General features: G+C 64.0%; 48 protein-coding genes and 3 tRNA genes (2 of these 51 running past the window's edge). 15 read left to right on the forward strand and 36 right to left on the reverse strand.

Annotation, left to right across the window (positions count from 1 at the left end; all coding sequences use genetic code 11):
- The 8 genes from KI243_RS21335 to KI243_RS21370 form a co-directional block, all read left to right on the forward strand.
- Positions 1–774, forward strand: the 3' portion of a protein-coding gene (locus tag KI243_RS21335; RefSeq protein ID WP_017127864.1) for a DUF58 domain-containing protein. 171 nt of this gene lie to the left of the window's left edge; the window shows 774 of its 945 coding nt (coding positions 172–945); its start codon lies off the left edge, out of view; its stop codon occupies positions 772–774.
- Positions 771–1,265 carry a DUF4381 domain-containing protein gene (locus tag KI243_RS21340; RefSeq protein WP_017127863.1) on the forward strand — a complete coding sequence of 165 codons (495 nt, stop codon included), beginning with the start codon at positions 771–773 and terminating at the stop codon, positions 1,263–1,265. Before KI243_RS21335 ends, KI243_RS21340 begins: the two co-directional genes overlap by 4 nt.
- Positions 1,258–2,334, forward strand: a complete 1,077-nt coding sequence (locus tag KI243_RS21345; protein WP_017127862.1) for a VWA domain-containing protein — start codon at positions 1,258–1,260, stop codon at positions 2,332–2,334. The genes KI243_RS21340 and KI243_RS21345 overlap by 8 nt, the downstream gene beginning before the upstream one ends.
- Positions 2,331–4,097, forward strand: coding sequence for a tetratricopeptide repeat protein (locus KI243_RS21350; RefSeq protein WP_212809887.1), 1,767 nt, complete (start codon positions 2,331–2,333; stop codon positions 4,095–4,097). The genes KI243_RS21345 and KI243_RS21350 overlap by 4 nt, the downstream gene beginning before the upstream one ends.
- Positions 4,094–5,737 carry a BatD family protein gene (locus KI243_RS21355; RefSeq protein ID WP_177129295.1) on the forward strand — a complete coding sequence of 548 codons (1,644 nt, stop codon included), beginning with the start codon at positions 4,094–4,096 and terminating at the stop codon, positions 5,735–5,737. Before KI243_RS21350 ends, KI243_RS21355 begins: the two co-directional genes overlap by 4 nt.
- Before the next feature lie 150 nt (positions 5,738–5,887).
- A complete protein-coding gene (locus tag KI243_RS21360) occupies positions 5,888–7,132 on the forward strand; it encodes an exonuclease SbcCD subunit D C-terminal domain-containing protein (RefSeq protein ID WP_017127859.1) in 1,245 nt (414 codons plus the stop codon).
- The gene (locus KI243_RS21365) at positions 7,129–10,770 is read left to right on the forward strand and encodes an AAA family ATPase (protein ID WP_212809888.1); all 3,642 of its coding nucleotides are present in this window, start codon (positions 7,129–7,131) and stop codon (positions 10,768–10,770) included. Before KI243_RS21360 ends, KI243_RS21365 begins: the two co-directional genes overlap by 4 nt.
- Positions 10,767–11,384, forward strand: coding sequence for a glutathione S-transferase (locus KI243_RS21370; protein ID WP_212809889.1), 618 nt, complete (start codon positions 10,767–10,769; stop codon positions 11,382–11,384). The genes KI243_RS21365 and KI243_RS21370 overlap by 4 nt, the downstream gene beginning before the upstream one ends.
- A gap of 14 nt (positions 11,385–11,398) precedes the next feature.
- Here the strand turns inward: KI243_RS21370 and KI243_RS21375 are convergent, their stop codons facing one another.
- The 12 genes from KI243_RS21375 to KI243_RS21430 form a co-directional block, all read right to left on the reverse strand.
- A complete protein-coding gene (locus tag KI243_RS21375; RefSeq protein WP_017127856.1) occupies positions 11,399–11,605 on the reverse strand; it encodes a hypothetical protein in 207 nt (68 codons plus the stop codon).
- Between the two features lie 445 nt (positions 11,606–12,050).
- Entirely contained in the window at positions 12,051–12,230 is a 180-nt protein-coding gene (locus KI243_RS21380) for a hypothetical protein (protein ID WP_017127854.1), read from the reverse strand.
- Positions 12,231–12,385: 155 nt separating this feature from the next.
- On the reverse strand, positions 12,386–13,561 hold the full coding sequence (locus tag KI243_RS21385; protein WP_017127853.1) for a lactonase family protein: 1,176 nt from the start codon (positions 13,559–13,561) through the stop codon (positions 12,386–12,388).
- Complete coding sequence (locus tag KI243_RS21390; protein WP_017127852.1) at positions 13,548–13,841, reverse strand: DUF5629 family protein; 294 nt, start codon at positions 13,839–13,841, stop codon at positions 13,548–13,550. The genes KI243_RS21385 and KI243_RS21390 overlap by 14 nt, the downstream gene beginning before the upstream one ends.
- Before the next feature lie 197 nt (positions 13,842–14,038).
- Positions 14,039–16,414, reverse strand: a complete 2,376-nt coding sequence (locus KI243_RS21395; RefSeq protein ID WP_017127851.1) for an RND family transporter — start codon at positions 16,412–16,414, stop codon at positions 14,039–14,041.
- Positions 16,415–16,449: 35 nt separating this feature from the next.
- Positions 16,450–17,502: a YCF48-related protein gene (locus KI243_RS21400; RefSeq protein WP_177108456.1), complete on the reverse strand. Its 1,053-nt coding sequence runs from the start codon at positions 17,500–17,502 to the stop codon at positions 16,450–16,452.
- A gap of 404 nt (positions 17,503–17,906) precedes the next feature.
- A complete protein-coding gene (gene pepN, locus KI243_RS21405) occupies positions 17,907–20,576 on the reverse strand; it encodes an aminopeptidase N (RefSeq protein ID WP_212809890.1) in 2,670 nt (889 codons plus the stop codon).
- A gap of 12 nt (positions 20,577–20,588) precedes the next feature.
- Entirely contained in the window at positions 20,589–21,419 is an 831-nt protein-coding gene (locus KI243_RS21410; protein WP_212809891.1) for a DUF2797 domain-containing protein, read from the reverse strand.
- Positions 21,416–21,676: a DUF1315 family protein gene (locus KI243_RS21415; protein WP_017127847.1), complete on the reverse strand. Its 261-nt coding sequence runs from the start codon at positions 21,674–21,676 to the stop codon at positions 21,416–21,418. Before KI243_RS21415 ends, KI243_RS21410 begins: the two co-directional genes overlap by 4 nt.
- A gap of 31 nt (positions 21,677–21,707) precedes the next feature.
- A complete protein-coding gene (locus KI243_RS21420) occupies positions 21,708–22,580 on the reverse strand; it encodes a rhomboid family intramembrane serine protease (protein ID WP_017127846.1) in 873 nt (290 codons plus the stop codon).
- Complete coding sequence (locus KI243_RS21425; RefSeq protein ID WP_177108460.1) at positions 22,577–23,551, reverse strand: metallophosphoesterase; 975 nt, start codon at positions 23,549–23,551, stop codon at positions 22,577–22,579. The genes KI243_RS21420 and KI243_RS21425 overlap by 4 nt, the downstream gene beginning before the upstream one ends.
- On the reverse strand, positions 23,548–24,438 hold the full coding sequence (locus KI243_RS21430; RefSeq protein ID WP_177062447.1) for an NAD(+) kinase: 891 nt from the start codon (positions 24,436–24,438) through the stop codon (positions 23,548–23,550). The genes KI243_RS21425 and KI243_RS21430 overlap by 4 nt, the downstream gene beginning before the upstream one ends.
- A 105-nt stretch (positions 24,439–24,543) precedes the next feature.
- Here KI243_RS21430 and KI243_RS21435 point away from each other — a divergent pair, with 105 nt between their 5' ends.
- The gene (locus KI243_RS21435) at positions 24,544–25,584 is read left to right on the forward strand and encodes a DUF1853 family protein (protein ID WP_017127843.1); all 1,041 of its coding nucleotides are present in this window, start codon (positions 24,544–24,546) and stop codon (positions 25,582–25,584) included.
- On the opposite strand, the gene KI243_RS21440 is transcribed toward KI243_RS21435, so the two are convergent.
- Together KI243_RS21440 and KI243_RS21445 are read right to left on the reverse strand one after the other, a co-directional pair.
- On the reverse strand, positions 25,505–26,791 hold the full coding sequence (locus KI243_RS21440) for an arsenic transporter (RefSeq protein ID WP_177119606.1): 1,287 nt from the start codon (positions 26,789–26,791) through the stop codon (positions 25,505–25,507). The genes KI243_RS21435 and KI243_RS21440 overlap by 80 nt on opposite strands.
- A 43-nt stretch (positions 26,792–26,834) precedes the next feature.
- Positions 26,835–27,182, reverse strand: a complete 348-nt coding sequence (locus KI243_RS21445) for a metalloregulator ArsR/SmtB family transcription factor (protein WP_017127841.1) — start codon at positions 27,180–27,182, stop codon at positions 26,835–26,837.
- A gap of 190 nt (positions 27,183–27,372) precedes the next feature.
- Between KI243_RS21445 and KI243_RS21450 the strand changes: the two genes are divergently transcribed.
- Positions 27,373–27,924, forward strand: coding sequence for a cytochrome b (locus KI243_RS21450; RefSeq protein WP_017127840.1), 552 nt, complete (start codon positions 27,373–27,375; stop codon positions 27,922–27,924).
- On the opposite strand, the gene KI243_RS21455 is transcribed toward KI243_RS21450, so the two are convergent.
- The gene (locus tag KI243_RS21455) at positions 27,914–28,831 is read right to left on the reverse strand and encodes a pyridoxal-phosphate dependent enzyme (protein WP_017127839.1); all 918 of its coding nucleotides are present in this window, start codon (positions 28,829–28,831) and stop codon (positions 27,914–27,916) included. The two genes, KI243_RS21450 and KI243_RS21455, sit on opposite strands and share 11 nt — an antisense overlap.
- A gap of 80 nt (positions 28,832–28,911) precedes the next feature.
- On the reverse strand, positions 28,912–30,948 hold the full coding sequence (locus tag KI243_RS21460) for an NADPH-dependent 2,4-dienoyl-CoA reductase (RefSeq protein ID WP_017127838.1): 2,037 nt from the start codon (positions 30,946–30,948) through the stop codon (positions 28,912–28,914).
- 211 nt (positions 30,949–31,159) lie between these two features.
- Here KI243_RS21460 and KI243_RS21465 point away from each other — a divergent pair, with 211 nt between their 5' ends.
- The 3 genes from KI243_RS21465 to KI243_RS21475 all read left to right on the forward strand — a co-directional run bounded on the left by KI243_RS21465 (position 31,160) and on the right by KI243_RS21475 (position 34,731).
- Positions 31,160–32,299, forward strand: coding sequence for a nitrilase-related carbon-nitrogen hydrolase (locus KI243_RS21465; RefSeq protein WP_017127837.1), 1,140 nt, complete (start codon positions 31,160–31,162; stop codon positions 32,297–32,299).
- Positions 32,296–33,336 carry an AraC family transcriptional regulator gene (locus tag KI243_RS21470; RefSeq protein WP_177086748.1) on the forward strand — a complete coding sequence of 347 codons (1,041 nt, stop codon included), beginning with the start codon at positions 32,296–32,298 and terminating at the stop codon, positions 33,334–33,336. The genes KI243_RS21465 and KI243_RS21470 overlap by 4 nt, the downstream gene beginning before the upstream one ends.
- A gap of 348 nt (positions 33,337–33,684) precedes the next feature.
- On the forward strand, positions 33,685–34,731 hold the full coding sequence (locus tag KI243_RS21475) for a pyruvate dehydrogenase (protein WP_212809892.1): 1,047 nt from the start codon (positions 33,685–33,687) through the stop codon (positions 34,729–34,731).
- 22 nt (positions 34,732–34,753) lie between these two features.
- Here KI243_RS21475 and KI243_RS21480 read toward each other — a convergent pair whose 3' ends face one another.
- The gene (locus KI243_RS21480) at positions 34,754–35,224 is read right to left on the reverse strand and encodes a MarR family transcriptional regulator (protein WP_042936253.1); all 471 of its coding nucleotides are present in this window, start codon (positions 35,222–35,224) and stop codon (positions 34,754–34,756) included.
- Between the two features lie 179 nt (positions 35,225–35,403).
- Here KI243_RS21480 and aceE point away from each other — a divergent pair, with 179 nt between their 5' ends.
- Positions 35,404–38,082, forward strand: coding sequence for a pyruvate dehydrogenase (acetyl-transferring), homodimeric type (gene aceE / locus KI243_RS21485; RefSeq protein ID WP_103033023.1), 2,679 nt, complete (start codon positions 35,404–35,406; stop codon positions 38,080–38,082).
- A gap of 9 nt (positions 38,083–38,091) precedes the next feature.
- On the opposite strand, the gene KI243_RS21490 is transcribed toward aceE, so the two are convergent.
- The 13 genes from KI243_RS21490 to truA all read right to left on the reverse strand — a co-directional run bounded on the left by KI243_RS21490 (position 38,092) and on the right by truA (position 48,819).
- On the reverse strand, positions 38,092–38,928 hold the full coding sequence (locus KI243_RS21490; protein WP_103033022.1) for a DUF2242 domain-containing protein: 837 nt from the start codon (positions 38,926–38,928) through the stop codon (positions 38,092–38,094).
- A 305-nt stretch (positions 38,929–39,233) separates the two neighbouring features.
- A tRNA-Asp gene (locus KI243_RS21495) sits at positions 39,234–39,310 on the reverse strand.
- 114 nt (positions 39,311–39,424) lie between these two features.
- Positions 39,425–39,501, reverse strand: a tRNA-Asp gene (locus tag KI243_RS21500).
- Between the two features lie 82 nt (positions 39,502–39,583).
- A tRNA-Val gene (locus tag KI243_RS21505) sits at positions 39,584–39,659 on the reverse strand.
- Positions 39,660–39,818: 159 nt separating this feature from the next.
- The gene (locus tag KI243_RS21510; RefSeq protein WP_017123222.1) at positions 39,819–40,598 is read right to left on the reverse strand and encodes an SDR family oxidoreductase; all 780 of its coding nucleotides are present in this window, start codon (positions 40,596–40,598) and stop codon (positions 39,819–39,821) included.
- Positions 40,595–41,806 (reverse strand): O-succinylhomoserine sulfhydrylase, encoded by a 1,212-nt coding sequence (locus tag KI243_RS21515; protein WP_177086743.1) that lies wholly within the window; start codon positions 41,804–41,806, stop codon positions 40,595–40,597. Before KI243_RS21515 ends, KI243_RS21510 begins: the two co-directional genes overlap by 4 nt.
- 179 nt (positions 41,807–41,985) lie before the next feature.
- On the reverse strand, positions 41,986–43,491 hold the full coding sequence (gene purF, locus KI243_RS21520) for an amidophosphoribosyltransferase (RefSeq protein ID WP_017123224.1): 1,506 nt from the start codon (positions 43,489–43,491) through the stop codon (positions 41,986–41,988).
- A 41-nt stretch (positions 43,492–43,532) separates the two neighbouring features.
- A complete protein-coding gene (locus KI243_RS21525) occupies positions 43,533–44,090 on the reverse strand; it encodes a CvpA family protein (RefSeq protein WP_017123225.1) in 558 nt (185 codons plus the stop codon).
- A gap of 220 nt (positions 44,091–44,310) precedes the next feature.
- The gene (locus KI243_RS21530; protein WP_103033021.1) at positions 44,311–44,994 is read right to left on the reverse strand and encodes an SPOR domain-containing protein; all 684 of its coding nucleotides are present in this window, start codon (positions 44,992–44,994) and stop codon (positions 44,311–44,313) included.
- Positions 44,978–46,285 carry a bifunctional tetrahydrofolate synthase/dihydrofolate synthase gene (gene folC, locus KI243_RS21535; protein WP_212809893.1) on the reverse strand — a complete coding sequence of 436 codons (1,308 nt, stop codon included), beginning with the start codon at positions 46,283–46,285 and terminating at the stop codon, positions 44,978–44,980. The genes KI243_RS21530 and folC overlap by 17 nt, the downstream gene beginning before the upstream one ends.
- The gene (gene accD, locus KI243_RS21540; RefSeq protein ID WP_017129384.1) at positions 46,282–47,202 is read right to left on the reverse strand and encodes an acetyl-CoA carboxylase, carboxyltransferase subunit beta; all 921 of its coding nucleotides are present in this window, start codon (positions 47,200–47,202) and stop codon (positions 46,282–46,284) included. Before accD ends, folC begins: the two co-directional genes overlap by 4 nt.
- A gap of 107 nt (positions 47,203–47,309) precedes the next feature.
- A complete protein-coding gene (locus KI243_RS21545) occupies positions 47,310–47,930 on the reverse strand; it encodes a phosphoribosylanthranilate isomerase (protein ID WP_212809894.1) in 621 nt (206 codons plus the stop codon).
- Between the two features lie 64 nt (positions 47,931–47,994).
- The gene (gene truA, locus KI243_RS21550) at positions 47,995–48,819 is read right to left on the reverse strand and encodes a tRNA pseudouridine(38-40) synthase TruA (protein WP_177086888.1); all 825 of its coding nucleotides are present in this window, start codon (positions 48,817–48,819) and stop codon (positions 47,995–47,997) included.
- A 222-nt stretch (positions 48,820–49,041) separates the two neighbouring features.
- Here truA and KI243_RS21555 point away from each other — a divergent pair, with 222 nt between their 5' ends.
- On the forward strand, positions 49,042–49,701 hold the full coding sequence (locus tag KI243_RS21555) for a M24 family metallopeptidase (protein WP_017129387.1): 660 nt from the start codon (positions 49,042–49,044) through the stop codon (positions 49,699–49,701).
- Between the two features lie 74 nt (positions 49,702–49,775).
- Here the strand turns inward: KI243_RS21555 and KI243_RS21560 are convergent, their stop codons facing one another.
- From KI243_RS21560 to leuD, 6 genes are all read right to left on the reverse strand, one after another.
- The gene (locus KI243_RS21560; protein ID WP_042937078.1) at positions 49,776–52,331 is read right to left on the reverse strand and encodes a FimV/HubP family polar landmark protein; all 2,556 of its coding nucleotides are present in this window, start codon (positions 52,329–52,331) and stop codon (positions 49,776–49,778) included.
- 206 nt (positions 52,332–52,537) lie between these two features.
- Positions 52,538–53,539, reverse strand: coding sequence for an aspartate-semialdehyde dehydrogenase (locus KI243_RS21565; RefSeq protein ID WP_177086738.1), 1,002 nt, complete (start codon positions 53,537–53,539; stop codon positions 52,538–52,540).
- 291 nt (positions 53,540–53,830) lie between these two features.
- Positions 53,831–54,943: an aspartate-semialdehyde dehydrogenase gene (gene asd, locus KI243_RS21570; protein WP_017129390.1), complete on the reverse strand. Its 1,113-nt coding sequence runs from the start codon at positions 54,941–54,943 to the stop codon at positions 53,831–53,833.
- A 68-nt stretch (positions 54,944–55,011) separates the two neighbouring features.
- Complete coding sequence (gene leuB, locus KI243_RS21575) at positions 55,012–56,094, reverse strand: 3-isopropylmalate dehydrogenase (RefSeq protein WP_017129391.1); 1,083 nt, start codon at positions 56,092–56,094, stop codon at positions 55,012–55,014.
- Between the two features lie 56 nt (positions 56,095–56,150).
- Complete coding sequence (locus KI243_RS21580; protein WP_017129392.1) at positions 56,151–56,915, reverse strand: class I SAM-dependent methyltransferase; 765 nt, start codon at positions 56,913–56,915, stop codon at positions 56,151–56,153.
- A 159-nt stretch (positions 56,916–57,074) separates the two neighbouring features.
- Positions 57,075–57,671: the 3' portion of a 3-isopropylmalate dehydratase small subunit gene (gene leuD, locus KI243_RS21585; RefSeq protein WP_212809895.1), read on the reverse strand. The gene runs 48 nt beyond the window's last position; only the last 597 of its 645 coding nucleotides appear in the window; its start codon lies beyond the right edge, outside the window; its stop codon occupies positions 57,075–57,077.

Genomic DNA, 57,671 nt, shown 5'->3' on the forward strand with positions numbered 1-57,671 from the left:
GTGCGGGTCTACCAGGCCGGTGACGATGTGCGCACCATCGACTGGCGTGTCACCGCACGCACCCAGGAACCCCATACCAAGCTGTTCCACGAAGAACGCGAGCGGCCGATCTTCATTCTCGTGGAGCAGAGCCGGCAACTGTTCTTCGGCTCCGGGCAGACCTTCAAGTCGGTGCTCGCCGCCCAGGCCGCGAGCCTGATCGGCTGGGCCGCCCTGGGCCACAACGACCGGGTCGGCGGGCTGGTCTATGGTGACAACGAGCACTACGAGATCAAGCCCCGGCGCAGCAAGCAGAGCCTGCTGCAGTTGCTCAACCGACTGGTGCGGGTCAACCAGTCGCTGCATACCGAAACCGCGGCGGACCGCGATGCCCTCGGCCTGGCGCTGATCCGGGCGCGCGAAGTACTGCGTCCGGGCAGCCTGGTGATCGTGATCTGTGACGAACGGGCGCTGACCGATGCCGCCGAACAACAGCTGAGCCTGCTCTCACGTCATTGCGACCTGCTGATGCTGCCGGTGTCCGATCCGCTCGATCACGCCCTGCCCGCCGCCGGCCTGCTGCGCTTTTCCGAGCGCGGCGCGCAATTGGAACTCGACACCCTGAACCCCGAGCTGCGCCAGGCCTATCGTGCCCAGGGCGAGGCGCGGGTGGCCCGCTGGGAGTTGCTGGCGCAGAAACTGCGGGTGCTGCTGATGCCCTTGAGCACCCAGAGCGAAATGGTCGAACAGTTGCGCGAATACCTCAACCCGCAACGTCCGGGGAAACAGCCATGAGCGGCCTGGACCAGTTGCAGCCGCTGATCAGCCCGCCGGTCCAGGGGTTCTGGCCACCGGCGCCGGGCTGGTGGCTGCTGGCGCTGCTGCTCCCGCTGCTGGGCGTCGGCCTCTGGTACCTGCGGCGCTGGTTGCCGGGCAAGCGCCCGTTGCCACGCGCCGAACAGCCACTGGACCCACTGCGGCTGGCCGCACTGGAAGAACTCGCGCGCCTGCCCAAGCCCTATGACGGCGCGCCGGCCGGCGCCTGGCTGCAACAGCTCAACGCCCTGCTCAAGCGCCTGTGCCGCAACGATTACCCCTACAGCCAGAGCCATACCCTCAACGGTCGCCAATGGCTGGCGTTTCTCGACAACCGCTGCCCGGCCGCCGGACTGACGCGCTGGATGGTTCTGGTGGAAGGCGCCTACAAGCCCGAATGCAAACTCGACGACAAGGCCATCGCCGGCCTGAGCCAGTCCATCGACACGTGGATTCGCAAACATGTTTGAGTTCGCCTGGCCGTGGGTCTTCGCCGTGTTGCCGCTGCCCTGGCTGCTGCGCCTGCTACTGCCGGTGGCCGACAGCGGCGAAGCGGCACTGAAGATCAGCTTTCTCGCCGACCTCGAAACCCTTGCCCGCCGTCGCGCCCGGATCAACCTGCCGGGATGGCGCCAGCAGGCGCCCTTCCTGCTGCTCTGGCTGTTGCTGCTGGTGGCCGCTGCCCGCCCGCAATGGCTCGGCGAACCGCTGCCGATCGCTGCCAGTGGTCGCGACCTGCTGGTGGCAGTGGATGTCTCCGGCTCCATGGAGTTTCCCGACATGCATTGGCAGGACGAGGAAGTCAGCCGCCTGAGCCTGGTCCAGCACCTGCTCGGCGACTTTCTCGAAGGCCGCGAAGGCGATCGCGTCGGCCTGATCCTGTTCGGCAGCAAGGCCTATGTCCAGGCGCCCCTGACCTTCGACCGACGCACCGTGCGGATCTGGCTGGACGAAGCGAAGATCGGCATCGCCGGGAAAAACACCGCCATCGGCGATGCCATCGGCCTGGCCCTCAAGCGCCTGCGCCAGCGACCGGCACAGAGCCGGGTACTGATCCTCGTCACCGACGGTGCCAACAATGGCGGCGAGATCGACCCGATCACCGCCGCCCGCCTGGCAGCCGAAGAACAGGTGAAGATCTACCCGATCGGCATCGGCGCCGATCCGGAACAGAGCGGCAGCCTGTCCATGCTGGGACTGAACCCGAGCATGGACCTGGACGAGCCGGCCCTCAAGGAAATCGCCCAGATCACCGGCGGCCAGTATTTCCGCGCCCGCGACGGCAATGAGCTGCAGGTGATCCGCAGCACCCTCGACAAACTCGAACCGGTGGCCCAGCAACCGACCCAGGCCCGCCCCGCCCGTGCCCTGTATCACTGGCCGCTGGCCATGGCACTGGCATTGAGCGTGCTGCTGGTGATCCGCGAGCACTGGCCGGACAATCCGCTCCAGCGCTGGCTGGCGCGCCGCCGCTTTCTGCCGCAGCACCCGGAATGGCGCCAGCGTCTCAAGCGCCTGCGCTTGCGGAGGCGTCGATGACCGCCGAATTCTGGTCAGTACTCTGGCCACACTGGTTCCGCCCCTGGTGGCTGTTGCTCCTGCCCTTGCTCGGCTGGTTGCTGTGGCAACTCTGGCATCGGCAGAAACGTGCCGGACGCTGGCAGATGATCCTGCCGCCGGCCTTTCACCGCGTGTTGCTCGGTGGTGGCAGCGGGCGCGAGAGCAAACTGCCGTGGATCGCCCTCGGGCTGGGCTGGGCGTTGGCCTTGCTGGCCCTGCTCGGGCCCGGCTGGCAGCGGGTCGAACAATCGACCCAGAAACCCTCGGACCCGCTGGTGGTGCTGCTGGAACTGACCCCGGACATGCTCGCCACCGATGTCCTGCCCAATCGCCTGGAGCAGGCCCGGCGCAAGCTGTTCGACCTGCTGCGGGCCCGCAGCGACGCGCAGACGGCGATCATCGTCTATGCCGGCAGTGCCCACACCCTGGTGCCGCTGTCCGATGACATGGGCACCAGCCGCAACCTGCTGGACGCCCTGAAGCCGTCGATCATGCCCCAGCAGGGCCATCGTGCCGATCTCGCCGTGGTCAAGGCGCTGACCCTGCTCGAACGCGGCGCGCTGGGCCAGGGACGCCTCCTGCTGATCGGCTCCTCCCTCAGCGAACAGGAACGCGAAGGCATTCGCCAGGCACTGGACGGCCAGCGTCACAGCCTGCTGATCCTCGGCATCGGCACCCGTGACGGGGCACCGGTCGTCCAGGAAAACGGTGGTTTCCTCAAGGATGCCCAGGGTGCGATCCATGTCCCGCGCCTCGACGGCCAGAGCCTCAAGGCCTTTGCCGGCGACGTCGGTGGACGTTATCGCCAGGCACGCCTGGACGAGAGCGATCTGCGCGGCCTGGGCCTGCTCGACGGCCCGCGGCATTTGCGCGACGACGGCCAGGTCGTGCAGCTCGACAGCTGGGCCGACCAGGGCTACTGGCTGCTACTGCCCCTGCTGTTGCTGGCCGCCTGTGCCGGTCGGCGCGGCTGGCTGTTCTGCCTGCCGCTGTTCTTCCTGTTCCCGCAGCCGAGCCAGGCCTTCGAGTTCAGCGACCTGTGGCTGCGCCCGGACCAGCAGGGCCTCCGCTTGCTGGAACAGCAGCGCCCGCTGGAGGCGGTCAGGCACTTCGACGACCCGCAGTGGCAGGGCCTGGCCCTCTACGAGGCCGGCGACTACGTGGCCGCCGCGCGCAAGTTCGCCGAGGGCGACGATGCCAATGCCCATTACAATCGTGGCAATGCCCTGGCCCGCAGCGGCGAGCTGGATGCCGCCCTGGACGCCTACGAACAGGCCCTGGAGCGTCAGCCGGACTTGCGCCCGGCGCTGAGGAACAAGGCCCTGGTGGAGCAGATGCTCGAGGAAAAACGCGCCCGGGCGGCGGCGGAAGCGGACAAGCCCGCCGACACCACGGAAACCGGCGGCGAACCGCCTGCCAGCGCCCACGATGCGCAGGCCGGCGACGCGCCTCCCGGCCAGCAGAGCAACAGCACCGCGACGCCCCAGGACCACACCTCGCCCTCGGGCACGGAATCAGCCGAGACCACGACCTCGCCGACAGGTGATAATGACGTGCCGGGCAGCGAGCTGGGCGACGAGCAGACCACCCGGCCACCTCTGCGCAATGCCTCGCAGAATATCGACGGCGAGCAGCGCCAGGCCCTCGAACAATGGCTGCGGCAGATCCCCGATGATCCGGGCGAACTGCTGCGGCGCAAATTCTGGTACGAACAACAGCTCCATCAGGACAAGACCCGATGACCACCCGCTTTTCCGTTTTATTGCTGTGGCTGCTGTGCGGGATTTTGCCGGCCTACGCCGATGGCCTGGTCGCCAGCGTCGACCGCACGCGCCTGAATTCCGGCGAGTCGGTGGAGCTGACCCTGGAATCCAGCGATGTCACCCAGTTCGGCAAGCCGGACCTGGAGCCGCTGACCAGCCAGTTCGAGGTGCGCGGTACGCGCCAGGTCAACCAGCTGACGACCCTGGGCGGCGACAAGCAGGCGACCACGCGCTGGATCATCACCCTGACCCCGAAACTGAACGGCAGCGTGGTGATCCCGCCATTGCAACTGGGCGAACTGAAAAGCCAGCCCATCACCCTGCAAGTGGTACAGAGCGAGGAACAGGACGCGGCCAACAGCCTGGCGCCGGTGTACATCGAGGCCAGCCTCGACCAGGACAGCGTCTACGTCCAGGCCCAGGCGGTGCTGACCCTGCGCATCTACCATTCGGTGTCGCTGTATGACGACAGCAGCCTGAGCCCCTTGCAGGTCAGCGATGTGCGCATCGAGCAACTGGGTGAATCGCGCACCTACGAAAAGCTGATCAATGGCGTACGCCATGGCGTCATCGAGTTGCGCTATGCGCTCTACCCGCAGCACAGCGGCAGACTGACCATCCCCGCGCAGGTGTTCAGCGCGACGCTGGTGGACGTCGGCCAGAACCAGGGCCAGGTCGCGACCGCCCCCAAGCCCGGCAAGCTGATTCATGTCAGCTCGGCGCAGATGACCCTCGACGTCAAGCCGCAGCCCTCGACCTGGCCTGCCGATATTCCCTGGCTGCCGGCCCGCAGCCTGAGCCTGAGTGAAAGCTGGAGCCCGGAGCCCGAGCACAGCCAGGTCGGCGATTCCCTGACCCGCAGCCTCACCGTCAAGGCCGAAGGCCTGTCCAGCGCCCAGTTGCCACCGCTGCCGGCGACCACCGTCAATGGCTTGCGGCGCTACCCGGACCAGCCGCAATTGAGCAACCAGAACAGCGAACGCGGACTGATCGGCAGCCGTGAAGAGCGCGAGGCGCTGGTACCGACCCACAGCGGCAGCTTCGAATTGCCCGCGGTGACGGTGGTCTGGTGGAACACCCACGAAGACCATATGGAACGCAGCAGCCTGCCGGCGCGGACCCTGCAGGTGGTCAACAACCCGAGCCTGGCGGTGGACACACCGGTGAGCAGCGTGCCGGGAAACATCGCGGCGGATGCGGCGAGCCTGTGGATCTGGAAGCTCAGCACCGTGCTGCTGGCCTGCACCACCCTGCTCGGCTTCGGCCTCTGGTGGCGGGCACGCTCGCAGCCGGCGGTACACCGCGCCGCGCAAACCGGTCCGAGCCCGCGTACCCTGCTCGATGATCTCAAGCGCACCTGCCTGGCCAACGACCCCCAGGCCACACGCCAGGCCCTCGACGCCTGGGCCCGCCAGCAGCCGGAAACCCTGGCCGAGATGGCCGCGCGCTTCGTGCCGCTGTCCGATGCGCTGGATGGCTTGAACGGTGCGCTGTACAGCGAAACCGGCCTGCACTGGCAGGGCGAGGAGTTGTGGCGGGTGATCCGCGCCATCCCGGCGGCCGAACGGGTGCAGGACCCGGTGGGTGACAGCGGGCTGCCGCCGCTCTACCCGAAATAACCCGCCGAACGGGCTGTTGCAGAAGCGGGCTTGCCGGCGATGGCGGTGCCAAGCCCATCCAGCAACTTCCGGTATTTACCAGTAGACTTGACGGTCTTTCGCGCCGCCACCTTGTCTTGAGCGGTCGCCACCGTCTTCGCGGAGTTTGCCTTGCGCCTGTTTCATACCTCCGACTGGCACCTCGGCCAGAATCTTCATGGCCAGGAGCGGGATTTCGAACACGCCTGCTTCCTGACCTGGCTGCTCGCCCAGCTCGCCAGCCAGCAGCCGGATGTACTGCTGATCGCCGGCGATATCTTCGATACCGTCAACCCGCCGGTCAAAGCCCAGGAACGCCTCTACGACTTTATCGTCAGCGCCCACGAGCAACAGCCGCTGCTGACCATCGTGATGATCGCCGGCAACCACGACTCCGGCTCGCGGATCGAACTGCCCGCACCGCTGATGCGGCGCCTGCGCACCCATGCCCTGGGCCGGGTACTGTGGCTCGATGACGGCCAGCTCGACAGCGAACGCCTGCTGATCCCGTTGCCCGACGCCAGCGGCGACATCGCTGCCTGGTGCCTGGCCCTGCCTTTCCTGCGCCCGGCCGAAGTCACCGGTACGCAACTGGGCGACGACTACCTGCGCGGCATCGGCCAGGTCCACCGCTGGCTGATCGCGGCGGCCAATGCCAGACGCCAGCCGGGACAGGCCCTGGTCGCCATCAGTCACGCGCACATGGCCGGCGGCTCGGTCTCGGAAGACTCCGAGCGCAGCCTGATCATCGGCACCGCCGAAGCCCTGCCCGCCAGCCTGTTCGATGCCAGTGTCAGCTATGTCGCCCTCGGCCACCTGCACAAGCCGCAGAAGGTCAACGGTGAGGAGCGCATTCGCTACTGCGGCTCGCCGATCCCGCTGTCGTTCTCGGAAATCGGCTATCAGCACCAGATCCTCGATATCGTCCTCGACGGCGAGACCCTGGTCAGCGTCGAACCGCGATTGATCCCGCGCGCCGTGAATCTGCAACGCCTGGGCCCGTTGCCGTTCGCCGAGATGCTGGAAAAGCTCGCCGAGCTGCCGAACGTCGACCTGCTGGCCGACCTGCAACGCCAGCCGTGGCTGGAAGTACGGGTGCGCCTCGACGAGCCGCAACCGGACCTGCGCCAGCAGGTGGAAACCGCCCTGCAGGGCAAGGCGGTGCGCCTGGTGCGTATCGCCGCCGAATACGCCGCAGGCAGTGCACGCGACGGCGAGGACGAAGACGGGCGGTTGATCGATCTCGACCAGCTCAGCCCCCAGGAGCTGTTCAGCCGCGCCTGGCAGGACAGCTATGGCAATGCCGTCGACGAGCAGACCCTCAATGACTTTGCCGTGCTCTTGCAGGAAGTCCAGCTGGAGGGCGAACAACCATGAAGATCCTCGCCATCCGCCTGAAGAACCTCGCTTCCCTGGCCGGTCCGTTCGAGCTGGACTTCACCGCCGAGCCGCTGGCCAGCGCCGGCCTGTTTGCCATTACCGGGCCGACCGGCGCCGGCAAGAGCACCTTGCTCGACGCCCTCTGCCTGGCGCTGTTCGGCGCCGTGCCACGCCTGAACAACGCCTCGCGAGACGCCAAGGTGCCGGACGCCGACGGTGAGATCGCGACCGGCGACCCGCGCACCCTGCTCCGTCGTGGCACCGGCGCCGGCTTTGCCGAAGTGGATTTTGTCGGTATCGACGGTCGCCGCTACCGTGCCCGCTGGGAAGCCAACCGCGCCCGGGACAAGGCCAACGGCAAGCTGCAGGCCAGCCGCCAGAGCCTGCGCGACCTCGACAGCGACCAGTTGCTGGCCAGCCAGAAAGGCGAATACAAGGCCCAGCTGGAAACCTGCCTGGGGCTGAACTTCGAACAGTTCACCCGCGCCGTGCTGCTGGCCCAGAGCGAGTTCAGCGCCTTTCTCAAGGCCGACGACAACGAACGCAGCGAACTGCTGGAAAAGCTCACCGATACGGCGCTGTATACCCGCCTTGGTCGCCGCGCCTTCGACAAGAACAAGGAAGCCCGCGAAGCCCACAAGCAGCTGCAGGATCAGGCCAGCGGCGTCACGCCATTGGCCCCCGAGGCCCGCGCCGAACTCGATGAGCGTTTCAACGCCGCGCAGCAACAGCTGGAACTGCAGAAGGCGCAACTGCGCCAGCTTGAACAGCAGGATGCCTGGCTCAAGGAACTGCGCCAGTTGCAGGACACGCAACAGGCCGCCGCGGAGCAACTGGACAGCGCCCGACAGCAGTGGCAGGGCCTGGCCGACGAACGCCTGAAACTGACACGCCTGGAGCAACTCGCCCCGCAACGGCATCAATTCGCCCGCAAGGTTGAAGTCGATGCACTGCTGACGCCCCTGGCGGCGCAGATCGCCAGCCACACCCAGCAACGCGGCGAACTGAACCAGCGCCAGACCCAGCTGGAACAGACTCTCGCGGCTGAGCAAGAGGCCTTGAGCACCGCGCAACAACAGCAAAGCGCCGCGGCGCCGTTACTGCGCCAGGCCTTCGATGAACAGAACAGCCTCACGCGCCTGGCGAGGGAAGCCCTGCTGGGTGCGCAAGCACAAGAAGCCGCCGAACAGGCCTGCATCGAGGGCCAGAAGGCGATTCAAACCCTGCTCGACCAGCAACAGCAAGTTGCCGGGCGCTTGCAGCGTATCGCCGGCGAGCTGGAGCAAAGCGTCCACCTGGCCCCCTTGAGCGACGCCTGGAACGCCTATCGCGATCGCCTGCAACAGCTGATGCTGATCGGCAACCGGTTGAACCAGGGCCAGGCGGAACTGGCCAACCTCGAACACACGGCCCGGCAGGCCACTCAGGCCCTGGCCGAACAGAAACAGCAGTTGGAAGTCCTGTACCAGGAGGCCAGTGCCGAGCCGGACGCCGTCGCCGAACAGATCGGTATTCTTGGCGGCCTGCTGCAGGACAACCGCAAGCAACTGCGCGCCATCGAAGACCTGACACGACTCTGGTCCGACCAGCAGGAACTGGATAAACGCGCCACCGAGCTGCAGCAACGCCAGCTCCAGGCCCAGCAGGAGCGCGAGCGCCTGACCCAGGACGGGGTCAAGGCCAAGGCCGAACTGGCAGTGGCCGAACAGACCTTCACCGTCACCCGCGAGCTGCTGGAGCGTCAGCGCCTGGCGCGCAGTGCCAGTGTCGAAGAACTGCGCGCGCAGCTACAAGATGACCAGCCGTGCCCGGTCTGCGGCAGTCATGAACATCCTTATCATCAACCCGAAGCGCTGCTGCAGAGCCTCGGTCGTCATGACGAAAGCGAACAGGCCAATGCCCAGGCCGCGGTGGACATCCTCAAGGAAAAGCTCACCGAGCTGCGCACCGAAGTCGGCGGACTGATTGCCCGGCAAAAGGAACTGCTGCAGCAGCAGGAGCAACTGGCGACCCGGCAGCAGGCCCTGGCACCTAGCCTCGAAGCCCACCCGCTGGCCACGCAACTGCTGGACCTGCAAGCCGACCAGCGCGACGCCTGGCTCGCCCGGCAGGCCAGCCAGTTGAGCCACAGCCTGACCCAGGACGAGCAACGCCAGAATGCCCTGCTCACCCTGCAACAGGACGCCGCCCGCCTGACCCAGCAACTGCGCCAGACGGAAGCCGCCCATCAGCAGGCCGCCCAGCAGTTGAGCAACCAGCAGCGGGAACTGACCAGCGACCGCCAGCGTCTGGACGAAGAGTTGCAGGCCTTCGCTTCGCTGCTGCCGGCACCGATCCTGGAAGCCCTGCGCAACGAACCGGCGGCGACCTTTATCCAGCTCGACCGGCAGGTTGCCGAGCGCCTGCAACAGCTTGAGCAACAGCGCGACGAGCTCGCCGAGCAGCAACAGCGCCAGCAGACCCTGGAAAAGGAACAGGACCGCCAGCAGACCCGCATACAGCAACTGGAAACCGCCCGGCAGCACTTCAACACCCTGGCCGGACAACAGCAGGCCAGCCAGCACCAGCTCGGCCAGTTGCTCGGCGAGCACACCAGCGCCGAGCACTGGCAGCAGCAACTGGAACAGGCCGTGGAACGGGCCCGTCTGGCCGAAACCGCTACCGCCCAGGCACTGCAGGAGGTTCGCACGCAGCTAGTGCAAACCACCGCCGAACTCAAGGCGCAACAGGAGCGCCTGGAGGCGCTGGAGCATGAGGCCCGTGAACTGGCCGGCAGGATTGCCGACTGGCGCACCCGCCATCCCGAGCTGGACGATGGGGGACTTGAAGCCCTGCTCGGTCTTGATGACGGCCAGGTCGGCGAACTGCGCCAGCGCTTGCAGCACAATGAAAAAACCATCGAACAGGCCAAGGTCGTGCTGCAGGAACGCGACCAGCGCCTGCTCGACCATCAGGCGCAACACAACGGTAACCTCGACGCCGGGCAACTGGTCGCGGCGCTCGCCGAGTTGCAGGCACAGTTCGGCGTGACCGAACAGCACTGCGCCGAATTGCGCGCCGAGCAGGCCGACGATCAGCGCCGGCAGAACGCCAACCAGGCCCTCGCCCGGCAGATCGCCGAGGCCTATGCCGAGTATCAGCGCTGGGCGCGCCTGGATGCCCTGATCGGCTCGGCCACCGGCGACCGCTTCCGCAAGCTGGCCCAGGCTTATAACCTCGACCTGCTGGTCCATCACGCCAACGCCCAGTTGCGGCAACTGGTACGTCGCTATCGCCTCAAGCGCGGTGGCAGCATGCTCGGGCTACTGGTGATGGACACCGAAATGGGCGACGAACTGCGCTCGGTGCATTCATTGTCCGGCGGCGAGACCTTCCTGGTATCGCTGGCCCTGGCCCTGGGGCTGGCGTCCATGGCATCGAGCACGCTGAAGATCGAATCGCTGTTTATCGATGAAGGCTTTGGCAGCCTCGATCCGGAATCCCTGCAACTGGCGATGGATGCCCTCGACGGCCTGCAGGCACAGGGACGCAAGGTCGCGGTGATTTCCCACGTACAGGAAATGCACGAACGGATCCCGGTGCAGATCCAGGTACGGCGCCAGGGCAACGGGCTGAGCACCCTGGAGGTGAAATGAAGCCGACCCTCTATTCCTTCCGGCGCTGCCCCTACGCCATGCGCGCCCGCATGGCGCTGCGCTACTCGGGGGTGGCGGTGACCATCGAGGAAGTCAGCCTCAAGGCCAAGCCGGCGGCGATGCTCGCGCTGTCGGGCAAGGGCACGGTACCGGTGCTGGCCTGCGCGGAGGGTCGGGTGATCGAGGAAAGCCTGGAGATCATGCACTGGGCCCTGGCGCAGCATGATCCCGAAGACTGGTTGCTCAGCCACGATCCGGCGGCGGCCGAAACCGCTGCCGCGCTGATCGATGAGAATGACCGGACGTTCAAGCAAAGCCTGGACCGCTACAAGTACGCGGTGCGTTATCCGGAGTTTTCCATGGAACATTACCGGGCCGAGGGGGCGCTGTTCCTGGATAAGCTGGAAGGGCTGCTACAGCGCAATGGCTACCTGGTAAGCGCTCACCCGAGCCTGGCGGATATCGCCCTGGCGCCCTTCGTCCGACAGTTCGCCCATGTCGACGCGGCGTGGTTTGCGCAAGCCCCCTACCCCCATCTACAAGCGTGGCTGGAACGCTTTCTCGCCTCGGAGTTGTTCAACGCGGTGATGGTAAAGCCGTCGGCCGGTCACTGAGGGTGGCGGACGCCCTACACCCCGGACTCGGCGTTGTGCTGAAGCGCGCCGACAGACTGGGCCTTGTGTTCGGATTGAAGGGCCGGTGCCGCTACCTGCAGCGAGGTCTCGCCCGCGCCATGGGTCAGGGACGACAGGCTGACGATCACGACCATCGCGACATACAAGCCGATAGCGAGGTAGGCGCCGTGTCTGGCGGAAGTCAAAAGAGTGCTGGCCATGGTTTTCTCCACAGGCGGATGGCAGGCCTGTAGAGTCGATCATAACCGCTGAAATAAGTAGCCAACTATCTAAATAGTCGCTATCAGCAATATTAATCGTCGCGCGTGACGATCAGTCGTCCAATAGCACAGGCGCAGGTCCGTGCAGGCTTTCGCCCGTTTCGGCAATGGCGGCGGACAGGATAGGCGTGGAATAGAGAAACAGCAGCACGACGGCCAGACGCATAACCATGGTGTTGATCCCTGTGTGGGGTGGGAGTCAATAAATCAGCGTCAAATTTAAACATATGGCCATATGACATGACGATAGAAATTCCATCCATCACGTCAAACGCAATGACGCACACGGCAACGCCGGAGCGAATTCACTCTTTTGACCGGACAGTTATCAAACCATCCAACCGAATGAGTGCATTCGATCCGGCGTTGCAGTGTGGTTCAGCGCTCAGTGTTGAGCTTTGTGATCCAGGGCGGCGTAGAAGTTGGCGCTCTGTTGCAGGTATTTCGGGGTGTAGCTCTGGGTGTGGGCTTTTTTGTCGGTGATTTCGCTGTTGGCACTGGCTGGCAGGGCAACGGTAGCCGAGATAGCGGAAGCGGCGATGATGGAGAAGAGATTGAAGTTCATGGGTAAATCCTCGAATGTCAGTTGGCTTGCTTGCCCTTTCAGGCCGTGAGTCAAAAGTACATCCGAGGGTGACCTCGTTGAAATTCATTGCAGCAGTAGCGGATATCAGCGTCATTAATAGAAGTGCAAGTCCCTGATAACACAGGGACTGCGGTCTATTGTCGCAGCAGGAAACCGAGGTAGCTCGGGGCATCGAACGGCAGGTTCTGCACGGTCTTGCCGAGCAGGCCGGTATTGCTGTCACGCTCGATCACCACGATCTCGTTGCTCTTCTGGTTGGCCACCAGCAGGAATTTTCCGCTCGGATCCAGGGTGAACTCCCGCGGATGATCGCCTTCCACCGAACGCCGCTGTACTTCCTTCAACTCGCCGCTGGCCGGGTCGATGGCGAACACCAGCAACTGGTTGGCGGTACCGCGATTGCTGACATAGAGAAACTTGCCATCCTTCGAGGCGTGCAGCGCTGCGGCGGCCTTGTCCGAAAGCGGCTGCTGGTCCGCCAGTTCGACCCGCTGTTTCTGGGTCAGCTTGCCGTCCTGGTAATCGAACACGGTGATCTGCGCGCTCATTTCCGTGGTCAGCCAGGCGTGCTTGCCATCGGCGCTGAACAGCAGGTGGCGCGGTCCACTGCCCGGCGGCAGCTGGACGAAGGCCGGTTCGGCCGGTGTCAGCGGCATTTCCGGGTTGGCCTTGGGGTCATAGCGGTAGACAAAGATCTTGTCCGCCCCCAGGTCGTTGGCGAAGACAAAGCGCCCGTCCGGCGACGATACCACCGAGTGCACGTGGGCCGAGGCCTGGCGTTCCAGGTTGACCAGGCTGGCCGGATGGCTGCTGAGCTGGACCGGCGGCGACAGCTTGCCCTTGGCATCCACCGGCAACACCGCCAGGCTGCCGCCCGGATCTTCCAGCACCGAATAGTTGGCGACGAACAGATAACGCTGGTCGCCGCTGAGGCTGGAATGGGTCGGTTCGTTGCCCAGGCTCTGGACCTGGTTGATCAGCTTGAGCTGATGGCTCTTGGGATCGATGGAATAGCTGCTGACGCGGCCGACCGGGTCTTTCTGGCCCGGACCGTTCTCATTGACCACGTACAGTCGGCGCTGATCGGCGGACAACGTCAGCCAGGACGGGTTCCCGGCCTTGACCACCTGCAGCGGCCTGGCGTCGAGCTTGCCGGTGCGGCTGTCGAACTGCAGGCGGTAGATGCCTTCGCTCTTGCCCTGGGTGTAGGACCCCACCAGCAACTGTTCGGTGTCGGCGGCTGCCGACAGGACCGGCATGGCCCCGACACTCCCGGCCATCAGCAACGGCCAGAATTTACGCATCATCATGTTCTTCGTCCTCTTGTTCCCTGGCGCTGAAGGCGCTCAGGCAGGCCAGCCGGTACTCGCTGGAATCGTCGCTCACCGTCCAGAGCTGCCGGGTCTCGTCGAAGGTCGCGGCCTTGAGCTGGGCCTGGGTGAAGCTCCAGCGCTTCTCGGCGCGGCCATCCATGCATTCGATCAGCAGGCGGTTGTCATCGAGGGTGAAGTCGAAGGCGTGCAGGCCGTCGACTTCGAGCATGTCACAGGTGGCGAGGGCATTGAGCAGGGTGTCGGTGGCGACGGTCATAACGTTCTATCGTATTTGGGAAAGGGCTAATGATAGGCGATATCGCCGGGCAGTGAACGCCCAATACCTCCGGCGAGCGGGGTTGTGGGGAGCGGACTTATGTGGGAGCGGGCTTGCCCGCGAAGCTTCTGGCGCCCTTGAGGGCGCCTTCGCGGCGGTGCGACATCCCGACAAGCCCGCTCCCACAGGTCGATCACTCAGTGGGAAAACAACGAGCCGCCCACCTTGCCCGCCAGTTTCTCCGGCTTGATCAGGAACCGCGCCAGGGCCGGCAGCAGCCACAGGGCACCAAACATGTTCCACAGCAGCATGAAGGTCAGCATCAGGCCCATGTCGGCCTGGAACTTGATGGCCGAGAAAATCCAGGTACAGACACCGATCGCCAGGCACAGGCCGGTGAACAGTACCGCCTTGCCGGTGGATTTCAGGGTCTGGTAGTAGGCTTCCTGCAAGGGCAGTCCGGCGCGCAGGAAGCTTTCCAGGCGACTGTAGATATAGATCCCGTAGTCCACGCCGATCCCCACGCCGAGCGCCACCACCGGCAGGGTCGCGACTTTCACGCCGATGCCCATGAAGGCCATCAGGGCGTTGCCGAGTACCGAGGTCAGCACCAGCGGCAGGACGATGCAGAGGGTCGCCGCCCAGGAACGGAAGGTGATCATGCACATGGTCGCGACGCAGATATACACCAGGATCAGGATGGTCAGTTCCGACTCCTTGATCACTTCGTTGGTCGCCGCCTCGATCCCGGCGTTACCGGCGGCGAGAAGGAATTCCAGGCCGTCCTTGTTGTTCTCCCTGGCGAAGTCCTGCACCGCGTGCACCGCCCGGTCGAGGGTCGCGGCCTTGTGGTCGTTGAGGAACACCAGCACCGGCGCCAGCGAGCAATTGTTGTTGTACAGGCCGTCGGCCCGGGCGATGGAGTTGTTCAGCACATCGGGGTTACGCGACAGGGTTTCCCATTTCAGGTTGCCCTCGTTCATGCCCTTGATCATCTGCTTGGACACGGTCACCAGGGAGATCGCCGACTGCACGCCCTCGGTGTTCTGCATCTTCCACATCAGTTCGTCGATCGGTGCCATGGCCGCATAACGCGAGCAGCCTTCGGCCGCGGTCTTGACCATGACCACCAGCACATCGGAACTGGTGGAGTAATTGTTGATGATAAAGCTGTTGTCCTTGTTGTAGCGCGAGTCGGGACGCAGCTCCGGCGCCCCCTGGTCGAGGTCGCCGATCTTCAGGTTCTGGCTATACCAGAGGCCGCCACCGAAGGCCAGCAGGGCCAGGACGATGGACACCGGTGCAACCTTCGGGCTGGCGAAGTTCGACAGCAGGCGCCAGAACGAGTGTTCGCGGGTCGCGTCCTTCTTGCTGCGTTCGACGGCCTTCTTGCTGATGCCGACATAGGAGATCGCCACCGGCAGCAGGATCAGGTTGGTGAACACGATCACCGCCACACCGATGGAGGCACCGATGGCCAACTCGCGGATCACGCCGATATCGATGATCAACAGGGTGATGAAACCCACGGCATCGGCCAGGATCGCGATCATTCCCGGCAGGAACAGTTGCCGGAAAGTCCGCCGCGCCGCCGTCAGGGCGTTGTCGGCGTCACTGGATTGCAGGGCGATGCCGTTGATTTTCTGCACGCCGTGGGAAATGCCGATGGCGAAGATCAGGAACGGCACCAGCATCGAATACGGGTCCAGGCCGAAGCCGGCGGCGTGCATCAGCCCCAGTTGCCAGACCACTGCCACCAGCGTGGTGATCAACACCGCGATGGTGCTGCGGATACACCAGGTGAACCAGTACAACAGCACCAGGGTGATGACAAAGGCCACGCCGAAGAACAGCACCACCATGATCAGGCCGTCGATCAGATCGCCGACCTTCTTGGCGAAACCGACGATATGGATCTTCACATTGGGGTTCTGCGCTTCGAACTTGTTGCGGATCTTCTCTTCAAGCTGGTGGGAGAACTTCTGGTAATCGAGGGCCAGCAACTTGCCCTGGTCCTGCGGGTCCGGGTAGGACTCCAGCAACGGGATATCGACGATGCTCGACTTGAAGTCGTTGGCCACCAGGCGCCCGACCTGGCCGGATTTGAGCACGTTGTTGCGCAGCTGTTCGAGGCTGTCGGCCGAACCGTTGTAGCTCTGCGGGATCACTTCACCACCGGCGAAGCCCTCCTCCGTCACTTCGGTCCAGCGCACGCTGGGGCTCCACAGCGACTTGAGGCCGGAGCGGTCGACGCCGGAGATGTAGAACACCTCGTCGTTGACCTGTCTCAGGGTCTCCATGTATTCCTTGGTGAAGATATCGCCATCCTTGGCCTCCACCGAGATCCGCACGGTGTTGCCGAGGTTGGCGAGGTCGTTGCGGTGCTCCATCATCTTTTCAATGAAAGGATGCTTGAGCGGGATCATTTTCTCGAAGCTGGTGGAAGGCCGGATCAGCGTCGCCTGCCAGAACAGGAAAGCGCTGACCAGCAGGCAGATCACGATCACTGCCGGGCGGTTGTTGAAAATCAGGCGCTCGAGAAACGTCGCCTTGTCCTGATGATGACTGCTCATGTGAAACTCCCCGCCTTCTTGTTATTTTGCCCAGCTCACTTGGCCTGCTCGCCGCCCGTTGCCGAGGTGACGTGAGCGCCCCCCTGGCCGACCAGGATCAGGTTGCCGTTGCCGGCTGCGGTGACCGCCGATAAGGAAATACGGTCGGGACGATTGAAGACGCTGAATGTCACACCGTCATCAGTGCTGCGAATCACGCTGCCGCCGTTGCCGACGATCACCAGCGAACCGTCGGCCTGCAGCGAGCCGCCGGACAGGCCGAACTCCAGCGCACCACGGGCAGCCTTCAGTTCGACCGGCTCCCAGCTCGTGCCGAAATCGCTGGAGCGGTAGAGGTTGCCGCGCAAGCCGTAGGCCAGGAGGGTTGCCGGCTGGGCGGTGCCGATCACACCGAACAGCGAGCCCTGGTAGGGACCGTCGAGGCGTTCCCAGGTCTGGCCCCAGTCGCCCGAGCGGAACATGCTGCCCTGCTCGCCCACGACAAAGAGCCCGGAATCCTTGACCGCGGCAATCGCGTTGAGATGGTACTGATCCTCGTTGTCGAGACGGTCGCTGACATCTTCCCAGTGCTGGCCACCGTCGGTGGTTTCCAGCAACGCCCCGTAGGCGCCCACGGCAAAACCGGTGTCGAGGTCCTTGAACCAGACGTCCAGCAACGGCGCTTCGCGCTTGAGGTCTTCGAACTGCTTGCTCCAGGTGGCGCCGCCATCGCTGCTGGCGAGGATCTGCGCGTCATGGCCGACGGCCCAGCCGTGCTTGTCGTCGACAAAATAGACCGCCGTGAGCATCTGCCGGGTCGGCACCTTGGCCTGGGTCCAGGAGTTGCCCTGGTCATCGGAATAGAGAATGTGCCCGCGATCCCCCACGGCGACCAGGCGGGCACCGGCATGGACCACATCGAGCAGGAGGCCCTTCACGGATTTGGATGATTCGATGGAATAGACGCTGTCGGTAGCGCCTGCCCCGGCGGCGCAGGCCGGTGCGGACACCGCCGCCAGCCCGGACAGTGACAACAGCGAGGTCAGCAATACCACACGACGCCATACCGGCGGACGGCAAGAACCCGTACCCCTCACAGGCTCACTCATAGACCTTTCCCCCATTATTATTGTTAGGTCATCCAACCTTTCAGGGCGCCTTCGAGGGCGTTTTCATTGTTGTCGGTTCGTCTGAAACCGGCAATCTAGAGCCCCTTCTAAAGCTGGAGCTATCCTATCGGGCTTTGGAATCGTCTGACAATCGACGCCACGTTATCTTTTGTTAACCCGGGGGTATCGAGGGGTGGCATGAATGATGGGGCATCAGGAGGGATGATGAACAAAGGCCACGAGCGTGGCCTTTGGTGAAAGTCTCTGGAGCAGCGGCGGTCCTGCTGGCTGAATGCGCTCTACTGCAGGAGCCGACGGCCCGGCGCTCCGGTTTGCCCGCGAAGGTGGCCTTGAGGGCGCCAAAAGCTTCGCGGGCAAGCCCGACTCCTACAGAGACCGGTGTATCAGGCCAGGCTTTTGCTGACCACCTCGTAGACGTCCGCCGACAGCTCGCCCGAACCGCGGATACGCTCCAGCTCGGCCTTCATCAGCGCCTGGCGGGCCTTGTCGTACTTGCGCCAGCGGGTCAGCGGGGCCAGTTGGCGCGAGGCGATCTGCGGGTTGAGGGCGTTGAGCTGGATCACCAGGTCGGCCAGGAAGCGGTAGCCGGAACCGTCCGCCGCATGGAAGTTGACCAGGTTCTGGCCGGCAAACGCCCCGATCAGCGCACGCACCTTGTTCGGGTTCTTCAGGGTGAACGCCGGATGCTCCATCAATGCCTTGACCCGCTGCAGGCCGCCGGGCAGGACACTGCCGGCCTGGACGCTGAACCACTGGTCCATGACCAGCGGGTTGTCCTTGAAGTGCTCGGCGAAGCTCGCCAGGGCCAGGGCCTTTTGCGCATCGAACGGCGAGTTCACCAGCACCGCCAGCGCGGTCAGGCGCTCGGTCATGTTGTCGGCACTCTCGAACTGCTCCAGGGTCGCGGCCAGGACTTCAGGCTTGCCGCTGAGCATCAGGTAGGACAAGGCGATGTTCTGCAGCGCGCGCCGGGCGAAATGCTCGTTCTCGGCGATATAGGCGGTCTTCTTCGACAGCTCGCGATTGACCTGGTAACGCTGCCACAGGCCGTCGAACAGCTGCTCGGCCAGTTGCTTGCGGGCGAATTCGCGGGCGTCATGGATCGCATCGACATCCGCCACTTCACTGATTTCGGTGAGGTAGGCCTCGCTCGGCAGGGAAAGCATTTCGGCAACCATGGCCTGATCCAGCTGGTCGTTACCCAGCACACTGCGCAAGGCTTCGACCAGACGCTGGTCAAGCACCAGGGCCTGACCCTTCTGGTGTTGGCCGATCAGATCCTGCAGCACCTGCACCGACAGTTGCTGGCCGGCGTCCCAACGGTTGAAGCCGTCGGTGTCGTGCTGCATCAGGAACATCAACTGGTCGCGGTCGTACGGGAAGCTCAGCTTCACCGGTGCGGAGAAGCCGCGCAGCAGCGACGGCAACGGCTTGGCGGCGAGGCCGACAAAGGTGAAGGTCTGCTCGGCCTCGGTCACCGACAGCACGCGGCTGGTCGCGCCGGGAGCCGCCTCGCCCGCCAGTTGCAGGGCGATTTCGGCGCCCCGGGCATCCAGCAGGCCGAGTTCCACCGGGATCACGAACGGCAGTTTTTCCTGCTTGTCCGGGGTCTGCGGGCAGCTCTGGCGGAAGGTCAGGCTGTAGGTCTTCGCCGCCGCGTCGTAGCTTTCGCTGACCGCCAGGCGTGGGGTGCCGGCCTGGCTGTACCAGCGCTTGAACTGGGTCAGGTCGATACCGTTGGCGTCCTCCATGGCCTTGACGAAATCGTCGCAGGTCACGGCCTGGCCGTCATGGCGTTCGAAGTACAGGTCGCTGCCTTTGCGGAAACCTTCGGCACCGAGCAGGGTATGGATCATGCCGACCACTTCCGAACCCTTCTCGTAGACGGTCAGGGTGTAGAAGTTGGAGATCTCGATAAAGCTGTCCGGACGTACCGCGTGGGCCATGGGGCCGGCGTCTTCGGCGAACTGGTGGGTACGCAGGTAGGCCACGTCCTGGATGCGCTTGACGGTGCGCGAGTTCATGTCCGAGGAGAACCCGGCGTCGCGGAACACGGTGAAGCCTTCCTTGAGCGACAGCTGGAACCAGTCGCGGCAGGTCACGCGGTTGCCCGACCAGTTATGGAAGTATTCGTGGGCGACGATGGCCTCGACCCGCTGGTGGGCGGCGTCGGTGGCCGTTTCGGCGCGGGCCAGCACGGCGCTGGAGTTGAAGATGTTGAGGCCCTTGTTCTCCATCGCACCCATGTTGAAGTCGTTGACGGCAACGATCATGAAGATGTCCAGGTCGTACTCGCGACCATAGGTTTCTTCGTCCCAGCGCATGGACTTCTTCAGGCTGTTCATGGCGTGCTGGCACTTGTCGATATTTTCCGGCTCGACATAGATCCGCAGCGCCACGCTGCGTCCGGTCATGGTGGTGAAGCTGTCCTCGACGCACCACAGGTCGCCGGCCACCAGGGCGAACAGGTAGGCCGGCTTCATGAACGGGTCTTCCCAGGTCGCCCAGTGCCGCCCGTCTTCCTGCGGGCCGTTGCCCACCGGGTTGCCGTTGGACAGCAGGACCGGGTAGCGGTGCTGCTCGGCGATCACCGTGGTGGTGAACCGGCTCATCACGTCCGGGCGGTCGAGGTAATAGGTGATCTTGCGGAAGCCTTCGGCCTCGCACTGGGTACAGAACATGCCACTGGACTTGTACAGTCCTTCCAGGGCGGTGTTGCTTTCCGGGTGGATACGCACGCTGGTATCGACCGTGAAGCTGGCGCTGGTCGGCTGCAGGGTCAGGTGGCTCTCGCTCAACTGATAGTCGGCGGCGGCCAGTTCGCGGTCCGACAGGCTCACCGACAGCAGTTCCAGTAGCTGGCCGTCGAGCACCAGCGGCGGCAGGCCGCCTGCATTCTCTTCACCGTACACGGGATTGCGGCGCATCAGCAGTTGCGCATGGACCAGCGTGTGGTCCTCGAACAACTCGAAGGTCAGGTGCGTCTCGTCGATCAGGTACTCGGGGGCCTGATAGTCCTTCAGATAGATCATCTTCGGTTGTTCGGTGCGCATGGGTGTGTCCTTCTACTGATGCACGGCGAGCTGGTAGGCCGTGTACTTACGGATATTGATCACGCCGGTGTCGAAGATCAGGTATTGGCCCTTGATCCCCATCAGCGTGCCTTCGGCAATCGGGTTCTTGTCCAGATTGAAGCTGACGATCTTGGTCGGGTAGGACTCGATCGGGTAACGGATTTCCAGCGGCTCGATATCCCGGACCGGCTGGATCGCCTGCAAGCCGAAACGCTCCTGCAAGGCTAGCAGGCCTTCGGCGCAGGACTCGAACAACTGGTCGCGGACCTGCTTGAGGTCAACCGCCGGCGCATCGCCCTTGAGCAAGGCGCGCCAGTTGGTCTTGTCGGCCACCTGGCTGCGGAACAGGTCCTCGACGAAACCGGACTGCTGGCGGGTCGCCACGCGCACGATCGGCAGGGCCTGGCTGGCGCCCTGGTCGAGCCAGCGGGTCGGCAACTGGGTGGCCCGGGTGATACCGACCTTGATCCCCGACGAATTGGCCAGGTAGACCACATGGTCGGTCATGCAGAACTGCTCGCCCCAGGCCGGATCACGACAGGTCCCGGCGTCGTAGTGGCAACGCTCCGGGCTCATGATGCAGGTGTCGCACTGCGCCAGCCTGGTCATGCATGGGTAGCAATAGCCCTGGCTGAAGCTGGTCTTGGTCTTGCGCCCGCAGTGCGTGCAATGGATGGAACCGAGAAATTCCAGGCGCAGCTTGTGACCGATCAGCGGATTGACCGGCACCTCGCTGTCCCCCAGGCGAAACGTGTATTGCGCGGTCGGTTCGTCCAGGCGGACCGACATCTTGCTGACTGCACCACGGCCAATCTCGATCAATGGATGGCATCCGACTTGAACAGGATATTCGGCACCGGTGCCGACTTCGAGGCGCACTCCTGCGGGCCCATGTAGCCGGTCCGCTCGTCTTCGGGCAGGTTCTGGGTTTCCCAGGCGATCATCGCCTGCAGCGACAGTTCGCGCTGCTCGGCGGTCAACTTGCGGCCATCGGACCACTTGCCGATTTCCACCGCCAGTTTCAGGCTCTCGTAGATGTCGGGGGTGATGTTTTCAATCATTTCGATGAAAGAGGACATTAAAGTCTCCAGATTTTTCAAGACATTCGAATCAGGCGGCCAGTTTACGTCGGGACCACAGCCCGCCCAACAAACCGGTGAAACATCCGATGAGCAGTCCGCCGACATGGGCACCGTTGGCGATTTCGCCGAAGCCGATCAGCGAGATCAGCCCCGAGAGGCACACCAGCAACCAGATCAGCATCATCGCCAGCACGCCACGCGGCAGGCGATAGACCGGGTTCGGCGACAGCACCTGGTAGATCCAGCAGTGTCCGAGCAGGCCGTAGAGCACGCCGGACAGGCCGCCGAACAGGGTCGGGCCGCTGACGTAATATTGCGTGAAGTTCGACACCAGGCTGAACAGCAGCGTCAGCCCCAGCAGGTTGATCCCGCCCTGGCGCAACTCGATGCGCTTGCCCAGTTCCCAGTACCACATGCCGTTCATGGCGATATGCAGGAAGCCGAAGTGGATCAGCATCGGTGTCACCAGGCGCCACCACTGCCCCGCCGCCAGGCCGTCGGCCAGGGGCGTGAACTGGATGTAGTCGCCGCGCACCTGGAAATCGAGGAAAGTGAACCAGTGCAGCGTCTCCAGGTTGTCGCCGAGCAAGGTGAGCGCGGCAACGACCAGGCTCAGCAGCAGGAGCAACGCCGTCACCGGACTCTGACGCACCTGCTGGATAAAGCTCGGGCGTTTCGCCGCCAGCGCCCTGGGCGGCACTTCCAGCTGGTTGTGCGGGTCGCCCTGGGGAAACTGCTGGTACAGCGACAACACATCGGCACCGACCGCCTCCGGCACCCACAGCACCTGCTCGCCGCCCTCCTCGCTGACCCGGTGGGGAACCTGCAGGCGTTGCAGCAACTGGACGAAACCACTCAGGTCGGTGGTCAACGGCAGGCGCAGGACAGCGGTGGCACTCATTTCAGGACCTCGGGGCGTTCGACGTCGACCCAGACGAATTTGTTCGGGTCGAGACGGGTCTCCTGGTCCAGCCGGTAGGCCGCCAGCTTGCCGTAGAGCACCGCGCTGTAATCCAGGCAGGCCAGGTTGGGGCGAATCGGTGCCGGCTTGCCGCTGCGCCAGTAGTGGCCGACAAACAGCATCGGCTCATCCAGTCCGTAACGCAGCAAGGCGTTCTTTTCGGTGGAGGACAACGGCTTGCTCGCCACCCGCTCGGGCAGCGCATCGGGCTGGAACACGATATCGCCATAGGTCTGCGGATCGTCTTCCCAGAACTTGGTGCGGAAGAAGGCACGGGTCAGGCCGTCGCCACCGGTCAGGGTCAGCCCGTCCGGCAGGCGCATGTCGGTACCGCGCAACAGGCGGTTGAACACGGTGCTGGCAAAGCTGCCGTGCACCGCCGAGGCCTGGAGGAAATGTTCGTCGATACGCCCGTCCGGATATTGCGCGCGCAGCGGCTCGATCAGGCCGGCATCCCAACAGGCATGCACCACGCGAAAACGCCCGGCATCGAGGAACAGCGGCAGTTCGTAGAACCACTGCAGGAAATCATGCCAGTCGCCCGGATGCTGTTCGAACTGGGTCAGGGTTTCCTGCAGCAGGCGCGCATGGCGCGGCGTGTGTTCGCGCACGAACTGCTTGCCGCTGCCCGGCGGTGCCGCGGTGGTCCAGCCCAGGGCGTTGAACTCATGGTTGCCCATGATGCACAGCGCCTGCCCGGCCTCGACCATGTCGTGGACGATATGCAGCGCCTCGCGGATGCGCGGGCCACGGTCGATGATATCGCCGAGGAACACCGCCATGCGCGACGGGTGGCGCCAGACGCCGCCCAGCTTGTGATAGCCGAGCATGTCCAGCAGATGTTCGAGGGTATGAGCGCAACCGTGCACATCACCGATCAGATCGTAGCCACGCGCGGGATCGAGCATCAGTCGCCTCCACCACCCAACCGGCTACCCCAGCCGAGCTTGGTCCGGCAGACTTCGTAGTAGTTGTGATCCAGCGGGTGGATCAGCCGCAGCTTCTGCGATTTCTTGCTGATGGTCACCGTATCGCCCGGCGCGCAGGTGAAATGGTTCTGCCCGTCGCAGGAGACTTGGGGGTAGATCTGCATGTCCTTGGACACCACGATTTTCAGCTCACTGTTGCCATCCACCACAATGGGGCGGCTGGACAAGGTATGGGGGTACATCGGCACAATCACAATGGCATCGAGCTTGGGATGCATGATCGGGCCGCCGGCGGACAGCGCATAGGCGGTGGAGCCGGTGGGGGTGGCGACGATCAGGCCGTCGGCCTTCTGGCTGCAGACGAACTGGCCGTCGATATACAGCTCGAACTCGATCATCCGGGTCGACTTGCCGGGGTGCAGCACCACGTCGTTCAGCGCATCGCCCTGGCCGATGGCTTCCGCGTGGCGGCGCACCTCGGCTTGCAGCAGGAAGCGGTTCTCCACCAGGTAGTGCCCGTCGAGGACCTTGGCCACTTCGACTTCCAGGTCGTCCGGACGGATGTCGGTGAGAAAGCCCAGGTTGCCGCGGTTGATCCCCAGCACCGGCACGTTGTGCCGCGCCAGCGCACGGGCGGCGCCCAGCAGGCTGCCATCGCCGCCGACGACGATGACCATGTCGCAGACTTCACCGAGCATCTTGCGTGACGAGGTCTGCAGGCCGTGGCCCGGCAGGACTTCGGCGATGGTGTCTTCGAGGATCACGTGCATGTGCCGTTCAAGCAGAAAGCGCTTGAGGCGGCGAACGGTATCCAGCACCTGCGAACTGCCCAGTCGGCCAATGATGCCGATATTGCGAAATTGCTCCATGGGGCTCCTGAAAAGGTTCTGCTGCAGGCAAAAGAACGATTATGGGCGAAAGCCGGCCCGAGACAAAATCCTTTCAGCCACGAGCCAAACGGCTATGCTCGCAGGATGATCCTGTTCCCCGGCTTGCTCAACCTTCCCCGACAGTTGCGCCACCCCGAAGTGCGCGACCTGGCCTGGGTCATCCTCGCGCCGCCGATGCTGCTCGATACGCCCTGGCCGCAGCGCCATCCGCTGGCCGGCAGCGACTGGGTCGAGGCGCCGCAACAGCTGGAACACTGGCTGCGGCAGCTGGACCGCGACAGCAGCGCCCTGCAGCACTGGCTGGCCCTGGGGGCCACGCGCCGGCTCGGGCTGTATTACGAACGGCTCTGGCAATTCGCGGTGCAGCAAGCCCCGGGGATCGAACTGATCGGCGCCAACCTGCCGATCCGGCGCGAAGGCCATACCCTGGGCGAACTCGACATGCTGCTGCGCGACCGTGATGGCGTGCATCACCTGGAACTGGCGATCAAACTCTACCTGGGGCCACAGCAGGGCCAGGGAGAGGACGCCGCGCACTGGCTCGGCCCCGGTTGCCATGATCGACTGGACCGCAAGCTGGCCCACCTGAGCCAGCACCAGTTGCCGATTTCCGCCCGTCCGGAAAGCCGCGAAGCCCTGGCGGCACTGGGCATCCAGGCCTTCAGCGCGCAATTGTGGCTCGGCGGCTACCTGCTCTATCCCTGGCCCGGCACCTCGCGTGCGCCGCGCGGCGCCCACCCGCAGCATCTGCACGGGCGCTGGCTGCATCAGCGCGACTGGGCCGACTTTCGTACCCAGAGCCCGCCGGGACGCTGGCAACCCCTGCCCCGCCATGCCTGGCTGGCGCCGGCGCACTACAGCGAGGACCAGGCCTGGACCGAGGAACGACTGGACGACTGGCTGGACCAGCTCGATCCCCTGGCCCCGGCCCAGTTGCTGGTACGCCTGAGCAAAAACAGCGAGGGCGACTGGGAGGAAGCCGAGCGGTTGTTCCTGGTGGCCGACCTCTGGCCGAATGTGCCGGGCACCCTCGACCGGGTCGCCATCAGCCCACGGACAGGCGCAACGCCAGCGCCGCCAGGGTCACCAGCAGCACCGGCAGGGTCAGGACGATCCCGACCTTGAAGTAGTAGCCCCAGCCGATGCGGATATCCTTGCGTTCCAGCACATGCAGCCAGAGCAGGGTCGCCAGGCTGCCGATCGGCGTGATCTTCGGCCCCAGGTCGCTGCCGATGACGTTGGCATAGATCATCGCGTCCTTGACCACGCCGCTGGCATGGCTGGCATCGATGGACAAGGCGCCGATCAGTACCGTCGGCAGGTTGTTCATGATCGACGACAGAAACGCCGTCAGCAGACCGGTCCCCATGGCCGCGCCCCAGATGCCATAGCCGGCGAACCAGTCCAGCCAGCCGGCCAGCCAGGTGGTCAGCCCGGCGTTGCGCAGGCCGTAGACCACCAGGTACATGCCCAGGGAAAAAATCACGATCTGCCAGGGCGCCTCGCGCAACACCTTGCGCGTGGAAATCCGATGGCCGCGGGCGGCGATCCCCAGCAGCAGCGCGGCGCAGACCGCCGAAATGGCACTGATGGGAATGCCCAGCGGCTCGAGGGCGAAACACCCGACCAGGAGAATGCCCAGCACCCACCAACCGGCGATAAAGGTCGCCCTGTCATGGATCGCGCTGGCCGGCACATCCAGTTGTCCCGGGTCGTATTGCACCGGGATGTCGCGACGGAAAAACCACATCAGGATGCCCAGGGTCGCCGCCACGCTGATCAGATTCACCGGAACCATGACTGCCGCGTAGGCGTTGAAGCCGATGCCGAAATAGTCCGCCGAGACGATATTCACCAGGTTCGAGACCACCAGCGGCAGGCTCGCGGTATCGGCGATAAAGCCGGCGGCCATGACGAAGGCCAGGGTCGCCGCCTTGGAAAAGCGCAGGGCCAGCAGCATGGCGATCACGATCGGCGTGAGGATCAGCGCCGCGCCATCGTTGGCGAACAGCGCCGAAACCAGTGCCCCCAGCAGCACGAAGGCGGCGAACAGCTTGCGTCCGCTGCCCTGTCCCCAGCGCGCCACATGCAGTGCGGCCCAGGCAAAGAAACCGGCCTCGTCGAGCAACAGGCTGATGATGATCAGGGCGATGAAGGTCCCGGTGGCGTTCCAGATGATCTGCCACACCAGCGGGATATCGCTGAGCTGTACCACTCCGCTCAACAGGGCCAGCACAGCCCCCAGCACGGCACTCCAGCCAACCCCCAGGCCCTTGGGCTGCCAAATCACCAGGGTGATGGTCAGGAGGAAAATCAGTGCAGCAATCAACATGGACAATACCCTGTCAGCTCGACGGAACGGTTCTGGAAAGTCATCAGCAGCAACGTGCCGGGCGCTCGCCCATGCCCTGCAGACGTTGGATATCCGCCGCCAGCCAGGCCTCGTTGGCCACGAGAGTGCCCTGCAACAGAGTGCTGACCCAGGGCAATAATTCCGGATGCAGGCGATAAAACACCCACTGCCCCTGGCGCCGGTCGGCCAGCAGGCCGCAACTGCGCAATTGCGCCAGGTGGCGGGAAATTTTCGGTTGGCTCAGTTCGAGGGCGGCCGTCAGCTCGCACACGCACAACTCGCCCTCGCGCAGCACCAGCAGGGCAATCCGGCTGCGGGTGTCGTCGGCCAGGCATTTGAAGAGCTCCACGGGAGAGATCGCATGGGACATGATAAAAAGCCTTTACATACGGAAAGTCGAATATACGTATTTCCATATATATCAGCAACCACTCTCGGCACGCACGAATTCCTGTCGACAGCCCTATCCCGGGCAGAGGGTTCAAAAGCGTATTAGAGTGTAGGAATGACTCCGTCGCTCAAGAACGGAGCTTCACGCCCTGATGAGTGAGGAACGGCCCATGCCCTGGAAGAACACCGACAGCCGCTACAGCAGCATGTCGATCGCCTTGCACTGGTTGATGCTGGTGCTATTGATCCTCGTCTACTGCTGCATCGAATTTCGCGGCCAGTTTCCCAAGGGCAGCGGCGGTCGCACCCTGATCGTGGAATCCCACTACATGCTCGGGCTGACCGTGTTCGTGCTGGTCTGGCTTCGGCTGCTGGCCCGGGCCATCGGCGTGGCGCCGAAGATCGTGCCGACGCCGCCGGGTTGGCAGAGGCTGCTGTCGACGCTGATGCACGGGGCCTTGTACCTGTTCATGATCGGCACCCCGTTGCTCGGTTGGCTGGTGGTCAGCGGCATGGGCCACTCGGTGATGTTCTACGGGATCGACCTGCCACTCCTGATCGCCGAGAACAAGCCCCTGGCCAAGGAAATCAAGGCATGGCACGAACTGGCCGGCACCACCGGCTACTGGCTGATCGGGCTGCATGCGCTGGCCGGGCTGTATCATCACTACGTCGTGCGGGACAACACCCTGGCGCGGATCATGCCCAGACTCAACCGCTAAACCCCCGGCGGCCCTGCAAACCGCCGGTATGCACGAATACCAGTCGCGTCCCCGCCGCGAAGCGTCCCGCCCCCACCTGCTCCCGCAGCGCCAGCAGGGCCTTGCCGGTATATAGCGGTTCCAGTGGCACCGCGCTTTGCCGCTCGCTCTCGGCGATAAACGCCAGCAATACCGGATCGACCCTGGCAAAACCACCCCGGCAGGCATCGATCAGCTCATAGCCACCGTCCGCGGCCCCGGCCTCGGCGAGAATCCTCGCCATCAATGGCGCCACGCCATGATCGCCCGGCACCGCCAGGGCAGCATACACCGGCCGCCGGCCGGCTTCGGCCAGCACCAGCCCGGCGGCGGTGGTGCCGGTACCCGCCGCCAGCCACCAACCGTGATAGTCCGTCCAGCCGATAGCCGCGAGCTGCTCGCCGACCCGATCGACCAAGATCCCGCAACCCTGCGCCCCCGCCAGGCCACCACCACCCTCGGGTACCGGGTGGAAACCCGGATAACGCGCCTGCCACGACGTCCAGAAGCCCGGCGCATGGCGTTGGCGATAGCCCTCGTAGCCGAGCCAGTGCAATTCCATGCCGAAAGCCCGGAGATCGTCGACAGTCGGGGTTTCGACGCAATGACCGCGCAGCAGGCCGACGGTGGCGAAGCCGAAGCGCTTGCCGGCGGCGGCCAGGGCGTGAAGATGGTTGGAGTAGGCACCGCCCAGGCTGATCAGGCCCTCCGCCCCGGCTTGCCGGGCGGCGGTGAGGTATTCGGTGAGCTTGAACCACTTGTTGCCGCAGATCAGTGGGTCGATCCGGTCGAGGCGCAGGATCGCCACTTCGATGCCGGCCCGGGCCAGCCAGTCGAAATGGAGGGGTTCAAGGGGCGCGTGGGGACGCCAGTCGAGCGGGGCCAGCATCGGCGCATCCATCGAGAGAAACCGCCAGTCTACCAGCCCTCGATCGCCCCCACGCTCCGCGCCGGGGCGATCGGCAGCCCTCAAAGCCCGGCGGCCAACCGCGAACCCTGATTGATCGCGCGCTTGGCATCCAGCTCGGCCGCGACGTCGGCCCCACCGATCAGGTGCACGTTCTGCCCGGCGGCCACCAGGCCGTCCTGCAGCTCTCGCAGCGGATCCTGGCCGGCACAGATGATCACATTGTCCACCGGCAGCACCTGCGGCTCACCCTCGCCGATGCGGATATGCAGCCCCTCGTCGTCGATCTTCAGGTATTCGACGCTGTTGAGCATCTGCACACGCTTGTTCTTCAAGCCGGTACGGTGAATCCAGCCGGTGGTCTTGCCCAGGCCATCGCCGACCTTGGAGGCCTTGCGCTGCAACAGGAACACCTGGCGTGCCGGTGCATGGGGTTCGGGCTTGATCCCCGCCACGCCGCCACGCGCCTCGAGCCGGGTGTCGATGCCCCACTCGCGCCAGAACGCTTCGCGATCCTGACTGGTGGCAACGCCCTGGTGCACGAGGAACTCGGAGACGTCGAAACCGATCCCGCCGGCACCGATCACCGCGACCCGGGTCCCGACCGGCTTGCGCTCCAGGAGCACGTCCAGGTAGCTCAGTACCTTGGCATTGTCGATTCCGGGAATCGCCGGCAGGCGTGGCGCGATACCGGTGGCGAGAATGATCTCGTCGTAACCGCCGGCCACCAGTTGCGCGACATCCACACGGGTATCCAGGCACAACTCGACATGGCTGGTCTGCAGCTTGCGCTTGAAGTAGCGCAGGGTTTCAAAGAACTCTTCCTTGCCCGGGACCCGCTTGGCCACGTTGAACTGGCCGCCGATCTCGCTGGCCGAATCGAACAGCGTCACTTGGTGTCCGCGCTCGGCCGCCACGGTCGCTGCGGCCAGACCCGCCGGCCCCGCGCCGACCACGGCAATCTTCTTGATCTGCTTGACCGGCAGGTAGTTGAGCTCGGTCTCGTGGCAGGCCCGCGGGTTGACCAGGCAGGAGGTCAGCTTGCCGCCGAACGTGTGGTCGAGGCAGGCCTGGTTGCAGCCGATGCAGGTATTGATCTCGTCGGCACGACCTTCGGCAGCCTTGTTGACGAAGTCCGGATCGGCCAGGAACGGGCGCGCCATGGACACCATGTCGGCATCCCCCTCGGCCAGGATCTGCTCGGCGACTTCCGGGGTGTTGATGCGGTTGGTGGTGATCAGCGGGATCGAGACCGCGCCGCGCAGCTTGGCCGTGACCTTGCTGAAGGCCGCCCGCGGGACCTTGGTGGCGATGGTCGGGATCCGCGCCTCATGCCAGCCGATGCCGGTATTGATGATGGTCGCGCCGGCCTGCTCGATGGCCTTGGCCAGTTGCACCACTTCTTCCCAGGTGCTGCCGCCCTCCACCAGGTCGAGCATCGACAGGCGGAAGATGATGATGAAATGCGGTCCGACCGCTTCACGCACCCGGCGGACGATTTCCACCGGCAGGCGCATGCGGTTTTCGTAGCTGCCGCCCCAGCGGTCGGTACGCTGGTTGGTGTGGGCCACGAGGAACTGGTTGATGAAGTAGCCTTCCGAACCCATGATCTCGACGCCGTCGTACTCGGCGTACTGGGCCAGGGTCGAACAGGTGACGAAATCGGCGATCTGTTTCTCGATCCCTTCCTCGTCCAGCTCCCGGGGCTTGAACGGATTGATCGGTGCCTGGATCGCGCTCGGGGCCACCTGTTTCGGACTGTAGGCATAACGCCCGGCATGGAGGATCTGCATGCAGATCTTGCCGCCCGCCTCATGCACAGCGTGGGTCACGATACGGTGCTGGTCCGCTTCCTCGCGGGTGGTCAGCTTGGCGGCGCCGGAGTACACCCCGCCTTCGTCGTTCGGGCCGATGCCACCGGTGACCATCAGGCCGACACCGCCCCGGGCACGCTCGGCGAAATAGGCCGCCATGCGCTCGAAACCGCCGGGCTTTTCCTCCAGGCCGGTGTGCATCGAGCCCATCAGGGTGCGGTTGCGCAGCGTGGTGAAACCCAGGTCGAGCGGGGCCAGCAGGTGCGGATACGAAGTGGCGGTCATGGTAACTCCAGGACAGGCTAGATCACGGAATGCGGGAAGCTCTGCGGCTCCCGTCAGTTGTATGACTGGCACATTAAAGAGCCGCCGACCCCTGCTCAATGACTGAAACTGACAACTTATTGATCCAAATGTGCAGCGCCCCTTGGCAAGCGCCGTCGTGCGCCCTACCCTAGTCGGCGAATCCCGCCAATGGCCGTTCGTTTTACCTTCCATGCGCAAACTTCTTGTCGGCACCTTTCTCATCGCCCTGATCGCCGCGCTCACCAGCTACGGCGTCTGGACCCAACAGCGCACGACCGGCCACTACCTGTCGGACCTGCGCATCAAACTCGCGGTGAACCAGGGGGTTCCCGGCGAGCATGGCAACCTGCTCGGCATCCAGCCGGAGCTGTTCCCCAGCGACTACCAGAGCCTGCCGCGCCTGCACCGCAAGCTCGCGGCCTACCTGCAACAGGCACGCAACCTGGGGCTGCTCAACGCCAGGACAGTGGTGGTCCTGCCCGAACATGTCGGCACCTGGCTGGTGCTGCGCGGTGAAAAGGACGACCTCTACCAGGCCATCAACCTGCAGGAAGCGATGAACTGGCTGATGGTCAGCAACCCGCTGAAATTCACCGGCGCGGTGTTCAAGGCCAAGGGCCGCAGCCGTCTGGACGACGCCCGGCTGCGCATGAAGGCGCGGACCATGGCCAGCGATTACCAGGCGCTCTTCGGCGGCCTGGCGAAAGAGTTCGGCATCACCCTGGTGGCGGGCTCGATCCTGCTGCCGACGCCGATCGTCGAACAGGGCACGCTGAAAGTCGGCCGTGGCTCGCTGTACAACGCCAGCCTGGCCTTCGGTGCCGACGGCCGCCCCATGGGCCAGCCGCAACGCCAGCTGTACCCGACCTTCGAACAACGCGGCTATGTCCTGGGGGCGTCCGACCAGCCACTGAATGTCGTCGACACGCCGGCCGGTCGCCTGGGCATCCTGATCGGCAGCGACAGCTGGTATCCGAGCGCCTACGGCCAACTCGACGCCCTGGGGGTGAAGCTGGTTGCCGTGCCGGCCTTTGTCGCCGGCAAGGGCAGTTGGGACAAACCCTGGCGCGGCTTCAAAAACGCGGTCACCCCGCCTGATGTCAGCCTGCGCCCCGGCGAACTCAGCGAAGGCGAGGCCTGGCACCGCCTGACCCTGATCAGTCGCGCTCCGGGCAGCCAGTCCATCGCCGGGATCAGCGTGTTCCTGCGTGGTCAACTCTGGGACCAGCGCAGCTCGGGGCAGAGTTTCATCAGCTACAACGGGCAGACCCTCACCCAGGACGACGCCGGTGGGCGTGGCGCCCGCCTGCTGAACCTGTGGTTGCCATGAAGCCGCTGCCGATGCGCCTCGGCGACTTGTCCGTCGGCTTCGTCCACAGCCTGGCCGACGCGGTGCGTGAATCGGGCGCCGATCCCCAGGCACTGCTGGAACAGTACGGGTTGGACCCGGCGCGCCTGGCCGAGCCCGGGGCGCGGTTGTCGATTCCGCGCTACATGCGCCTGGGCCACGCCGCGATCCAGCTTACCGGAAACCCGGCGCTGGGCCTGCACATGGGTCGCCTCAGCCGCCTGAGCCAGGCCGGACTGGCCGGCATCACCGCGGCCCAGGCGCCGACCGTGCGCGAGGCGGCACGGACCCTGACCCGCTTCGAAGCCCTCTACGGTTCCAACTACCGTGGTCAATCGAGCTTCCACGAAGATGCCGGCGGAGCCTGGCTGCGCTTCTATTCCATCAGCCCGTACAACGCCTACAACCGTTTTGTGGTCGACTCGATCATTGCCGGCTGGCTCAGGCAGTTATCGAGCGTCGCCGGCCAGGCCCTGCGGGCCGAACGAATCGATATCGAGTTCAGCGAGCCGGATTATGCCGCCGACTACCGGCTGCTCGGCGACGGCCCGGTGCACTTCGGTGCCGAGATCAATCAATTGCGCCTGGACCAGGCCAGCCTCGGCCTGCGCAACCCGGAACACTGTCCGAGTACCTGGCGGCACCTGCTGCAACTCTGTGAACGGGAACTGGAACAATTGACCCGCACCCGCAGCCTGCGTGAGCGCATCACTCAGTTGCTGGGGCCTTTGCTCAATGGTGGCCGGGAACCCGACCTGGAAGAAGTGGCGGCACGCCTGAAACTGCCGACCTGGACCTTGCGTCGCAAACTCGCCGAGGAAGGCACGCAGTTTCGCGCGATTCTCAACGACACCCGCCGCGACCTGGCGATGACCTACATTCGGGATACTGAGCTGGCGTTTGGCGAAATCGCCTACCTGCTCGGCTTTGCTTCAGCCGAGGCCTTTCAACGGGCCTTCAAGCGCTGGAACGGCCAGACCCCGGGCGAGTTCCGCCGCAGTCAGCGACATTCCGCCTGAGCAAAAAAAACGCCACCGTTTACAGCTCGGTAGCGTCATCAGCCGGTTCGACCGGATCCAGCTCGAAAGCGTGGAACTCCAGCAGCTCTTCTTGATAATCGTCCATTGTGAAACTCCTTTTGCTCGTGGGTAAAAGCGCTTGTGCAACTGACCTGCAGGGCCAGCTTAAGTTGCCCGTGTTAAGGAAAAATGAAGCGCCCTCTTACCAGACGTTCTCCTGAGTAGAAAAACTAGCAGATGGGTCAGGTTTTTTTCCAGTCATTTTTTATTCACTTGAAATGTAATTGCATTTGCAATCATATGCCCGACTGATCTAGGGTTGAAAACCCCGTCCAGGCGAACCCGACCATGACCGCACTCTCCCCCCGCCCCTCAAGCCGGGCCACCGCCCTTGCCTGCATCAAGGCCCTGCAGGCCGCCCCCGCGACAGCGGGATCACCGCTGTCCAGTGTGCTGGAGATCGCCGAGCGGCTGGAGCACGGCATGGCCGCGAACCATGGGGCCTGGGTCATCCGCAATCATCGGCATCCCGATGCGCCGCGTTCGACCCGGATCAGTGCCTGGTCGATGCGTTTCTCCCGTCATCGTGCGCAAAGACCCTTGCTGTACCTGCTCAGCGCCGCCCATTCCGCCGGACTCTGTGCAGTGGCCGACGAAACCCTGCAACGCGGTATCCTGTGCAACGATATCGAGACCCTGCCCTCGCGCTGGCCCAAGGGTGCACAGCCTTCATTGCCCTTGTGGCTGGCGAGCAATCCGCGCTGCCAGCCGTTCGACCCCGCCTCGGGCGCCGAAGCCCGGGCGATTGTCCTGGCCGCCTTGCAGCGGCTGTATGTCGAAGGCGATCCGGGGTTCTATTACCTGGCCCTGCACGATCGGGAGCAAGGTCCGGCGTTGACTGCCGAGCAGACGCAGGACGCCCTCGACGGCATGTACCGCCTCTCGCCGGAACGCCCGGCGATCATCCGTCTGCTGGGGGCCGGCCAGGCACTCGAGGAAGTGCAGGCGGCTGCCGGTTTGCTGGAGCAGGACTGGGGAATCACTGCACAGGTCTGGAGTTGTCCCAGCTATACCCGACTGGCGCGGAACGCCGCGAGTACAGCACGCTGGAACCGCCTGCACCCGGGCGCAACGAAACGCCGCTCGCATCTGGAGAAGTGCCTGGGCGACAGCAACGCCCCGATCGTCGCGGTGACCGGCTACCCGCAGGCCGTGGTCGATCCCCTGGGCGGGTATGTCGCGGCACGATTTGTCGGGCTGGGAGCCGGCTCGATGGGGCCGGGGGCGCCTGATCGCCACTGGATCGCCGCGCTGGCCCTTGGCGCCCTGGCGGATGAACAACAGATCGCATCAGGGCTCGCCAGGCAGGCGCTTGCGCGTTATGGGCTATGTTGATCGTCGCGCGGCTATCGCCCTGTCAGGCCTTGCCACGCCCCCGCGACTCGCTACCGGCATTGCGCGCCAGATCGGCGGTACGCTCCAGGGCGTCGGCGAAACTGCGCCGCTGGCTGTCGTCGAGTTGCGACAGAAACAGCTCGGCGACCGCCTCTTCGTAGATTGCCCACATCCTCTTGCGCAAGCCCCGGCCGGCCTCGGTGATCGAGGCAAATGCCCCGCGCCCATCGCCCTCGGCACGCGAGCGCACCACCAGGCCGTCCTTCTCCAGCCGGTCGACCAGCCGGGTGAGGTTGTAGCGCTCGATCGCCAGCACATCCGCCAGCTCATGCATCCGCCGAGTACCGTCCGGCCCGCTTTCCAATCCCCACAGGGCATCGTACCAGGCATAGGGTGGTAGCCCCGCGGTTGCCAGGCGCCGCTCTATCTCGCGGATAACGCTACGGTGAGCCCTGACGAAGCGGAACCATACATCGGGCTCGTTGGCAGCCATGAAAACCATCCGCAGAAAAATCAAGAGGGTTGCAATGGTAACCCATGGCGGGATAGATTCGATCTTGTAGTTGCAATTGCAACTATATTTTCAACGTGCTGCCGACGCCCACCCACAAGGTTTGCGCGTCGCATCCGTCCCGCCATCACGCTGCCCATCGGCAGCCCCAGGAGCCCGGCATGACTCACCCCAACGCCCTGATTCTCGACGATGATCCGCAGGAAACCCGCGAGTGGCTCGAATCGATCGAATCCGTTCTGTCCACCGAAGGACGCCCGCGCGCGCACTATCTGATCGACCAGCTACTGGACTTCGATGTCGCCCGCCATGGCGATTTCCACGGTCGGGTCACCACGCCCTACGTCAACACCATTGCCGTCGACCGCCAGCAGCCCTACCCTGGCAACCTGGCCATCGAACGCCGGCTGAACGCCTATATCCGCTGGAACGCCATGGCCATGGTGCTGCGGGCCGGCAAGCATTCGGGAGTCGGCGGTCATATCGCCACCTATGCTTCGGCGGCGGTACTGTATGACGTTGGCTTCGATCACTTTTTCCGCGGTCGCACCGACAACTTCGAGGGCGACATGGTGTATATCCAGGGCCATTCCTCGCCGGGTATCTATGGTCGCGCCTATCTCGAAGGACGCGTCAGCGAAGCCCAGCTCGACAATTTCCGCCGCGAAGCCGGCGGCGACGGCCTGTCGAGCTACCCGCATCCGCGGCTGATGCCGGACTTCTGGCAGTTCCCCACAGTGTCCATGGGCCTGGGGCCGATCACCGCCGCCTACCAGGCGCGCTTCATGCGCTACCTGGAATATCGCGACCTCAAGCCGCACCAGAGCCGCAAGGTCTGGGCCTTTCTCGGCGACGGCGAGATGGACCAACCCGAGTCCCTGGCGGCGATCTCCCTGGCCGGACGGGAAAAGCTCGATAACCTGATCTTCGTCGTCAACTGCAACCTGCAGCGCCTGGACGGCCCGGTACGCGGCAACGCCAAGGTGATCCAGGAGTTCGAAAGCCTGTACCGGGCCGCCGGCTGGAACGTGATCAAGGTGATCTGGGGGGGCGGCTGGGATGCCTTGCTGGAGAAGGATCGCAGCGGCCTGCTGCGCCAACGCATGATGGAATGCGTGGATGGCGAGTATCAGAACTACAAGTCGCAGAACGGCGCCTATGTGCGCGAGCATTTCTTCGGCAAGTACCCGGCCCTGCTGGAGCTGGTGGCCGACATGACGGACGACGATATCTGGAAGCTGTCCCGCGGTGGCCACGACCCGGACAAGGTCTACAACGCCTACGCCGCCGCCATGCGCCACAGCGGGCAGCCGACGGTGATTCTCGCCAAGACCGTCAAGGGTTTCGGCATGGGCGAGGCCGGCGAAGGCCAGAATATCAACCACCAGTTGAAGAAAATGGACCTGGACGCGGTCAAGGCCTTCCGCGATCGCTTCGGCCTGGAGGTCTCGGACGAGCAGCTGGCCAAGGAAATCCCCTACCTCAAGCCCACCGCCGACAGCCCCGAAGCGCACTACTTCGCCGCGCGCCGACAACAGCTCGGCGGCCATGTGCCGGCGCGCAACACGGCCTGCGAGAGCTTGCGGATCCCACCGCTGGAAACCTTCGCCGCACAGCTCAAGGACACCGGTGAACGCTCGATATCCACCACCATGGCCTTCGTGCGCATCCTCGGCACACTGTTGAAGGATCCGCATATCGGCAAGCGGGTGGTTCCCATCGTGCCCGACGAATCACGGACCTTCGGCATGGAAAGCCTGTTTCGCCAGATCGGCATCCACTCGGCGGTGGGCCAGCTCTACACCCCGCAGGACGCCGGGCAACTGAGCTACTACAAGGAAAGCCGCGACGGCCAGATTCTCCAGGAAGGCCTGAACGAATCGGGCGGCATTTCCTCCTGGATCGCCGCCAGCACCTCCTACAGCAATCACGGCCTGATGACCGTGCCGTTCTATATCTACTACTCGATGTTCGGTTTCCAGCGGGTCGGCGACCTCGCCTGGGCGGCCGGCGATGCACGGGCCCGGGGCTTCCTGCTGGGCGCCACCTCGGGCCGCACCACGCTGATGGGCGAAGGCCTGCAGCATGACGACGGCCACAGCCATGTGCTGTCGTCGGTGATCCCCTGCTGCGTGTCCTATGACCCGACCTTCGCCTACGAACTGGCGGTGATCATCCGCGAAGGCATGCGCCGCATGTATGTCGAACAGGAGGATATCTATTACTACATCACCCTGCTCAACGAGAACTACCCGCACCCGGCCATGCCCGACGGTGTAGAGGAAGGCATTCTCAAGGGGCTCTACCTGCTCGGGAACGACGACACGCAGACCGGGGAGCGACCTCGCGTGCAATTGATGGGTTGCGGCTCGATCCTGCGCGAGGTGATGGCGGCGGCCCAACTGCTGCGGGATGACTTCGCCGTGGCCAGTGATGTCTGGAGTGCCACCAGCCTCACCGAGTTGCGTCGCGAGGGGCACACGGTGGAGCGCTGGAACCTGCTGCATCCCCAGGAGGAACCGCGGGTCAGCTATGTGGAAAGCTGTCTGAAGGACCGGGCCGGGCCGCTGGTGGTCGCCACGGACTACATGAAGATCTTCGCCGACCAGATTCGCCCTTTCGTCAGCGGCAGGCGTTTCGTGGCCCTGGGCACCGACGGTTTCGGGCAATCCGATACCCGTGAAACCCTGCGGCAGTTCTTCGAAGTGGATCGCTACTTTATCGTCCTGGCCGCGCTCAAGGCCTTGGCCGATGATGGACAGGTCCCGCGCAGCAGCGTGGCCCAGGCTATCAGCCGCTACGGTATCGAGGTCGACAAACCCGATCCCGCGGCGATCTGAAGGGAGCGTTTACTGAGCCGGCGTGGCCGGCTCGGCAGGGGTCGGCGCCGGTGTCGGCTCGGCCGGTTTGTCACTGGCGGCCGGCGTCGCCGGTGCCGTTTCGGCCGGGGTCGCCGGAGCGACTTCCGGCAATGGTTTTACCGGCTCGGGAATAGCCGGAGCCGTCAGGGCCGGAGCGACATGCGCAGGCTCGACATGGCTTGGCTCGGCGGCTTTTGCCGGCTCCGCTGCGGCTTCCGGCTTGATCGCCGCCGGAGCGGTTTCAGGCACGCCGAGATCGGCCTTGGGCTTCTCGTCAGTGTGCTTTTCCTTCTTCACTTCAGGTGGCAGGAACAACTCCACCAGGGTAAAGAAACGGTCGTAGAACTTGGCCGAGGACACCGTTTCACTGGCTACCTTGACCATCGAATCATCGGTCGAGCCGATCGGCATCGACACCGAACCCAACACCCCCACCCCCAGGCTGGCGGAGTTGTTGACCTTCTTCAGTGCGTAACGGTCCTGCAGGGCGTTGGCGAACATCGTCGAGCGATGATCGGCGCTGCCATCGGCCGCACACACGACACTGAAGCTGATCTGCAGGTGGGTATCGCCGGTCTGCTGGAAGCTCTTGTTGCCGGCCACCAGCTTCGGATCGCTGCTGGTGATGATGTAGCCCTGGCTGAGCAAGGCACGACGGGCCGCTTCACAGGACGCCGTATCGCTCACCGCGTAATTGCGCGAGAAGGTTCCGGAGTCGTCGAAATTTTCGTGTTCATAAACGGCGGTCTTGGGCGAGGAGCAGCCTGCGGCGCCCGCCAGCACCAGGGCCAGTACCACGGCACGCAAGTGGAATGATGTCGACATTGATAATCCTGAGTAAAACGGTCCGGGGCGTATTGTGCATCAGATCGCCACGCCAGAGCGCACGCTTTAGTGTCTTAACTACTCTACGACAGCGATTTTTCAGGAAAAAGACCTTCGCCCGGAGGTTCGATCAGTACCCGCAGTTTTGCAGGGGCATGAGGACTGGACGGCCATGACTGGCAGAAGTTCCACTGCCCTGCGGATCGTCGACCGGCGACAGCACTTTTTCATCGGCAAAAAAAAGCCCCGGCAAGCCGGGGCATTTTTCGTTGCTTCGAGGAGTTCAAGGGCCTCGAAGCCTTGTATGGCGCAGCGGACGGGACTCGAACCCGCGACCCCCGGCGTGACAGGCCGGTATTCTAACCGACTGAACTACCGCTGCGTATCGCTCGGACTTGCGTCCGTTTGAAACCTTTGAACCCGTGATCGAGAGCCTTCGGTGGCTTTCAATCGCAGACCGCTCACTCGCTTACCAAGCAATCGATCTGTACAAATATGGCGCAGCGGACGGGACTCGAACCCGCGACCCCCGGCGTGACAGGCCGGTATTCTAACCGACTGAACTACCGCTGCGCGTCGGTTGGAGATTCCTTGCGGAATTTCCGATTTGAAGCTTTTCTCTTGCGAGATTCTTTCTTGCGAAAGACTCTGGAAGTGGTGGGTGATGACGGGATCGAACCGCCGACCCTCTGCTTGTAAGGCAGATGCTCTCCCGGCTGAGCTAATCACCCTTTGCTTCGTCGAGGCCGCGAAATTTACGCAGGTAGCGGATCTAAGTCAATAGCCTGCTTGAAGTTTTTCTGAAAAAGACAAATCCGTGTCAGCGCCATCACCACCCTACCGGGACGGAAAACCTCTTGCCACGCGGTCCACGGCCCCGCTGCCGGTCTCTAGTCGCAATAAATCATTTTCTTGCTCATGCCACCATCGACCACGAACTCCTGGCCGGTGACAAAGCCCGCGCTTTTCGACAGCAACCACGCCACGATCGCCGCCACATCCTCGACCGTCCCGACCCGGCCCGCCGGATGCTGGGCATGATCGAGCTCGCTCAGCGGCTCGGCACGGCGTACCGAAGGATCACGGGTATCGATCCAGCCCGGACTGACCGCATTGACGCGGATCTCCGGACCGAGGCTGATCGCCAGGGCGTGGGTCAAGGCCAGCAGCCCGCCCTTGCTCGCCGCATAGGCCTCGGTGTCGGGCTCCGACTGCGCCGCCCGGGTCGAGGCCAGGTTGACGATGGCCCCGCAATGGGCGCGCAGGTACGGTGCGCAGTGCTTGGCCAGCAGCATCGGCCCGCTGAGATTGACCGCCAGCACACGGTTCCAGTGCGACAGATCGAGGCTTTCGAGGGTGATGTTGTGCGGATCGGCAATCGCCGCATTGCACACCAGCGCATCGAGCCGACCGAACTGCCCCAGCACATCGGCCACGCCCTGGGCCACCTGCGCCTCGTCGGAGACATCCATGGCGATAAAACAGGCATTCTCGCCAAGGACATCGGCAACCTTGCCCCCACGCACCTTGTCGAGGTCGGTCAGCACCACCTGCCAGCCTTCGCTGATCAACCAGGCGGCGATGCCCAGCCCGATGCCCCGTGCCGCGCCGGTAACCAGCGCTACGCGACCGTTGTTGCCAACGGCCGCACCAAGGGACAACTCGATCACAGCGCAGCCAGACCGCGCGCCAGGTCGGCTTGCAGGTCCGCCACGTCTTCCAGGCCGACCGCAACGCGGATCAGGCTGTCGCGAATCCCCGCCGCTTCACGTTCCTGCGGCGACAGGCGGCCGTGGGAAGTGGTGCTCGGGTGAGTGATGGTGGTCTTGCTGTCGCCCAGGTTGGCGGTGATCGAGATCAACCGGGTTGCGTCGATAAAGCGCCAGGCGCCCTCTTTGCCGCCCTTGACCTCGAAGCTCACCACGCCACCGAAGCCACGCTGCTGGCGCTGGGCCAGTTCGTGTTGCGGATGGCTCTTGAGGCCGGCGTAGTGCACCTTCTCGATGCCGTCCTGCTGCTCCAGCCACTCGGCCAGGGCCAGGGCATTGGCGCAGTGCGCACGCATGCGCAGGTTCAGGGTTTCCAGGCTCTTGAGGAAGATCCACGCGTTGAACGGGCTGAGGCTCGGCCCGGCAGTACGCAGGAAGCCGACGACTTCCTTCATCTGCTCGCCGCGACCGCAGACCACGCCGCCCATGCAACGACCCTGGCCGTCGATGTACTTGGTCGCCGAATGCACCACGATGTCCGCACCGAGCGTCAGCGGCTGCTGGACGGCAGGCGTGCAGAAGCAGTTGTCGACCACCAGCAGCGCGCCCTTGGCATGGGCGATTTCCGCCAGCGCGGCGATATCCACCAGCTCGGCCAAGGGGTTCGACGGCGATTCGACGAACAGCAGCTTGGTATTGGCCTTGATCGCCGCGTCCCAGCCGGACAGTTCCGCCAGGGGCACGTAGTCGACCTCGACGCCGAAGCGCTTGAAGTACTTCTCGAACAGGCTGATGGTCGAACCGAATACGCTGCGCGACACCAGCACATGGTCGCCGGCGCTGCACAGGCTCATCACCACGGCCATGATCGCGGCCATGCCGGTCGAGGTCGCAACGGCCTGCTCGGCGCCTTCCAGGGCGGCGATGCGCTCCTCGAACGAACGCACGGTCGGGTTGGTGTAGCGCGAATAGACGTTGCCCGGCACTTCCCCGGCAAACCGTGCAGCCGCATCGGCGGCGGTACGGAAAACGTAGCTGGAAGTGAAGAACATCGGGTCGCTGTGCTCGCCTTCCGGCGTACGGTGCTGACCGGCACGGACAGCCAGGGTGTCGAAGGCTACGCCGTCGAGATCGCTGTCCAACCGACCGGCATCCCATTCCTGACTCATGCTGCCACTCCTTGCTCTGATCTTTGGAAGATACAAAACCGGCCCCTGGAAAGCACAACCTGCAGGAGCCGGGCTTGCCCGCGAAGCCTTTGGCGGCCTCAAGGGCCTCTTCGCGGGCAAGCCCGACTCCTACAGGGATCGCGGTGTATTCAACACCGCGCTTCGGGGCCGGTTTCTCGTCAATTGTTGTACAGATCGATGATCGCACTGACCGCCTGGGTCTTGACCTTGGACGCATCGTTGCGCGCCTGCTCGATCTTGTTCAGGTAGTGCTCGTCGATATCGCCGGTGACGTACTTGCCGTCGAACACCGCGCAGTCGAACTGTTCGATCTTGATCTTGCCACCGCCGACGGCTTCGATCAGGTCCGGCAGGTCCTGATAGATCAACCAGTCGGCACCGATCAGGTCCGCAACGTCCTGGGTGGAACGGTTGTGGGCGATCAGTTCGTGGGCACTCGGCATATCGATGCCGTAGACGTTGGGGTAGCGCACGGCCGGAGCCGCCGAGCAGAAGTAGACGTTCTTCGCGCCGGCTTCACGGGCCATCTGGATGATCTGCTTGCAGGTGGTGCCGCGCACGATCGAGTCGTCCACCAGCATCACGTTCTTGCCGCGGAACTCCAGCTCGATGGCGTTGAGTTTCTGCCGTACGGACTTCTTGCGCGCCGCCTGGCCCGGCATGATGAAGGTCCGGCCGATGTAGCGGTTCTTCACGAAGCCTTCGCGGAACTTCACGCCCAGGTGGTTTGCCAGTTCCAGGGCCGCGGTACGGCTGGTATCCGGAATCGGGATGACCACGTCGATGTCATGCTCCGGACGCTCGCGCAGGATCTTCTCCGCCAACTTCTCGCCCATGCGCAGACGCGCCTTGTACACCGACACACCGTCGATGATCGAGTCCGGACGCGCCAGGTAGACGTGTTCGAAGATGCACGGGGTCAGGGTCGGGTTGGTCGCGCACTGGCGGGTGTGCAGCTTGCCGTCTTCAGTGATGTAGACCGCTTCGCCCGGCGCCAGATCGCGGATCAGGGTGAAGCCGAGCACGTCCAGGGACACGCTTTCGGAGGCGATCATGTACTCGACGCCCTCGTCGGTGTGGCGCTGGCCGAAAACGATCGGGCGAATGCCATGGGGGTCGCGGAAGCCGACGATGCCGTAGCCGGTGATCATCGCCACCACCGCGTAGCCGCCGACGCAACGGTTGTGCACGTCGGTCACCGCGGCAAACACGTCTTCCTCGGTCGGTTGCAGCTTGCCGCGCTGGGCCAGCTCGTGGGCGAACACGTTGAGCAGCACTTCCGAGTCGGAGCTGGTGTTGACGTGGCGCAGGTCGGACTCGTAGATCTCCTTGGCCAGCTGTTCGACGTTGGTCAGGTTGCCGTTGTGCGCCAGGGTGATGCCGTACGGCGAGTTGACATAGAACGGCTGGGCTTCGGCCGAGGTCGAGCTGCCGGCGGTCGGGTAACGCACGTGGCCGATACCCATGTGGCCGACCAGGCGTTGCATATGGCGCTGATGAAACACATCACGGACCAGGCCGTTGTCCTTGCGCAGGAATAACCGGCCGTCATGGCTGGTCACGATACCGGCAGCGTCCTGGCCGCGGTGCTGGAGCACGGTTAGCGCGTCATACAGCGCCTGATTGACGTTCGACTTACCGACGATACCGACGATGCCACACATGCGACGCAACCCCTACTTAATGAATCTGAACTGAACAGCACTTACTGAGGCGTTTTGGCCGGTAAGAGATGTTCCTTGAACGGAAGGTCAGCGGGTACGCTGATCCCGCTGGCCAGCCACTGACTGCTCCACCCCAGGATGAGGTTCTTGGACCAGTCTGCAACCAATAGAAATTGTGGCACGAGCCGGGACTCCTGCCACCACGTATCCTGCTGTACCGGCCCCAGGCTGAGCAGCCCGACCGCCACGACCACCAGCAACGCGCCACGCGCGGCACCGAAGGCCATGCCGAGAAATCGATCGGTCCCGGACAGGCCGGTGACGCGAATCAACTCGCCGATAAGGTAATTGACCATGGCCCCGACCAACAGGGTCGCGACGAACATGATTGCACAGCCCGCGATCACGCGAGCCGAAGGTGTCTGAATATAGTCGGTGAGGTACACGGACAACGAGCCACCGAACATCCAGGCGATGACGCCGGCGATGATCCAGGTGAGCAGGGACAAGGCTTCTTTGACAAAGCCGCGGCTCAAGCTGATCAAAGCAGAAACGACGATTACCGCGATAATCGCCCAGTCAACCCAGGTAAATGGCACAGTGCAGCCTACAGACGGATAAGGCGGCGCATTTTAGCAGAGCGCCGCCTTGCTGGTAAGGCGATTGTCAGTGCATTTCGATACAACCCGCCGAAGCCTTCTGAAAACGTAGCGAGCGAAGGCAAGACAAGGCAAAAACAGGCGAGGAAGCGGAGTTTACTGGCTGTAAATGAGCATTCCGAGCCTGTTTTTAACGCAGTATTGCCAAGCGCAGTAGTTTTCAGCCGCGCTCGGGTTGGAATCGGACAACAAACCCATTCAGCTTTTGCTGGCGGCCGAGCAGATCACGCAGGCGATCGGCCTCCGCGCGCTCGATCAGCGGCCCGACAAACACCCGGTTCTTCCCGTCGGAGGAACGGATATAGGCGTTGTAGCCCTGGCTACGCAGGTTTTTCTGCAGGCTTTCGGCACTTTCACGGCTCGACAGACTGGCCAGTTGCACCGACCAACTGATCGGCAAGCCGTTGGGGTCCACCCGGTTCTGGGTGGTATCGAGCTTCGCCGGCGCTACCGCCACCGCTTGTGCCGGCGTCTGCGCAGGCGCAGCAGCGGGCTTGGGTGCGGGTGCTGGAGCGACAGGCCTGGTCGCGACAACCGGGGCCGCCGGCTTGGCGGCCGGAGCCGGAGCAATTGGCATCGAAGGCGCCGGTACCGGCTTGGCCGCCACCTCGTCCTCCTCTTCCGGCACAGGCTCCTGGGGCAGGCTTTGCGGCTCGGGCACCGCTACCGGCTCGACCTGTACCTGGGGCACGGCCGGAGCCTGTGGCGCCGCCGGCGGATCGACACGCACCTGACGCTGTTCGTCCTGACGGGAAAACAGCATCGGCAGAAAGATCACGGCCAGCGCCACCAGAACCAGGGCACCGACCATCCGCTGCTTGTACGCTTTATCCAGCAATGCCATTTGCAGCTTCCTCCGTGGCGCGCCGGGCGAGCCATTCCAGCGCCTCGGCTACACAAAAAAACGATCCGAACAACAGGATTTCATCGTCCGCCGTCGCCTGGGCACACTGCCCTTCCAGCGCCGCCGCGACACTCTCGTAGGCCGTCACCGAAGCTCCGCGAGCCTGCAGGGCTGCCTGCAGATCGGTCGCCGGCCGGCTGCGCGGCGATTGCAGTGGCGTCACCGCCCACTGTTGCACATGAGCATCGAGCTGCGACACCACGCCGTCAAGGTCCTTGTCCGACAGCAGGCCGAACACCGCCAGGCGCCGTCCTGCCGGGACACGCCGCGCCAGGCGCTGGGCCAGGTATTGCGCCGCATGGGGGTTATGCCCGACATCCAGCATCAGTTGCAGCGACTTGCCCTGCCAGTTGACGGCACGGCGATCCAGGCGACCGACGATACGGGTTGCCTGCAGGGCGGCAACGATCCGCTCCGGCTGCCATGGCAGGTCCATCAGGGCATAAGCCTGGAGCGCCAGCGCGGCGTTTTCCATCGGCAGGTCGAGCAGCGGCAGGTCATGCAGCTCCAGCACCTGGCCCTGGCCGTCGAGGCCACGCCACTGCCAGTGCTGGTCGGTGATGCCGAGATCGAAATCGCGGCCGCGCAGGAAAAACGGGCAAGCCAGCTCGTGCGCCTTTTCCAGCAAGGGTTGCGGCGGGTTCAGGTCGCCACACAGCGCCGGCCGGCCCTGACGGAAGATCCCGGCCTTTTCATAGGCCACCGATTCGCGGGTATTGCCCAGGTACTCGGCATGGTCGACACCGATACTGGTCACCAGCGCCAGGTCGGCATCCACCACATTGACCGTGTCCAGGCGCCCGCCCAGGCCGACTTCCAGGACCACGGCATCCAGTTGCTCACGCTCGAACAGCCAGAAGGCCGCCAGGGTGCCCATTTCGAAGTAGGTCAGGGAAGTCTCGCCACGACCGGCATCCAGCGCGGCGAATGCTTCGCACAACTGGGCATCGGTCGCTTCCACGCCATTGATCTGCACGCGCTCGTTGTAGCGCAGCAGGTGGGGCGAACTGTAGACCCCGACCTTGAGGCCCTGGGCTTGCAGCAAGGCGGCGACAAAGGCGCAGGTCGAGCCCTTGCCGTTGGTACCGGTCACGGTCACTACCCGAGGCGCCGGCCTGCCCAGCCCCATGCGGTTCGCTACCTCTTGCGAGCGCTCCAACCCCATGTCGATGGCCGATGGATGCAGTTGCTCCAGGTAGGCGAGCCAGTCGCCCAGGGTACGTTGGATCATACGTTTGCCGGCACCGGTGGGATAACGATGGATTCGACAGGTGCGGCGACGTACACAGGCGTCGGCAGCCCCATCATCTGGGCCAGCAGGCTGCCCAGGCGCGGACGCAGTTCCTGGCGCGGGATGATCATGTCGATGGCGCCGTGCTCCAGCAGGAATTCGCTGCGCTGGAAGCCTTCCGGCAGTTTTTCGCGAACGGTCTGCTCGATCACGCGCGGACCGGCGAAGCCGATCAGTGCCTTGGGTTCGCCGACGATCACGTCGCCGAGCATCGCCAGGCTGGCGGAAACGCCACCGTAGACCGGGTCGGTCAGGACGGAGATGAACGGCAGGCCCTCTTCACGCAGGCGCGCCAGCACGGCCGAGGTCTTCGCCATCTGCATCAGCGAGATCAGCGCTTCCTGCATCCGCGCACCACCGGAGGCCGAGAAACAGACCATCGGGCAACGGTTTTCCAGGGCGTAGTTGGCGGCACGAACGAAGCGCTCGCCGACGATGGCGCCCATGGAGCCGCCCATGAACGAGAACTCGAATGCCGAGACGACGATCGGCATCCCCAGCAGCGTACCGCTCATGGAGATCAGCGCGTCTTTTTCGCCGGTCTGCTTCTGGGCCGCGGTCAGGCGATCCTTGTACTTCTTGCCGTCACGGAATTTCAGACGGTCCACCGGCTCCAGGTCGGCACCCAGCTCGGCGCGACCTTCGGCGTCCAGGAAGATGTCGATGCGGGCACGGGCACCAATGCGCATGTGGTGGTTGCACTTGGGGCAGACGTCCAGGGTCTTTTCCAGCTCCGGACGATAGAGCACCGCGTCGCACGATGGGCACTTGTGCCACAGACCTTCAGGCACCGAGCTTTTCTTCACCTCGGAACGCATGATCGAAGGGATCAGTTTGTCTACTAACCAGTTGCTCATGCTTTCTTTCTCCAATTCGTTTTCGGCCCGTCGGACAACCGGGCCCGCCTGTTTTCTAGCGGCGGTAAGCATGGACGGTGGCAGGCTGCCGTCCGTCACATCGGCGATCAGCTGGCGCGAACCGCCTGGATGAACGCCTTGATCTTCGCGGGGTCCTTGATACCCTTGCTCCGTTCCACCCCGCCACTGGCATCCACGGCATATGGCCTGACCCGGGCAATGGCGTCCCCGACGTTTTCCACGGTCAGGCCGCCGGCCAGGATGATCGGCTTGCTCAGGCCCTGCGGCACGAGGGACCAGTCGAAAGCCTCGCCGGTCCCACCGTGCACACCTTCGACATAGGTATCGAGCAGGATGCCACTGGCACCGGGATAGGCCCGGCACGCCGCGGCGATATCGTCGCCGGCCTTGACCCGCAGGGCCTTGATGTACGGCCGGTGAAAGCCCTCGCACTGTTCGCTGGTTTCGTCGCCATGGAACTGCAGCAGGTCCAGCGGCACCGCGTCGAGGATCTCGCCCAGCTCGCAACGGCTGGCATTGACGAACAGGCCCACGGTGGTCACGAACGGCGGCAAGGCGGCGATGATCGCCCGCGCCTGCTGAAAGGTCACCGCCCGCGGGCTTTTGGCATAGAACACAAAACCGATGGCATCGGCCCCGGCCTCGACCGCGGCCAACGCATCTTCAATGCGGGTGATCCCGCAGATTTTGCTGCGAACGGCGGACATATCGTCAGAACCCCAGGGTTTTTCCGAGTAAAGTCCCGGATGGTAGCAAATGCTTTTCCAGGCGTCAGCCGGCAAGTTCCGAGAAACCCGTCAAGAAATGTGGCCCGACATAACGTTCCGGCAGCTCGAACTCGTCGCGGTACTCCACCTGCACCAGATACAGGCCGAACGGATGGGCCGTTACCCCGCCGGTGCGGCGGATACGGCTCTCCAGCACTTCACGCGCCCACTCCACCGGTCGCTCGCCGGCACCAATGGTCATCAGCACCCCGGCGATATTGCGCACCATATGATGCAGGAAGGCACCGGCGCGGATATCGATGACAATCATCTTGCCGTGCCGGGTCACCCGCAGGTGGTGGACTTCCTTGATCGGCGACTTGGCCTGGCACTGCCCGGCGCGGAAGGCGCTGAAATCATGGGTACCCACCAGATGGCGGGCCGCCTCGGCCATGCGCTGCTCATCCAGCGGCCGGTGATTCCAGGTGATTTCCTCATTGAGGTGCGCCGGACGGATCTGGTCGTTGTAGATCACATAGCGATAACGCCGGGCGATGGCCTTGAAACGCGCATGAAAATGCGCCGGCATGACCTTGGCCCAGCTGACGCTGATGTCATGGGGCAGGTTGATATTGGCGCCCATGACCCAGGCCTTCAGCGAGCGCTCGGCCTGGGTGTCGAAATGCACCACCTGCCCGCAGGCGTGCACCCCGGCATCGGTGCGCCCGGCACACATCAGTGAAACCGGCGAATCCGCCACTTTCGACAAGGCGTCTTCCAGGGTTTCCTGCACCGTGAGCACACCGGAGGCCTGGCGCTGCCAGCCGCGATAACGCGAGCCCTTGTATTCGACGCCCAGGGCGATCCGGGAAAAGCCTTCGGCGGCCATTTCGGCCGCCGGGTTATCTATATTTGCCAAGAACTTACAGCCTGATGATTTGCGCAAAGGCGTGCATTATAAGGCGACCGGCCGCGGACGCCATGCGCGGGGCGCTTTTAGTTTGCGCCAGAAAGCCGGCCGACGCCTGTGCATGAGGATTGCCTTGTCCGGGGCAATCTCGCTATATATCAAAATACATAACGATAAAGCCCCTCGACCGAGACCCGATGAATGAACGCACTGAATAAACAAGCCGTCGGCCAGGCCTACAGTTTGGACGGCATGCTCCACGCCAAGCGCATGACCTGGCAGGCCATCGAGGAAATGGCCCGGCGCTTCAAGCCCGGCATGCTGGAATCCGAAGCACGCGCCCTGGGCCTGGAGATTCTCAAGGAACTGGGCATGGATCGCATCTGGCACCCGCTGCTGATCCGCTTCGGCGCCAATACCCTGAAGACCTTCAAGCAGCGTTCCGAAGGTGATCCGGCACTGGGCGAGAACGACATCTTCTTTATCGACCTGGGGGTGGTCTGGGATCGCCATGAAGGCGACTCGGGCGGCACTTTCACCACCGGCAACGACCCCGAGATGATTGCCTGCGCGGCAGCGGCCAAGACCCTGTTCGACCAGGTCCACGACTACTGGAAGCAACAGCAGGTCAGCGGCCCGGAGCTGTATCGTTATGCCGAGGAACAGGCCAATGCCATGGGCTGGGTGCTGAACCTGGAAATCAAGGGTCACCGGGTCAGTGATTTCCCCCATGCCATCTACCGTGCCGGGGACCTGGGGGACTTCGAGGCCTGCCCGGATGTCGGCTTGTGGATCCTGGAAATCCAGATCGCCCACCCGACCCGGCCGTTCGGCGCGTTCTACGAGGACCTGCTGGCCTGATGCAGAACGTGGAATCGGTAAAACGACAACGGCAGCCCGAGGGCTGCCGTTGTCGTTAGTGCCAGCGGATCGACTCATGCCAGACGCTTGAGCATTTCCTTGGCTTCGTTCTTTTGCACTTCGCTGCCTTCGCTCAGGACTTCGGCGAGAATATCCCGCGCGCCATCCTTGTCGTCCATGTCGATATAGGCCTGGGCCAGGTCGAGCTTGGTCGCCGCCTCGTCGGTTCCCGAGAGGAAGTCGAACTCCGGCTCGTCATCACCCAGGGCCGCGTCGTCAGCGGTGAAAGTCGGGGCCGCCAGCGGGGGCTGCTCCAGGCTCTGGGACAGACGGTCCAGCTCGGCGTTGACGTCATCGAGCTCATCGGTAAAGGCATTCGGCCCGGTGTCGACCGCCAGTTCGTCGGCCAGCGACAGGTCGAAGTCTTCCGACAGCCCCAGGTCATCCAGCGCATCGAGGGTCGGTACTTCGCCCTGGGGCACCGCCGGATCGTCGGTCAGGCCCAGCAGGAAGTCGTCGTCCGCCTGGATCGCGGCCGGCTCGTCAGCGCCCAGGTCCAGATCGAAGTCCGACAGGTCGTCCGCGCTCGCCTTGGCCTCAGTCTGCTGTGCCAGCACCGATTCGAAGCTCAGGTCGTCGTCGAGCTGCAGGTCATCCAGGTCCAGGTCCGCCACCGGAGCTGGAACGACCGAAGGCGAAACCGCCTCCAGATCATCGAGGCTGAGGTCGAAATCGTTGTCGAACTCATCCACCACCGGCGCCGGCGCCGCGGCAACCACGGGCTCAGGCGCGGCAACCGGGGCTGGCGGCTCCTCCTGCAACAACTCCTGGACAAACTGCTCGTCGAGCTCGGCGGCGACTGCTGCCGCACCAAGGCCCGCCACCGCCGCCACGGCGATCATGCCGGGAAAGCGACTCTTGAGCTGCTCGACCTGGGCATGGTTCTCGCCATTGGCGACCAGCTGGCGCTCCTGGACGACAAAACCGTCGCGATCGCCCTGGCGACCGTAGACTTCCATCAGTTTCAGGCGCAGATCGCTGCGCTGCGGCTCGAACTTGATCGCCTCTTCCAGCACATCGGCAGCCTGGTTGAGATGACCGCGCTCAATATGCAGTTCAGCCTGGCCCAACACATCGGTTGGACGCTCAGCGACGGGAGCCGGCGCCTGGGCCGGCGCCAGCTTTACGCTCGGAGGAGGCACCTCCAGGCCTTCGAAGCTGCTTTCCGGCATATCCAGGTCTGCTGCGAAGTCGGTTTCTTCAGACAGCGCCCGCGCCATGCGCTGGTGCTTCTCGGCTTCCTGCTGGGCCTTGCGGCGACGCACCAGGAGCAGCATGAGCAACAACAGCACCAGCACCACGGAACCGGCGATCAGGCCCAGGAGAATCGGGCTGGACAGCAGGTCGTCGAGCTTGCGCTCTTCGCCGGGCGCCACTTCGGCCTGGATCGGCGGCTCGACCGGCTTGGCCGCTTCAGCGGGGGCAGGCGTCGCGACGATCGGCGCCGGAGTCGGAGCCACTTCCGGCTTGGCCACCAGTTCGGCCGGCATGGCCGGCTGGCTGGTAGCAGGCGCAGTGCCCGCCCCTTCCGCCTGCAACTTGGCCAGTTGATCGTTCTTCAGCTGGATCAGGCGCTGCAGTTTATCCAACTGGCTCTGCAGGTCCTCCATGCGGCTTTTCAGCTCGGCATTGTCGCGACGGGTAGAGTCGAGGCTCTCCTGGGTGACAGCCAGCTTGTTGCTCAGGGCCTTGCTGTCGCCAGCCGCACCCTTGCCGCCCTTCTTGCCGCTTTCGGCGGAGACCAGGCTCAGGTTGTCCTTGCCGGCGCCACGGGATGGCGCGGCTTCGCCCCCCTTGTGCCGGGTGGCATCCACCTGCTGCTTGCCGGCATGGGCCGAACGACGCCCCTGGCGCCACGCGGCATTCTGCGCGGCCACCTCGGCGATCGCCTTGGACTGCGGCAGGCTGGTGCTTTGCACCGGATCCGGCAGGCGCAACACCTGGCCGGTCTTCATGCGGTTGATGTTGCCATCGATAAACGCATCCGGGTTCAACGCCTGGATGGCCAGCATGGTCTGCTGCACGGAGCCGCTATTGCGCTCCCGGGCGGCGATTTCCCAGAGGGTATCCTTGGGACCGGTGGTGTACTGCTTGGCCTTGGTCGGCGCGGTTACCGGCGCACTCGGTGCGACAACCGGAGCCGGCTTGGCGGCATCGCCCGCAGGCGCATACTTCGACGGATCGAGCAGCACGCTGTAGTCACGCATCAGCCGCCCATTGGGCCACTGCACCTGGACCAGGAAGCGCACATAGGCTTCGGATAACGGCTTGCTCGAGGTGACGCGCACCACGCTGCGCCCGTTGGGATTGAGCACCGGCGTGAAGGTCAGGTCGTTCAGGAAGTCCTGGCGGCTGACGCCGGCATCGCTGAACGCCTGGGGAGAAGCCAGGCTCGGAACGATATCGGAAGCGCTGAGGCCACCGACATCCTGCAATTCGATTTCCACCAGCAATGGCTGGTTCAGGGTCGACTTGAGGGTCATTTCCCCCAGCCCAAGCGCATGCGCCATACCGGAAGACAGCGCCGAAGCGGCCGCTATTGCTAACACCAGTTTGCGAACTTGAACCATAGCCTCTTCCTTTGTTAGTGCGTTCCTCGGCCAGCGAGAAGGTGGTGTAGCTGCCTTGCGGCATGGCGCGCGGCCCGGGAAAACCACCGCAACACCCTGTTTTAGCCGATGCCCCTGCAAGTGCCCGAGGGGCAGCTCACCTTCAGCAACCAGCCTGAGCATAGCGTCAGGCTAGAATCATTCTGCAAATTGTCGCCAAGTATCTTTTACAGCGGGTCTTTTATCAACAATTCAGCCAGTTGCACAGCGTTTAGCGCGGCACCCTTGCGGACATTGTCCGACGTCAGCCACAGATTCAGTTCCGACAGATCATCAACACCGTGACGAACCCGTCCGACATAGACCACATCCTGGCCCACGGCGTCACCGACGGCGGTCGGATAATCACCGGCGTCCACCAGCTCGATGCCGTCCGCCGCTTCCAGCGCCGCGTTCACCGCGGGCAGATCGACCTCGGCAGCCGCCTCCAGGGACACACTATAGCTATCGCCAAAAAACACCGGGGCTTGAACGCAAGTGACTGAAATTTTTAGTAAAGGTGCTGCAAGCAGTTCACGCAACTCGCTGACCAGGCGCTTTTCCAGGGAAACATGCCCCTCGGCATCCGGCTTGCCGACCTGGGCCAGCAGGTTGAAGGCGATCTGCCGATCGAAGAAACGCGGCTCCAGCGGGCGGACATTCAACAGTTCGGCGGTCTGCCGGGCCAGCTCACTGACGGCCTCACGACCCTGGCTGGACACGGCCAGGCAGGCGGTCACGGTCACGCGCCGCAGTTCCAGCAGCCCCTTGAGCGGCGCCAGCACCACGGCCAGCGCGGTGGCCGCGGCGCTCGGGCTGCCCACCTGGACCGGCTTGTCCAGGGTCGCCAGCACCTGGGCATTGGCTTCCGGCACCACCTGGGGCACGGGCAAGGCGCCAGACAGATCGATGACCGTGCAGCCGGCCGCCGCGGCACGCGGGGCAAAACTCAGGGTGACCGCCGGGCCGGCAGCGAAAAACACCAATTGGACCTTGGCGAAATCGAACTCGTCGACTTCACGCACACGGACGTTCTTGCCCCGAAATGGCACCGAGTGACCGGCGGACTCGCTGCTGGCCAGCAAATGCAGGTCGGCCACCGGAAAGTCACGCTCTTCGAGAACCTGCACCAGGGTCTCGCCGACAGTACCGGTGGCGCCGATCACGGCAATATCAAAGGACTGGCTCATGGGTTTGACCTCAGGCAAAACGGGGGGAGCGGCACTTTACCCGTGACGGGGCGGCCAGGCAATTTATCGTAATCCACCACCGTCAGACATCATCCTTCTCACGTGCAGCAGAGGAGTCGCCATGGATCTACAGCGGACGCATAGCATGGGAACGGTCGGATAACAGCTTCGCGGGCAAGCCCGCTCCCACAACAGCTCGCCCCACACAAGGACCGCACTGCCTGAAACAAAAAGCCCGCGACTCTGACGAGACGCGGGCTTTTCAATACATCGGCTCGATGCGGCAGCGAATCAACGCTCCAGCAGGATCCGCAACATGCGCCGCAGCGGCTCAGCCGCGCCCCACAACAGCTGGTCACCCACGGTGAACGCGCCGAGGAACTGCGAGCCCATGTTCAGCTTGCGCAGACGCCCTACCGGGATGTTCAGGGTGCCGGTGACCTTGGTCGGACTCAACTCCTGCATGCTGATCTCACGCTGGTTCGGCACCAGCTTGACCCAGGGGTTGTGCTGGCTGATCAGCCCTTCGATATCGGCGATCGGCACATCCTTGTTCAGCTTGATGGTCAGCGCCTGGCTGTGGCAACGCATGGCGCCGATGCGCACGCAGATACCGTCCACAGGGATCGGGCTCTTGAAGCGACCGAGGATCTTGTTGGTTTCGGCCTGGGCCTTCCACTCTTCGCGGCTCTGGCCGTTCGGCAGTTCCTTGTCGATCCACGGAATCAGGCTGCCGGCCAATGGCACGCCGAAGTTTTCGGTCGGGTAGGCATCGCTGCGCATGGCTTCGGCGACACGGCGATCGATGTCGAGGATCGCGCTGGCGGGGTCGGCCAGTTGATCGGCGACGGCCGCATGGGTCGCGCCCATCTGCTTGATCAGCTCGCGCATGTTCTGCGCACCGGCACCGGAGGCCGCCTGATAGGTCATGGCGCTCATCCACTCCACCAGGCCGGCCTCGAACAGGCCGCCCAGGCCCATCAGCATCAGGCTGACGGTGCAATTGCCACCGATGTAGTTCTTGGTCCCGGCATCCAGCTGCTGGTCGATGACCTTGCGGTTCACCGGGTCGAGGATGATCACCGCGTCATCCTGCATGCGCAGGCTGGAGGCGGCATCGATCCAGTAACCCTGCCAGCCGGCTTCGCGCAGCTTGGGGAAAACCTCGCTGGTGTAGTCGCCACCCTGGCAGGTCAGAATCACGTCGAGGGTTTTCAGCTCTTCAATGCTGTAGGCATCCTTCAGCGGGGCAATATCCTTGCCCACGGATGGGCCTTGGCCACCGACATTGGAAGTGGTGAAAAACACCGGCTCAATAAGATCGAAGTCCTGCTCTTCCAGCATCCGCTGCATGAGCACGGAACCGACCATACCGCGCCAACCGATCAGACCTACACGTTTCATCGCAACTACACCTTTTACAAAAGTGGGTCACCGTTTCCAGGGATGAAAGAAACGGTGGGCCCGAGAGATTACAGATTCCGCAGCGCGGCGACTACTGCGTCGCCCATTTCCTGCGTTCCGACTTTGCTGCAACCGGCCGACCAGATGTCACCGGTCCGCAGCCCCTGGTCCAGCACCAGGCTCACGGCCTTCTCGATGGCGGTCGCGGCGTCGTGCAGATTGAAGCTGTAGCGCAGCATCATCGATACCGACAGGATGGTCGCCAGCGGGTTGGCAATGCCCTGCCCGGCGATGTCCGGCGCCGAACCGTGGCAAGGCTCGTACATGCCCTTGTTGTTGGCATCCAGCGACGCCGACGGCAGCATGCCGATGGAACCGGTGAGCATCGACGCTTCGTCGGAAAGAATATCGCCGAACATGTTGTCTGTGACGATCACGTCGAACTGCTTGGGCGCGCGCACCAGTTGCATCGCGGCGTTGTCGACGTACATGTGGCTCAGCTCGATGTCCGGATAGTCCTTGGCGACTTCCTCGACCACTTCACGCCACAGCTGGCTGGACGCCAGGACGTTGGCCTTGTCCACCGAACAGAGTTTCTTGCCGCGCACGCGGGCCATGTCGAAACCGACACGGGCGATACGGCGGATTTCGCTCTCGCTGTACGGCAGGGTGTCGTAGGACTGGCGTTCGCCGTTTTCCAGTTCGCGGGTGCCGCGTGGGGCGCCAAAGTAGATACCGCCGGTCAGTTCGCGGACGATCAGGATATCCAGGCCCGAGACGATTTCCGGCTTCAGGCTCGAGGCATCGGCCAGTTGCGGATAGAGGATCGCCGGACGCAGGTTGCCGAACAGGCCCAGTTGCGCACGGATCTTCAGCAGGCCGCGCTCGGGACGGATATCCCGTTCGATCTTGTCCCACTTCGGACCGCCGACGGCGCCAAGCAGCACCGCGTCGGCGGCACGGGCACGGTCCAGGGTTTCATCGGCCAGGGGCACGCCATGCTTGTCGATGGCGGCGCCGCCGATCACGTCGTGGCTCAACTCGAAGCCCAGGCTGTACTTCTCGTTGGCCAGTTCCAGCACCTTGACCGCTTCGGCCATGATTTCCGGACCGATACCGTCGCCTGGGAGAATCAGAATCTGCTTGCTCATGCTTTCCTCGTGTCATCTGTCGGTGCACCCGTGGTCACGGGGCAGCCGGAAAAAGTCTATCGCTCGGCCCACAGCACCAGTACATCTGTACTGAACGAACCATCGGCCTCAATCTCAAAATATTCCCGCACTTCGGCGCCCATCGCCTGCTGCAGGTCGCGAATCGCCACGCGCAACGCCGGCGGCGTACGCATGCGTTCGACCCAGGAGCTGTACTCCAGGCGCAGGCGCTGGCGGCTGGTACTGCGCACGTGCAGGCCGGCTTCGCTGACCTGGCGCAACCACTCGCCCGCCGAGTAATCACGGACATGACTGGTGTCGCGCAGTACCTCGACACTCTGCAGATAGGTGTCGAACAACGGACTGCCAGGGGACATTACGTCGATAAAGGCCGCGACGCCACCCGGTTTCAGCACCCGCCGCACTTCCCGCAGGGCCAGGCCGAGATCGCTCCAGTGGTGCGCCGAGTAGCGGCTGAAGACAAAATCGAACTCGCCATCGGCGAACGGCAGGCTCTCCGCCGCGCCACACACGGTGGCGATATTGCCCAGGCCGCGCTCGGCGGCGGCAGCGGCGACCACATCGAGCATCTGCTGCGAAAGGTCGTAGGCCGCCACCTTGCCGACCAGCGGCGCCACGTGAAAACTCACATGGCCAGCACCACAGCCCAGGTCCAGGACCCGCGCATCGGCACGCCCGGCCAGCTCCGCCTGGAGCAGCGCGAACTCGCTGCCCTGGGCATGCACGGCGCTGCTCAGGTAGGCGGCGGCCTGTTCGCCGAATTGCTTTTGCACCACTGCGGTATGGGCGTTGCTGGTCATGGAACCATCCTCTGGATATCAACGCGGAGCGGGAAAATCAAAAACATCACAACCCTGTGGGAGCCGGCTTGCCGGCGATGGCGCCCCTGAGATCAATGCAGGGCTCAAGGGCCTCATCGCCAGCAAGCCGGCTCCTACACAGGACGTGTCAGCCTCGAATCAAACGTCGCGAAACAACCAGGGCTGGCTCGCCCGGTGCCTGGCTTCAAAGGCCGCGATCGCATCACCGTCGGTCAAGGTCAGGCCGATATCGTCCAGGCCGTTGAGCAGGCAATGCTTGCGGAACGCATCGACTTCGAAGTGGTAGACCTTGCCATCCGGACGGGTCACCGTCTGGGCCGCGAGATCGACCGTCAACTGGTAGCCGGGGGTCGCCTCGACCTGCTGGAACAGCTCGTCGACTTCACTCTCGTCGAGAATGATCGGCAACAGGCCGTTCTTGAAGCTGTTGTTGAAGAAGATATCGGCGTAGCTCGGCGCGATGATGCTGCGGAAACCGTACTCGTCCAGGGCCCACGGCGCATGCTCGCGACTGGAGCCGCAACCGAAGTTTTCCCGAGCCAACAGGACACTGGCGCCCTGGTAACGCTCGGCGTTGAGCACAAAACCCTTGTTCAACGGGCGCTTGGAGTTGTCCTGGTAGGCGTAGCCGACATCCAGGTAGCGCCACTCGTCGAACAGGTTCGGGCCGAAGCCGGTGCGCTTGATCGACTTGAGGAACTGCTTGGGAATGATCTGATCGGTATCGACGTTGGC

Source organism: Pseudomonas sp. Ost2 (assembly GCF_018326065.1).
Taxonomy (GTDB): domain Bacteria; phylum Pseudomonadota; class Gammaproteobacteria; order Pseudomonadales; family Pseudomonadaceae; genus Aquipseudomonas; species Aquipseudomonas gingeri.

Coding starts and splice junctions, on each gene's coding strand:
- KI243_RS21340 (WP_017127863.1), top strand. CDS start 771: ATGAGCGGCCTGGACCAGTTGCAGCCGCTGATCAGCCCGCCGGTCCAG.
- KI243_RS21345 (WP_017127862.1), top strand. CDS start 1,258: ATGTTTGAGTTCGCCTGGCCGTGGGTCTTCGCCGTGTTGCCGCTGCCC.
- KI243_RS21350 (WP_212809887.1), top strand. CDS start 2,331: ATGACCGCCGAATTCTGGTCAGTACTCTGGCCACACTGGTTCCGCCCC.
- KI243_RS21355 (WP_177129295.1), top strand. CDS start 4,094: ATGACCACCCGCTTTTCCGTTTTATTGCTGTGGCTGCTGTGCGGGATT.
- KI243_RS21365 (WP_212809888.1), top strand. CDS start 7,129: ATGAAGATCCTCGCCATCCGCCTGAAGAACCTCGCTTCCCTGGCCGGT.
- KI243_RS21370 (WP_212809889.1), top strand. CDS start 10,767: ATGAAGCCGACCCTCTATTCCTTCCGGCGCTGCCCCTACGCCATGCGC.
- KI243_RS21375 (WP_017127856.1), bottom strand. CDS start 11,605: ATGGCCAGCACTCTTTTGACTTCCGCCAGACACGGCGCCTACCTCGCT.
- KI243_RS21380 (WP_017127854.1), bottom strand. CDS start 12,230: ATGAACTTCAATCTCTTCTCCATCATCGCCGCTTCCGCTATCTCGGCT.
- KI243_RS21385 (WP_017127853.1), bottom strand. CDS start 13,561: ATGATGATGCGTAAATTCTGGCCGTTGCTGATGGCCGGGAGTGTCGGG.
- KI243_RS21390 (WP_017127852.1), bottom strand. CDS start 13,841: ATGACCGTCGCCACCGACACCCTGCTCAATGCCCTCGCCACCTGTGAC.
- KI243_RS21395 (WP_017127851.1), bottom strand. CDS start 16,414: ATGAGCAGTCATCATCAGGACAAGGCGACGTTTCTCGAGCGCCTGATT.
- KI243_RS21400 (WP_177108456.1), bottom strand. CDS start 17,502: ATGAGTGAGCCTGTGAGGGGTACGGGTTCTTGCCGTCCGCCGGTATGG.
- pepN (WP_212809890.1), bottom strand. CDS start 20,576: ATGCGCACCGAACAACCGAAGATGATCTATCTGAAGGACTATCAGGCC.
- KI243_RS21415 (WP_017127847.1), bottom strand. CDS start 21,676: ATGTCCTCTTTCATCGAAATGATTGAAAACATCACCCCCGACATCTAC.
- KI243_RS21420 (WP_017127846.1), bottom strand. CDS start 22,580: ATGAGTGCCACCGCTGTCCTGCGCCTGCCGTTGACCACCGACCTGAGT.
- KI243_RS21430 (WP_177062447.1), bottom strand. CDS start 24,438: ATGGAGCAATTTCGCAATATCGGCATCATTGGCCGACTGGGCAGTTCG.
- KI243_RS21435 (WP_017127843.1), top strand. CDS start 24,544: ATGATCCTGTTCCCCGGCTTGCTCAACCTTCCCCGACAGTTGCGCCAC.
- KI243_RS21440 (WP_177119606.1), bottom strand. CDS start 26,791: ATGTTGATTGCTGCACTGATTTTCCTCCTGACCATCACCCTGGTGATT.
- KI243_RS21445 (WP_017127841.1), bottom strand. CDS start 27,182: ATGTCCCATGCGATCTCTCCCGTGGAGCTCTTCAAATGCCTGGCCGAC.
- KI243_RS21450 (WP_017127840.1), top strand. CDS start 27,373: ATGCCCTGGAAGAACACCGACAGCCGCTACAGCAGCATGTCGATCGCC.
- KI243_RS21455 (WP_017127839.1), bottom strand. CDS start 28,831: ATGCTGGCCCCGCTCGACTGGCGTCCCCACGCGCCCCTTGAACCCCTC.
- KI243_RS21460 (WP_017127838.1), bottom strand. CDS start 30,948: ATGACCGCCACTTCGTATCCGCACCTGCTGGCCCCGCTCGACCTGGGT.
- KI243_RS21465 (WP_017127837.1), top strand. CDS start 31,160: ATGCGCAAACTTCTTGTCGGCACCTTTCTCATCGCCCTGATCGCCGCG.
- KI243_RS21470 (WP_177086748.1), top strand. CDS start 32,296: ATGAAGCCGCTGCCGATGCGCCTCGGCGACTTGTCCGTCGGCTTCGTC.
- KI243_RS21475 (WP_212809892.1), top strand. CDS start 33,685: ATGACCGCACTCTCCCCCCGCCCCTCAAGCCGGGCCACCGCCCTTGCC.
- KI243_RS21480 (WP_042936253.1), bottom strand. CDS start 35,224: ATGGCTGCCAACGAGCCCGATGTATGGTTCCGCTTCGTCAGGGCTCAC.
- aceE (WP_103033023.1), top strand. CDS start 35,404: ATGACTCACCCCAACGCCCTGATTCTCGACGATGATCCGCAGGAAACC.
- KI243_RS21490 (WP_103033022.1), bottom strand. CDS start 38,928: ATGTCGACATCATTCCACTTGCGTGCCGTGGTACTGGCCCTGGTGCTG.
- KI243_RS21515 (WP_177086743.1), bottom strand. CDS start 41,806: ATGAGTCAGGAATGGGATGCCGGTCGGTTGGACAGCGATCTCGACGGC.
- purF (WP_017123224.1), bottom strand. CDS start 43,491: ATGTGTGGCATCGTCGGTATCGTCGGTAAGTCGAACGTCAATCAGGCG.
- KI243_RS21530 (WP_103033021.1), bottom strand. CDS start 44,994: ATGGCATTGCTGGATAAAGCGTACAAGCAGCGGATGGTCGGTGCCCTG.
- folC (WP_212809893.1), bottom strand. CDS start 46,285: ATGATCCAACGTACCCTGGGCGACTGGCTCGCCTACCTGGAGCAACTG.
- accD (WP_017129384.1), bottom strand. CDS start 47,202: ATGAGCAACTGGTTAGTAGACAAACTGATCCCTTCGATCATGCGTTCC.
- KI243_RS21545 (WP_212809894.1), bottom strand. CDS start 47,930: ATGTCCGCCGTTCGCAGCAAAATCTGCGGGATCACCCGCATTGAAGAT.
- truA (WP_177086888.1), bottom strand. CDS start 48,819: ATGGCCGCCGAAGGCTTTTCCCGGATCGCCCTGGGCGTCGAATACAAG.
- KI243_RS21555 (WP_017129387.1), top strand. CDS start 49,042: ATGAACGCACTGAATAAACAAGCCGTCGGCCAGGCCTACAGTTTGGAC.
- KI243_RS21560 (WP_042937078.1), bottom strand. CDS start 52,331: ATGGTTCAAGTTCGCAAACTGGTGTTAGCAATAGCGGCCGCTTCGGCG.
- KI243_RS21565 (WP_177086738.1), bottom strand. CDS start 53,539: ATGAGCCAGTCCTTTGATATTGCCGTGATCGGCGCCACCGGTACTGTC.
- asd (WP_017129390.1), bottom strand. CDS start 54,943: ATGAAACGTGTAGGTCTGATCGGTTGGCGCGGTATGGTCGGTTCCGTG.
- leuB (WP_017129391.1), bottom strand. CDS start 56,094: ATGAGCAAGCAGATTCTGATTCTCCCAGGCGACGGTATCGGTCCGGAA.
- KI243_RS21580 (WP_017129392.1), bottom strand. CDS start 56,915: ATGACCAGCAACGCCCATACCGCAGTGGTGCAAAAGCAATTCGGCGAA.